The following is a 57,671-nucleotide window of genomic DNA, read 5'->3' as shown; positions in this document are numbered from 1 at the left end:
GTCGTTCAAAACAGCGCATCGCTCGAAGTCACCGTGCTGGACACTCTGCACAACGGCAAGAACATCGCCGTCGTCGATAGCGGCACCGAGCCGCATATGCTGGACCTGCTGATCTATCGCCTCAACGCACGCGTTGAACCCAATGCCGGTCCGCATCGCTACATGATCTGTGGCAAGACCTGCCTCGCGGGCGATGTCTTTGGCGAGTTTGACTTCCCGGAGCCGCTCGAACCCGGCTCGCGCGTGTCCATCCGCGACGCGGCGGGCTACACGATGGTTAAAAAGAACTGGTTCAACGGCCTTTCCATGCCATCCATCGCCGTCAAGGAACTGGATGGAACCGTGCGCCTCGCGCGTTCATTTACCTATCAGGATTACGTCGACAGCTTAGGCGGCTAGGCCGGCCTGACTCATTAACTGGTTGCAAAGGGAGTGCGAAAGATGAAAAGAAATGTCCTCATCATCGGAGCCGGCGGCGTCGCCAATGTCGTGGCCCACAAATGCGCGCAGAACAATGTTTTGCTGGGCGATATCCATATCGCTTCGCGCACCGTGGAAAAATGTCGCGCTATCATCCAGTCCGTGCATGAAAAAGGCAGCATGCAGCAGCCCGGGATACTGAATGCCCACGCCCTGGATGCGCTGGACATCCGGGCCACCTCGCAGTTGATCCGTGACACTGGCGCTCAGATCGTGGTCAACGTCGGGTCGGCATTTCTGAATATGTCGGTGCTTTCCGCCTGCATCGACACGGGCGCGGCTTACATCGACACTGCCATTCATGAAGACCCCGCCAAGGTATGCGAGCAGCCGCCCTGGTACGCCAACTATGAATGGAAACGCCGTCAGGAATGCGCCGACGCCGGCGTCACCGCGGTCTTGGGCATCGGGTTTGATCCCGGCGTCGTCAACGCGTACGCGCGCCTGGCAGCCGATGACTATTTCGACAAGATTTCGTCCATCGATATCATCGATACCAACGCCGGCTCGCACGGCCGCTACTTTGCCACCAACTTCGATCCCGAGATCAATTTCCGTGAATTCATCGCCACGGTCTGGTCTTGGCAAAATCGTCAGTGGAAAGCCAATTCGATGTTCGAGGTGCGCCAAGAGTGGAACCTGCCCGTCGTGGGCCAGCAGACCACCTACCTGACCGGCCACGACGAGCTGCACTCACTATCAAGCGTGCTCGATGTACCCGATATCCGTTTCTGGATGGGATTCTCCGATCACTACATCAACGTCTTCACGGTGCTCAAGCAGCTGGGCCTGCTGTCCGTCGACCCCGTTCAATTGCCTAATGGTCAATCCGTGGTGCCGCTGCAAGTCGTCAAGGCCGTGCTGCCGGATCCCGCATCGCTCGCACCCACCTACCAGGGCTATACGTGCATCGGCAACAAAGTGCACGGCATCAAGGACGGTCGCCAGAAAGACCTGTTGATCTACAACGTCTGCGATCACGCCGCCTGCTACCGCGAAGTCGGCAGCCAGGCCATTTCTTACACTGCTGGCGTACCCGCGGCCGCAGCGGCCATGCTTATCGCTCAGGGTATCTGGGACACGCGTCGCATGATGAATGTGGAGGAACTGCCGCCCCGTCCGTTGTTGAACTTGCTGGATAAAATGGGCTTGCCAACCAGGGTGAAAGACGAACAAGGCGACCGGCCGTGGAATCAGGCGGTCGAGCTCGGTTCCGAGGCGCTTGACGAGTACGCTGACGAACGCGAACTGGTGCAGGTTGCCTGATTGTTAGGCAGATGCAAGCAGACATGCGCGGGTTGTATGGGGTATTCTTCCCATATGACCCACGCGAAAATCGCTACCGCCTGCTTGGCAGCCCACCGACGAGGCCCTCGACATCTAAGTTGAGTGGCAAGTCACATTCAGGCGCCCCGAGTCGGTGCCTCTTCCCGGAAGGCCACGATACACACGTGGCCTTTTGTTTGCCAGATTCCCCATACCGCCGTGTATCGCAAGGTCTTCATTTCTTGTTCAAGGAATGACCATGACTGATTTTTCATTGACCATCCAGTCGTTTCGGCCTTCGGACGAAGCCGATGTCGTCGGTCTGTGGCGTGCTTGCGGCCTGACACGGCCTTGGAACGATCCCGCCAAGGACGTCGCGCGCAAACTGACCGTACAGCCGGACCTGTTCTTGGTCGGCGAAGCAGAAGGCGCGATTGTCGCAACGCTCATGGGCGGCTACGACGGCCATCGCGGGTGGGTCAACTATTTGGCCGTGGCCCCCGCGTTTCAGCGGCGCGGCTATGCCACGGCAATGATGCGGGAAATAGAGTCCAGGCTGTTGGCAATGGGCTGCCCTAAAATCAACCTGTTAGTCCGCTCAGACAACCTGGCCGTGCAAAGCTTTTACGAAAGCCTGGGCTTTGGTCAAGATGCTGTCATCAGCATGGGAAAGCGTTTGATTCCAGACTAATGAGCCATCCCAGGCACGAAAACGCTACGTCGGGTCTACAACTTTGTATGCTTCCACGCTTTGTTCAGCAGCACATACATCAAGGCGACCAGCGCCAATAAAGCGAAGCCATTGGAAAAATACACAAAAACAATGGCATCGCCGATCCGTTCGTTGGCGATCAACCAGCTCGCGATCGACAGGCCACAGGACAGGCCAAAAAGCCAAATCAGGAATACCTTGAATACTTTCATATCGTCACAATAAATGGATTTCGGCTAGTTTATAGCCGAAAAACGACGCACGTGGTTGCTTTATGGTCGAGCATCCCGATCAAGTGCTTATATGGTGATTTACCAGTGGCAGCGGCAATACCGGTCCCTGCGGACCGATATTGCCAACTAACTCACTTGGTGTGACGTACGTGAGTACTAAGAACGTGTTCGCGCCCGTCTGGGAATAGGGCGGCCACTGAAACCTCGCCTGATCACTCAGACTTGGTATTCATAGTGGAAAGGACGCCAATGTTTGGTCGACTCGATTTCCGCGGAGAGCTGTAGCACCACATCGTCCTGGCCAAAGTGACCAATGATCTGCGTTGCCACGGGAAGCCCTTCGCCCGTCCAATAGGTAGGCAGGGCAGCCGCAGGCTGTCCGGAGGCGTTGATGATCGCCATGAAGCAAGAGTAATTCCCCACCCGCTTCCTGAGATCCCAGAAGTCCCGGTCCATGGATAGTTCACCCAGTTTGGCCGGCAGCTTGCACAGCGCCGGAGTCATCAGGATATCGATGGACTGCATCCAACCAGACATCAGGCGACCGACCGCATGGAAAGTGTTGACCGCCTCGATATAGTCGCGGGCAGACAGGGTTTTTCCATATTCGTAGCCAGTGTAGATCGCACGTTCCAGATCCGACGTCGATAAGGTCTGGCCGCTAGCCTGCAGTTTTGCCTCGACGCTATTTACGATATTGCCCGCCAGAACGTTGGTATGTGCCTTGATGTAGCTCTGATAGTCGAATTCTGGAATATTCAGATCGACGATTTCATGGCCCAGGTCCTTGCAGATTTGCACCGTCTTTTCGAGGGCTGCGGACACCTCTGGATCGGTCGTGACGCCGCCGAATGTCTCGCGCCACACACCGATGCGTAGCTTGCGAAACGCTTTGGGCTGCACAGCGTCCATGAACGACCGCTCGAATACCGGCGCGGCATAGGGCGATCCCGGCGCATAGCCACCAATGGCGTCCATCGCAGCAGCCGTGTCTCTGACCGTGCGGCTCAGGACGCCGTCGACCGCCAGGCCGCCCCATCCTTCGCCGCGCAGTGGGCCCATGGGCACCACACCCCGCGACGCCTTGAATCCATAGATGCCGCAGCATGCAGCGGGAATACGGATAGAACCACCGCCGTCACTGCCATGGGCCACTGGCACGACGCCAGTCGCGACCGCGACTGCGGCACCACCGCTGGAACCCCCGGGCGAACGTGTCACATCCCAGGGATTCTTGGTGACTTTCCCATACACCGTGGCTTCGGTGGTCGGCGCCATGCACAACTCGGGCACCGTGGTGCGCGCGTAGGCGATAAAGCCCGCCTTTTCGAAGCGCTCTGCCAGGAACGAGTCCACCGCGTACTTGCTGTCTTTGAACAGGGCAGAGCCCACATGCGACGGAAAACGCCGTGATGCGAGGCCCGAGTCCTTCAATAGGAACGGGATGCCCCGAAATGCGCCGCGCTCTTCCCAGTTCTGCGCCAGTGCAAGGCTTTCGTCGAACTGCTCATGACACAGAAAATCGAATTCCTGATCGAGCTTCGTGGCGAGCTCGATGGAGGTCTGCATCAGCTCGTAAGGCGTGGTTTGCCGTTGCGCCAATAAATTCGACAGGTCCAGCCCGTCAAGCTTTTTGAATTCTGCTGTTTTCATTGGCTTCGTTAGTTCTGGGGCAAACCGGACATTTCGAACATCTTCTTGAACTCGCCCGAAGCGGTGTCTCGGAACTTGTCGCTTTCTTCAGGGGTCGCGGCAATGAGTTCAAACTGAAGCGTCTTCATCTTCTCCACGAACGCCTCTTCTTGCGCGACCTTGTTGATCGATTCGTAAATCTTGTCGATGGTCGCTTTCGGGGTCTTGCCGTTGACGGTCAAGATCAGGACAGAGGGCACCGTCAGATCGGTCGGGTTGTCCTCACGTTGGGGTACGGCGTCGGGAAACTCGCTGACTTTCAGGTCTTGCAGAATGGCGAGAGGTTTCACTTTTCCGCCCACGGCGAACGGATAGGTGTTGCCCAGCACATCGACGTGAGCATCAATATGGCCGCCCATCAAGTCACTGGCTGCTTGAACGCCACCTTTATAAGGCACGATCTCGAAGTCGAGATTGTTCGCCTGCTTCCAACGCTCCAACGACAAATGGGCCGAACCACCGATCACGTTGACCGCAATGGAAATCTTGCCGGGGTTCTTCTTGATGGCTTCGACAAAGTCGGCAAAGGTCTTGTACTCGGAGTTAGGGTTAACCGAGAGGGAATGCGGCGTGCGATACAGATACGACACACTGGCCAGATCGGCATCCGCGTCGTAGGGCGGCTTTTTGAAGGAGTATTTGTTGATAAAGAGGCTGGTCTCGGCGGACATCAGAATCTTGTTGCCGTTTTCACCCCCCTTGATCGTGGCGAACACCGAGGGCAGAGTCGCGCCGCCGGGGACGTTTTCCACTATCACGTTGGTGTCGGGATGCAGGCGGCCGAGGCCTTCGGCGAGCATACGGCCGATCACGTCAGTGGAGCCGCCGGCCGGGAACGGTACAACGATACTCACGGTCTTCTCCGGCCAATCCGCGGCTTGAGCGGCTGGCGCGAGCACGGACGAGATCATGACCAGTCCGGCGGCGATGAGCGCATTGCAATGTTTCTTGATGATGGTGGAAGGTGCTGACCGCATAGGTTCCTCTTGAGTTGATCCGGAGGTGGCTTGAGAACCACTTTGTTTATATCCGATAAGGGGGCGCTATTATGCACAAAATTTTGCAGTGCATAAAAACCCGCTGTACAGTCCGTTCAGGACTGTCAGCTAGTGAGGTCTTGCAGGTCTTTACATGGTCCGCCGCCATAGTTTGCGGCAAGCGGCTCAGGCCATCGTCACGCAGGCCATTTAATCGCCGAGAGGGCGATTGTCCAACTCAGATGTCGAGATTCCCAAGATTCCGGAACGGACGTCACGGGTGGACTCTTGGCATGAAGGAATAAAGTAGGGGAGCCCTCCCGGTCCTACTCGCGGGTAAGACCCAAGGGCAGGGTCAGCGGCCCTGCCGGTCGGGCGGAAGAATGCCGGTGGCTGGCCACCGCAACATTAACCCGAGTGAGCGCGCTTGCCCGGGTTTTTCTTGTGGTGGGTGTGCGAACCACGCTCGCGGCTCACGCGCTGGCCGCGGCCTTGCGTCGTAAAGGTCACTCCCTTCGGAGCGACGGGAGCGGGGGTACGCTTGCGGTCGGCTTCAGTAACGATTTTGTTGCCCATGGAAATTTCTCCAGTTTGAATAAAGCGGCCTATTGTTTCATATTCGCGGGATTTATTCTCGCCAACCGGAAGGCCGAAGGCAAGGCGGCCTCCGCCACCGTGAGTCTGCGCGGATTGATGGCTGACACGGCAGCGGTCTTCTTGATTAGTGGATATGATCGAGGCTGCCTGTTCACTCTAGTTTCTAACTCATTTTGCTGGCATTTCCTCGCCCCACGTGTCTTTACGAAGACGAACATTTGCTGGTGCTCGACAAGCCCGAAGGACTTCTCTCCGTACCCGGCAAAGGGCCTGACAAACAAGACTGCCTGACGCATCGAGCACTGCTGTATTGGCCGGATGCGCTGGTAGTGCACCGTTTGGACATGGCCACCTCCGGTCTCTTGATATTTGCACGCTCGAAAGAAGTGCAGCGCCGTCTTGGCGATGCCTTTGCCGCGCGTGAAATCTTTAAACGCTACATAGCTACTGTCTATGGCGAAGTCGAGCAAGCACCGGATGGCGCATGGCACCTTATTGATGCACCGTTAATCTGCGATTGGGAGCGTCGCCCTCTACAAAAAGTGGATTACACCGTAGGCAAGCCGAGTCAAACGCGCTTCCAACGCCATCCCGACCAGGCCGGTACGCTACCGGGCTGTACCAAGATATGGCTTGAGCCCATCACCGGACGTTCGCATCAATTGCGTGTACACATGGCCCATGTCGGGCTGCCTCTCGTGGGTGATCCCTTGTATGCCCCCGCACATGTCCTAGCGTTGGACAAGCGACTCCATCTACACGCTGCTGAACTGCGCTTCCGACACCCCTGTACGGACGAGACCCTGCATATTCGTAGCAATGCAGCAGGGTTTTGCTGTCAGGATGCGGTCATTGATCAGGCGAGCCCGGGCAGATTGCCTTAGCGCCGCAAAATGCAAAACAAGGCACGATATCGTCAGACGTCGTGCCTTGTTTTAACCGGGAATCTTGGTGGAGCGGAGGAGGATCGAACTCCCGACCTTCGCATTGCGAACGCGACGCTCTCCCAGCTGAGCTACCGCCCCGATAGACCGAAAATATATCACATTTCGCTGCGGCATTTGAAGCGTCATTCCAGATTCAGTGTCGCAATGACCGGCGCATGATCCGAGGGCTGCTCATTGCCGCGCGGCCCCTTATCAATCACGCATGCCGTGCATTGCTTGGTCAGTGGTTCAGACAGCAGAATGTGGTCAATCCGCAGCCCCGCATTGCGGCGGAAAGCGAACTGTCGGTAATCCCACCAGGAAAAAGACTTCTCCGGCTGCTCGAATTTGCGGAAGGAATCCGTCAGCCCCAGATCGATCAACGCGCGAAATGCTGCTCGCTCGGGCTCGGACACCAGCACCTGTCCTTCCCATTTCTCAGGGTTATGGACATCCTCATCGGCAGGGGCGATGTTGTAATCGCCCAGCAATGCCAGCCGCGGATAGCTCTTGAGTTCCTCGGCGACCCAATCGCGTAAATGGCGGAACCATTCCAGTTTGTAGGGATACTTCTCGGAATTCAGCGACTGACCATTCGGGCAATAGGCGCAGATCACGCGTACATCGCCACCCGGGGCGGGCAGGGTGATGGCCAGCAGGCGCTGTTGCGGGTCGTCCATGGTCGGGATGTTGCGCACCATCGCCGAACCCGTCTCGCGCGAGATGATCGCGACGCCGTTATAGGTCTTCTGGCCTGCCCAGACGGCCTGATAACCCAGCTCGGTAAAAGCATCCAATGGAAATTTGTCATCCGTCAGCTTTAACTCTTGCAGACAGAGCGCATCGACCGGATTGGCCGACAACCAATCGAGAACTTGGGGCAGGCGAACCTTCAGAGAGTTGACGTTCCAGGTGGCTAACTTCATTCGTGCATTCTTCTTTTATCCGCGAATTGGCGTGATGTCTGACGCAGTGGGTCCGACGGGCGACTCGATGGCCAGACGCCGCTCCGTCATGGATACGGTGGACCAAGTGAAGAGGGGATGATACCCCGCAAGACAGAATCATTCTCGGTCTCAGGCCAGGAACCCCGCCTAAGCCAAAAAACGAAGTTAGCCAGCGTCCTTTGCGTCGTCGCAGAGTCGGGGAATTCCCTAGGCCTGCAAGGCGTCGCCCGGCCCCAAAACCAATCAGGTTAACGCTTTGCGGCAGGCTTCCAATAAAGGCAACGATGTCTGAGAAATATTGATATGGATTGAACGCTCTTCGCCTACCTAGAATACCTGGCGACTCGCTCCACGTCGGGTGGTAGGGCAATTCGGGTGGCCGTCAGGAGGTTCTTCTGCCGCGCCTCGACTAGAAAAAAGGAAAACAATGCTTTCGTACGCATTGCGACGGCTTCTGATGACTTTTCCGGTCATGCTGGTCGTTGCGCTATTTGTGTTCGGCTTGCTGGACTTGGCACCAGGTGACCCTGCTGCCTTGCTGGCGGGAGAAGATGCGACGCCAGAAGACATTCTGCGCATCCGAGCCACATTGGGCTTAGATCAACCGTTCATGCAACGCTTTGGCGTCTGGAGCTGGAACGTGCTGCACGGAGATTTGGGCGTCTCCTTGTTCACCGGTCAGCCGGTGCAACACATGATCAGCCAGCGGCTTGCGCCGACGTTCTCGCTGATGGTGATGACCTTGATCGTTTCCGTTGTCATCGCTATTCCGATCGGCGCCTTGGCGGCATGGAAGCACAACCGCCTGCAGGATCGCACCATCATGGTCCTGGCAGTGTTCAGTTTCTCCGTGCCTTCGTTTGCCGTGGGTTACTTGCTGGCCTGGTATTTCGGACTGCAGCTGCGATGGTTCCCTGTGCAGGGCTATGTTCCGCTATCGCAAGGATTCTGGGCCTCCATACACACTTTGGTCTTACCGGCGTTAGCGTTAGGTAGTGTTTATGTCGCTTTGATCACTCGAATCACGCGCGCCACGCTGTTGGAAACCTTGAGCCAAGACTATGTTCGCACCGCTCGTGCGAAAGGGGTGAACAATCGCGGGCTGCTCTTTCGCCATGCATTGAAGAATGCCGCCGTCCCCATCGTCACGGTTATCGGCAGTGGGGTGGCGTTATTGATCAGCGGCACGGTGGTGATCGAAACCGTGTTTTCTATCCCAGGGCTGGGGCGACTGGTGGTCGACGCTATTCTGCGGCGCGACTACCCGATCATCCAGGGCGTCATTTTGCTCTTCAGTTTTATGTACGTATTGGTCAACCTGCTGGTCGACCTGCTGTATCGCGCCTTCGATCCGAGGATCAAGTACTAATGAATACGTTAATCGGTTTCTTGAAGCGGCATCCGACCACAGCCGTTGGTGGTCTGCTGCTATTAGGGCTCTTTTTCATCGCGATTTTTGCGCCTTATCTGGCGACGGTAGATCCCACGGCGCTATCACCCATTCATCGCACCAGGGCGCCCAGTGCACAGTTCTGGTTCGGCACCGATTTGCTGGGGCGTGATGTGTACTCTCGCGTGATCTATGGCGCGCGCATATCGTTGTTCGTCGGATTCACGGTCGCGGCGCTATCAACTTTGATTGGTGTCGTCATTGGCTTGGCAGCGGGATTCGTACGGTGGGTCGATGCCGTGGTGATGCGGATCATGGACGGACTCATGTCCATCCCTACCATTCTGTTGGCGATTGCCTTGATCGCGCTCACCCGCGCGTCGTTGCAGAACGTGATCATCGCGATCACGATCGCGGAAGTCCCGCGTGTCGTACGGTTAGTGCGGGGATTGGTGCTGTCGTTGCGTGAGCAGCCTTACGTAGAGGCTGCGGTAGCCGCCGGAGCGAGCCGGCTGCGTATCGTGTCGCGCCATATCTTTCCGAACACCTTGGCGGCGTTGATGGTGCAGGCGACCTATATCTGCGGCGTGGCTATTTTGGCTGAAGCCAGTCTGTCGTTTATTGGCGCGGGCGTCCCGCCTTCGCTTCCTTCGTGGGGCAACATCATGGCTGAGGGCCGTGCGCTGTGGCAGATCAAGCCGCACTTGATCGCTTTCCCAGCGATATTCCTTTCAATCACGATCCTCGCTATCAACATGCTGGGCGACGGACTGCGTGACGCGGTCGATCCGCGCATGGCCAAAAGGATTTGACGATGGATGCACGTACCTCAAAAAACCGACGCGTCCTCGAAGTCGAGGGCTTGTCGGTCGCCTTCGGCTCTGGCGAAAACACCTTCCGCGCCGTTAAGTCGCTCGACTTGCACGTGGATCGTGGCGAAACCTTGGCTATCGTGGGCGAATCCGGCTCCGGAAAGTCGGTCACGTCCTTGGCAGTGATGCGCTTGGTGGAGTTTGGTGGCGGGCGCATCGAAAGCGGTCGCATAACGCTTCATCGTGCTTCGGGCGAGGCCGTGGATATCGTGGCTGCGTCGGAAGACAGTATGCGGGCCATGCGGGGCAATGATCTTGGCATGATTTTCCAGGAGCCCATGACCTCGTTGAATCCCGTGTTCACGGTAGGGGCGCAGATCATAGAAGCCATACGACTGCATCAGCCAGGCGATGTGGCGACGGCTCGTGCGCAAGCCATCCGGATTTTGGATCAGGTTCGAATCCCAGGTGCCAGCGCCATGTTGGGCCGCTATCCCCATGAGTTGTCTGGGGGCATGCGCCAACGCGTCATGATCGCCATGGCATTGTCATGCAAGCCCACCTTGTTGATCGCGGATGAACCCACTACCGCGCTGGACGTCACGATTCAGGCGCAGATCCTGCAGCTTATTCGTGAGTTGCAGCACGAAATGGACATGGGGGTCATTTTTATTACCCACGATATGGGCGTTGTCGCGGAAGTCGCCGACAGGGTGATGGTGATGCGCAAGGGGGATGTGGTCGAGAACAATGATGTCCATGGCTTGTTCAAGGCCCCAAAGCATCCTTATACGAAAGCGCTGATGGCTGCGGTGCCGCGCCTGGGCGCGATGCGAGGAACCACCTTGCCCGCGCGGTTTCCGCTGTTGTCGGATACCGAACAGAAAGAGCCGCCGCCTGCAGTGGCGGCCAAACCAGACGTCGTGCTAAGTGTGCGCGACCTCACGACTAGGTTCGACGTGCGGGGCGGGATGTTCGCACGCGTCAAGAAACGCGTTCATGCTGTGGAACAGGTGAGCTTCGATCTGCACGCGGGTGAGACGCTGGCATTGGTGGGTGAGTCAGGTTGCGGCAAAACATCCACCGGTCGGTCGTTATTGCGTTTGGCCAAAACCACGCGAGGCACGATTGTCTTTGAGGGCAGAGCAGTCAATCCCGACGATGCCGCTGGGCTGCGGCTGCTACGCCGACATATGCAGTTCGTATTCCAGGATCCTTTTGCGTCCTTGAATCCGCGCATGCGTGTGGGCGATTGCGTGAAAGAGCCGATGATCATCCAGGGCCTATACCATGGGGCCGAGGCAGACCGTCGCGCGGCCGAGCTGTTCGAGCGGGTGGGGCTGGATGCGTCGATGCTACGCCGCTGGCCGCACGAATTCTCGGGTGGCCAACGGCAGCGCATTTGTATCGCTCGCGCATTGTCGGTGAACCCTAAGGTATTGATTGCTGACGAATCCGTGTCCGCATTGGATGTCTCTATCCAGGCGCAGATTGTGAATCTGCTCATTGATCTGCAGCGCGACCTCGGGATCAGCCTGCTGTTTATCTCCCATGACATGGCTGTGGTGGAACGCATCAGCCATCGCGTTGCCGTCATGTATTTGGGCCAGATCGTCGAGATCGGCCCCCGTCAGGCCATATTCGAGAATCCTCAGCATGCGTATACCCGCAAGCTGATGCAGGCGGTGCCTATCGCCGATCCTGGCGCACGTCGCGGCGGCAGCCTGGAATTAACCGAGTTGCCGAGCCCTGTGCGTGCCGTGGGCGACGAGCCCGAGGTGCAGCCCCTTGTACAGGTCGGCGAAGGTCATTTTGTTGCGAGGCACCGTATTGGCGGTGCGTACTGAGCGTTTGTCCTTTTGTTCTGGAGATCGAAATGGATCGTAGAAGTTTCCTCTTGGCCTCTTCGGCCTCGGCGTTTGCGTGGGCAATGCCTGGTATGTCATTCGCACAATCGGGCAAGCCCATTTTCCGGTGGGTGCCGCAAGCGGACCTGACCTTGCTGGACCCGGTGTTCACGACGGCAGCAGTCACACAACAGCATGGCCAATTGGTCTTCGACACCTTGTATGGCCTGGACAACGACTACCAGCCCAGCCCGCAAATGGTGGCCAGTCACGTCAGCGAGAACGACGGTTTGCTATGGCGGCTTACGCTGCGTGACGGCTTGGTGTTTCACGATGGATCACCGGTTCGTGCGCAGGATGCCGTAGCCAGTATCCTGCGTTGGGCCAAGAAAGATCTGATGGGAAGGTCCTTGATGCAGTCGACGGAATCGTTGAAGGCGTTGGACGACAAGACGATCGAATTCAAGCTGAGCAAACCCTTTCCCCTCATTCTGAATGCGCTCGGACGTCAATCGGGCAATATGGCTTGCATCATGCCGGAGCGTTTGGCGCAAACGTCCGAAACGGCAGCCATCAAGGAGGTGGTGGGGAGCGGCCCCTTCAAGTTCGTGCCCGAAAAATGGATGTCTGGCTCGCGCGTGGTCTACGAAAAATTCGCTGGCTATGTACCACGCGAGGATGATCGCAAGCCGGAGTTCACAGCTGGGCCCAAGGTGGCACACGTGAACGAAGTCCATTGGCACATCATTCCTGATCGTGCCACGGCGATTGCCGCGCTACAGGCAGGCGAAGTCGATGGTGTCGAGATGGTCGACAACGATTTTCTGCCCATTCTGACGGCGGACCCCAACATCCATCTGGTCAAGCGCAGTCTGCCCACGATTGGCGTCATGCGTCTGAACCACTTGCACGCGCCCTTTGACAATCCTGCGATTCGCCGAGCCGTACTCAGTGCGGTGAACCAAACCGAGTACATGACGGCCATGAACGGCGCTGATTTTCCAGAATACTGGAGCGATAAGTGCGGCGTTTTTGTGCCGGGCTCGCCCATGGACAGCGATGCCGGCATGGAAAAGCTTACCGGCAAGCGGGATATCGCTGGCGCGCGCGAAGCAATCAAGGCGGCCGGTTATAAGGGTGAAAAAGTCGTGCTGCTGGATCCGGTGGATTTCCCCACATGGCATGCCGCGGCGCTGGTGACTGCCGATCTGTTCAAACGGCTGGGGTTTAACGTCGACGTGCAGACGATGGATTGGGGCACGGCTGTACAGCGCCGCAATAACCAGGATCCCCCTGACGCGGGTGGTTGGAGCGTCGCCTTTACGGGCAACACTGGCCCGAATAACTTGGATCCTGCAGGTCATCTGGCGCTGCGCGGCAATGGTAAACAAGCTTGGTTCGGGTGGCCAACCAGCGAACGCATCGAAAAACTGCGGCTGGATTGGTTTAATGCGCCGGACTTGGAAACGCAAAAGCAGATATGCCGCGAGATTCAGTTGCAGGTGTTTGAGGACGTGCCCTATATCCCGCTAGGCGCGAGCTATCCCGTAAGCGCTTTGCGCAAGGAATGGAAAGACTTCCAGCCTCAGATGTCCTTGTTCTACACCGTGCGCAACAGCTAGGGACAAGGAGGTCCATATGCGTAGCAACACACCGAAAGTGGCTGTACTAGGCTTTCATCTGGAGGCCAACGCTTTTTCTCCGCTTTCGGTAGAAGAAGACTTTCGCGCCCAATGTTGGGAAGAGGGTGACGTGATTACCGAACTGGCGCGCGGCGTGAGCCGTTTGCCGAGTGAAGTGACGGGATTCTATGCCCGCATGGATCAGCTCGGGCCATGGCGGCCTGCACCTTTAATCGTGGTCGGCGCGCCTCCAGGAGGACCTGCCTCTGTTGAGGTATGGTCCACTTTCCTGGCCGAGGTTGAGCGGCGCCTGCGGGCCGCCATGCCAGTGGACGCCGTGTATGTGGCCAATCATGGCGCCTCGTCGGCGGATGGCGTAGACGATACCGAAGGCGTTTTGGCACAACGTCTACGCGGGATAGTAGGGCCAGACGTGCCCATCGTTGCGACGCATGACCTTCACTGCAATGTGTCCGAGGAAACGGTAGATGCGCTGGACGCGATGATCGCTTACCGAACCAATCCGCATGTCGATCAGCGCGAGCGTGCTGCTGACGCAGCCGACCTGATTCACGAGATGTTGGACGGAACGCGCATGGAAACGGCCTACATACGGCTTCCGTTGACGCCTCCCTCGGTCACGTTGTCGACAGCCAGCGGTCCCTACGCCGATATGGTCACGATGGGTACGAGTTTGATCGACAAGCGCGGTGAGGGGCCCATCGCCAACGTTTCTGTTTGCGCTGGCTTTGTGTTTTCCGACCTGCCTAAATGCGGCGTCACTGTCACCGTTACGTCACGCGGGGACTTGCATGCCGCGCGTCGCGCGGCGCTTCGTGTGGCACGTGCAGGTTGGTCAGACCGGTGGCGCTACGTGGCCAACACCATCGATGTCGAGCGCGCCGTGGCCCTGGCGCGCGAGGCGTCAGAGCCGCTGTTGTTCGCCGATGTCGCTGACAATCCCGGAGGCGGGGGCCGAGGCAATACCTCCTGGCTGTTGAAGGCCTTCGACGAGGCACGTATCCCCAATGTGGTCCTTGGGGTTTTCGTCGATCCGCTCCTGGTCGCCGAAGCGGGCGCGTTGGGCGTCGGCGCGGAGTTTGACGCGGTGTTCAACCGTGAGGAAAGTGCTTATTCGGGGCGCTATACGTCGCGCGCCCGAGTGTTGAAACTGACGGACGGCGAGGGCATGGGCAGGCGCGGCATCCTGCGAGGGCGGCGGTTTTCATTGGGGCCCACTTGTCTTTTGCAGTTGGTCGAATCAGGGATGCTTGTGGTGGTAGGCTCCCTGCGGCGTCAGCTTGCCGAGCCAGCGATCCTGGAGATGCATGGTATAGACATTGCGCAAGCGGGGCATGTGATCGTCAAAAGCCGTGGACACTATCGAGCCGGATTTGATGAGTTCTTTCCGAACGAACGCATCCATGACGTCGATAGTCCCGGATTAACGACGCCCAATTTGAAACAGGTCGCCTTCAAGCGTCTGCCGCGTCCAGTATGGCCATTGGATGATGACGCCGTCTGGCATGAGCCTGCGTGGGCAGCAGATGTGATGGCCTAGCGATTCGTATCGCTTTGGATAGCGGCCATCTGCCATGCAGGATGGTTATAGGCCGCCTCCATGTGTTCGCGCAGCAAATTCAAGAAGCGAACCACGCTCACGGGCAGATGGCGGTCAGCCATGGTTTGAATATGGCAATTGCGTTGGTGCAGGCTGGGGTTAGATAACGGAACGGCGACAAGCTCGCCCCGTTCCGTGAGTCCCCGGACCGTCAGGTCACTGGAAAAGCCAATCGCCCCGCCGTCCATACAGCTGGTGTGAATGCCTTCTTGGTTGTTGCAGGTGAGCGCCACATTAAGCTTGATATTCTCATGCATGCAGCAGAGTTCGACCATGAAGCGTATGGTGCTTCCCGGCCCCATCAGCGCCACGGGGTAGTCCTTTATGTCGCTCAGTGACAGGACTTTGTGCTGCGCCAGGGGGTGAGAAGGGGACATGATGGCGAAGACGGGCATTTTTCGGGCGTATTGGACCGTGACCCCTTGCGGGGGCGAAAGGTTATAGCTGACACCGATATCGTCTTCGCCCTCGCGCACACGGCGATTGACCTCCAATGATTGCAGGCAGGTCAGCTCAAAACGCAGGGAGGGTTCGATGGAGAGTGACCGGGCAATGACCCGAGGTAGTAGTTCGCGGCCGAATGCCTGGTTGGCGGAAATTCGGATGAGCTTCTGCCCGACTTTGTTAAGTTCACGGATTTCTGCCCGGGCACGTTCCGACTCCAGGGTTGCACGGCGCGCGTAGGCTTTGAGCAGTTGCCCTGCCTCTGTCAACACCATGCCGCGAGCATGGCGCTCGAACAACAGCGTCTGGTGTTCTTCTTCCAATTTACGGATCATGCGGCTGACAGCGGAGGGCGCGACATGCAAGGTCTGCGCCGCCCGTGTCAGTGAACCAGTATCTACGACTTCCAAGAAATACTGTAAAGCGGTGTTTAGCATGAGCTCGGGGCCAACAGCAGGGGGCGATCAATGGGTCAGGGCCTAATACTACTTCGACTGCATCAACCGCCGGTCGCGAGCTTCATCGCATTGGCGCAGCATCGCTCCATCGGGAGGCTCTCAGCTCTGCATTCGCGTCCGCGAACTGAGCCGTGAGTGGGTCGGAATACAGCTGTCCGAATTGCTCCAAGGGTACCGTACGGGTGATGCTCTTATTGCCGATCCAAACCGTCACACCCCCGTATGCCAAATCGTCGCGAGCACTCTGAGTTTGATGGGCATGTACGTCCTGCGGCTGTTCGGACGTCGAGGGCTCATTTTGGTGAGGGCTGTTAGCTGAGGTATTCAAGGTGGTCATGCTGTCTCCGGATAGCAAGGGCGCTGCACAACGCGATTGCACCCAATGCCGCACTGAGTGGTAGAAAAACGGTTGTGGTTCCCTTTTGTTGCAATTTCCCAGGGTCAGTACCAAGCTTTTTACCGGTCTTCCTATGCGTTCATCTATGGCATATGGTGGCATCGGGTCAAGGTGGCGGGGTTAAGACGAGTCCGAAATGTGGAATTCATAGTTGTGTTAATTAGTAACATCCATATACTTTGCTACGGTTGTAGAACATAGTGCGTGTAGAGGCACGTTGTCTCTACTATTACTAGGATCTACATTGAAGACAGAAATCGGTATCGTGAAGTGGTTCAACAACGACAAAGGCTTTGGCTTTATCATGCCGGAGCAGGGCGGTAAGGATCTCTTCGCGCACTACAGCGAAATTCAGGGCAGCGGCCACAAGTCTCTCGAAGAAAACCAACGAGTGTCGTTTGTGGCTGGTCAGGGCGCCAAGGGCCCCTGCGCCACGCAAATCACCGTGCTGTAAAGAGTCTGCGCGCCCGTAACCGGGCGTCTGCAGCACCGCACGCGAGGTCGGTTCCTCTGAAACAGAGGGCCGGCCTTTTTGTTTTGACCCTCGATACGCTCATGCCAGCTTTGTGCCGCCTCAGCGGACTGGGCACATAGACCGAACGCTGGCGTCGGTGTTACCGGATGCGCAGCAAACGCAGGCCGTTGGCCACGACCAGCAGGCTCGCGCCCACATCCGCGAAGACGGCCATCCACAGCGTGGCGTGGCCGGTAATAGCCAAAGCCAGGAAGACGGCTTTGATACCTAGCGCCAGGCCGATGTTCTGCATCAGGACGCGGTGAGTCGCGCGCGACAGCCCCACGAACTGTGCGATTTTTCGCAGGTCGTCATCCATCAGCGCCACATCCGCCGTTTCAATGGCAGTGCCCGTGCCGGCGGCACCCATGGCGAAGCCGATATCGGCGCGCGCGAGCGCTGGCGCATCGTTGATGCCATCGCCCACCATGCCGACTTGATCACGATCGCTCAGTTTCTCTTCGACGGCACGTTGTTTGTCCTCGGGCAGGAGCTCCCCGTGGGCCTCGTCGATCCCCGCCTGTTCGGCGATGGCGCGTGCCGCGCGGTTGTTGTCGCCCGTCAGCATCAGCGTGCGTACGCCGAGGCGGTGCAGGTCGGTGATGGCTTCGCGGGTGCTGGCTTTCAGCGTATCGGCCACGGCAGCGACAGCGAGTATCCGTGCGCCATCGGTCAGCGCGATCGCGGTCTTGCCCTCGGCTTCATAGCCTTCGATCTGCGCCTTTAAAGCGGGCGTGTCTACGCCCAGCTCGCGCATCAAGCGCAGATTGCCTAGATGCAGCTGCTGTTCATCTACACGACCCCGTACGCCCCGGCCGGGCAGGGCGGCAAAGTCCTGAACCTCCGGCAGGCCGACATTTGCCCGTCCCGCAGTGTACGCTTGGGCGACGGCTTTGGAGACCGGGTGATCGGAGCGTGCGGCCAAAGCGGCTGCCAGGAGCGCGGCGGGAGCGTTCAACGCGTCATCCAAGGAGGAACCGCCGTCGGCAGCCAGCCCATCGGTAAAGTCGGTGCACACCGGTTTGCCGTGCGTCAATGTCCCCGTTTTATCGAGTGCCAGCCAGGTCAGCTTGCGCCCTTGTTCCAGGTAAATCCCGCCTTTAATCAGAATGCCGCGACGCGCAGCGGCCGTCAGTCCGCTGACTACGGTGACTGGTGTGGAGATCACCAAAGCGCAGGGGCACGCGATGATTAACAGTGCCAGCGCGCGGTAGATCGCATCCATCCATGACTGGCCCCATAGCAGGGGCGGCACGACGGCCACCAGCACCGCCACCAGCACAACCACTGGCGTATAAACCCGCGAGAACCGGTCGATGAATCGTTGCGTGGGTGCCCGCGCGCCTTGCGCCTGTTCGACCGCATGGATAATCCGGGCCAGCGTGCTGTCCCCCGAGGCGGCAGTGACGCGGTAGTCGAAGGCGCCGGTAGTGTTGACCGTCCCTGCGTACACGACGTCGCCAACCGTCTTGTCCACGGGCAGACTTTCCCCGGTGATCGCCGATTGATCGATCGCGGACATGCCCTCGGCGATAACGCCATCGGCGGCGATGCGTTCCCCGGGGCGCACGCGGACCCAGTCCTCGATACGCAGCTCGGAAACCGGTACGGTCTTCCAGGATCCGTCAGGCTGACGCGTGGTCGCGGTCTGGGGCGTCAACGCTAGCAGGTCGCGAACCGCATTACGGGCGCGATCCAGCGCGCGCGCTTCGATCAGCTCGGCGATATTGAATAGCACCATGACCATGGCCGCCTCGGGCCACTGGCCAATCAGCACCGCGCCGGTCACGGCAATGCTCATCAGCGCGTTAATGTTCAGATTGCCATTGCGCAGGGCGATCCAGCCTTTACGGTAGGTGCCCAGACCGCAAGTCAAAATGGCGGCCACGGCGAGTACAGCCGAGATGGCGACGGGCAAACTGGCAAAATGCGCGGCTTCCGAGAACGCGGCCAATACGCCGCCCACGGCTAGCAGAATGCCGGTACGCGACGAAGGTGCTTCCTGCGGAGCAGGGCCGTCGGCGTCCTTGTCGGATAGCACCTCGGGCGTCATGTCCAGCGATTTGATCGCCGCAACGACGGGGTCCAACGCGCCATCGTCGTGCACAACGGTCAGGATGCGCTGCATGAGGTTGAAGTGCACCTCATGAACCCCCGACAGTTTGTCCAGCTTCCTGCGGATCAAGGTCTCCTCGGTAGGGCAATCCATTTGCCCGATGCGCAGACGAGTCAGTTGCTGGCCGGGGCCGGCGCGCAGCGTGGCGTTTTCAGCCGAGGGGAAGGGTGTGCAGCATTCCTGTTCCGCATGTTCGTGGGCGTGACCATGGTGATGCCCGGCGCAGGCATGCCCGTCGGCGTGTTCATGGTGATGCCCCTCGCGGACATGCGCGTCCAATGCCTCGTGGTCATGATGCGAGTGATCGTGGCCATTCTGCTCGCCATGGGCGTGGTCGGTATGCGCGTGGCCATCGGTTTGATTACGCAGCAGAGTCATAGGACGGAATCCCGCGATGTGGTGACAATGCGCGCATTTCACACCCTAGAGTTACTATAGGGTCAACCCCCCTTGCCAGATTTCGCGGCATGCCGCGCAGCGATTCGAGGAGAACGCCATGAAAATCGGTGAATTAGCCAAAACCGCCGGCACGACCGTCGAAACCGTGCGCTATTACGAAAAAGAAGGCCTGCTGCCCGAGCCTGAGCGTACCCTCAGCAACTACCGCAGTTACGGCGCGGCGCATCTGGAGCGCCTGCGCTTGATTCGCAATTGCCGCGCACTGGATATGACGCATGAAGAAATCCGCACCATTCTGCAGTTGGCGGACGACCATCAAGCCGGCTGCGGACCCATCAATGAACTCTTCGAGGCGCATATTGCCCACGTAGAGGTTCGAATCAAAGAGCTGACTCAATTAAAGACGCAGCTCACGGAGCTACGTCGCCGCTGTTTGTCGGCACGGGCTGATACCGATGACTGTGGCATTCTGCATGGGCTGTCAGAGATGGAGGTCAATGACCGGCCGACGCGGCATACCCATTTGGGCTGAGGTGGAACTGCGAGGTTTAGTGGGGCGCTCAAGTATGATGAGAATGTTTCTCGAATGACTTTTATGAGATTGGTTTGCCCATGACTGCTTTTTCCCCTTTGCATGCGTTGGCCTCGCGCCGCTCGATGAAGTTCCTGCGTGCGCCCGCGCCAAAGCAGGAAGAGCTGGACGAGATCCTGCAAGCCGCGATGAGCGCGCCGGACCATGGAAAGCTGCGTCCCTGGCGCTTTGTGTTGATCCGTGGCGAGGCTATCGGCCGCTTGGCCGATTTGGCGCTCGACGCGGTCAAGCGTAGCGGCGACCCGCGCATGACTCCCGAAAAAGAAAAATCGGTGCGTCAGTGGATGAGCGAGGTGCCGCTGTTCATTGGTCTGGCTCATCAGATCCATCACGACAACCCCAAGGTGCCGGAGCAGGAACAGCTGCTGGCCACGGGCGCGGCCGTCATGAACATCTTGAACGGTGTCCACGCACTCGGCTACGGCGCGTTCTGGAGCACCGGCATGGGGACGTACCTCGAAGAGGTGCAAGAAGCCTTGGGCTTTGATCCGCTGGAGTATCGTTTCTTGGGATATTTGGCGGTGGGTACGCCGGGATGCGCGATTCCGCCGGTGGAACGTCCCGATTTCCGGCAATTCGTCACGGAATGGACGGGCGAGTAATCGTTCAGGGGTATCGTGCGAGACCTGCAGTCAGGGTGTAAAGCCTGACTGCAGGCCAGCATCAAGCGGCGCCGGGCACCGGCGCCGGATGCGACTTAGCTCTGCGCCGTTTCTTCGAGTACACGACGCGCCTCTTCCGCAACACGTTCCGGGGCGGTGCCGCCGATGTGATTACGCGCGGCCACCGAGCCTTCCAGGGTCAGCACCTGATGCACGTCATCGCCGATGCTGTCGTGGTAGGCCTTGAGCTCAGCCGTCGACAAATCCGCCAGATCGCAACCGCGCTGTTCGCAATCGCGCACGGCGTGCGCCACGACCTCGTGCGCATCACGGAACGGCACGCCGCGTTTGACCAGGTAGTCGGCCAGGTCCGTCGCCGTGGCAAAGCCTTGCAGCGCAGCCGCACGCATGTTGTCCGCCTTGACCTTGATGCCGGCCGCCATGTCGGCAAAGATCGTCAGCGTGTCGCGCAGCGTGTCCACCGTGTCGAACAGGCCTTCTTTGTCTTCCTGATTGTCCTTGTTGTAGGCCAAGGGCTGGCCCTTCATCAGGGTCAGCAGCGCCATCAGGTGACCATTGACGCGGCCGGTCTTGCCACGGGCAAGCTCGGGCACGTCCGGGTTTTTCTTCTGCGGCATGATCGAACTGCCGGTGCAGAAACGGTCGGCCAGATCGATAAAGCCCACGCGCGGGCTCATCCAGAGGACGAGTTCCTCGGACAGACGCGATACGTGCGTCATGATGAGCGCTCCCGCGGCGCAGAATTCAATGGCGAAGTCGCGGTCGGAAACGGCATCGAGCGAGTTACGGCATACGCCGTCAAAGCCCAGCGTACGGGCCACACGTTCGCGATCGATGGGATACGAGGTGCCAGCCAGCGCAGCCGCGCCCAGCGGCAGACGGTTAACGCGACGGCGGCAGTCGGCCAGCCGCTCGGCATCGCGGCCGAACATTTCAGCGTACGCCAACAGGTGGTGACCGAAGGTCACGGGCTGCGCCACCTGCAAATGCGTAAAGCCGGGCATGATCGTCCCGGCGTTTTCCAGGGCCACGGTGGCCAGCGAATGGCGCAGCTGGCGCAGCAAGTCGATCAGGTGATCGATCTCGGCGCGCAGCCACAGGCGGATATCGGTGGCCACCTGATCGTTACGCGAACGGCCCGTGTGCAGGCGCTTGCCAGCATCGCCCACCAGCTCGACCAGACGCTTTTCGATATTGAGGTGCACGTCTTCCAGATCGAGCAGCCATTGGAATTGACCAGCTTCGATTTCGGACAGGATCTGCGCCATGCCGCGCTGAATATCGGATAGATCCGAGGCAGCAATGATGCCTTGCGCGGCTAGCATGTCGGCGTGCGCCAACGAGCCCTGGATGTCGTATCGCGCCAGGCGCTTATCAAAATCGACGGACGCGGTATAGCGTTTGACGAGATCGGAAACCGGCTCGGAGAACCGGGCGGACCAGGCTTGCGCCTTATTGGCGAACTGGTTTTGGTCGGAGGTGGAGTTTTTTGCCATGATGGTCGGGATTATAGAGCCCCGCCAACCGGTGGCGATACCCCTGGCCAGCGCGCACATAGTAGATAATTGGCCGGCAGGGCGACGAGTGGGGATCTTGCCCCGGCAATACGACGGAGTCAGAGCTTGTTTATGGACTGGAATCGCTTGGTGGAGCAGTTCGGGGACTACGTCCCCCATGCGCCGTGGGCACAAACGTTGGTCGGCATCGGGATACTGCTACTGGTCGCGCTGATTGCCCAGTGGGTGGGCGCGCGCATTGTGCTGTTCTGCGCGCACCGGCTGTTGATCCTGACTGGTCGGAAAAATTGGGATCACGCGCTCAGGCGCCGGCGTGCGTATCAGAACCTTTGGTATGCCGTGCCGTTTGCCGTCGTGTCGATGGGCGTGGGGCTGGTGCCGCACATGGATCGCGTGGTCAGCGTTGTCGGGCGCATCGCCCATGGCGCGGCGTGGATCTGCGTGTTCACTGCGGTTGCCGGCATGCTGAACGCGTTGCAGGACGCGTACGCTGCCACGCCGCGCGCGCAAACGCGCTCGATCAAGGGTTACATCCAGATCGGCAAATTGATGTTGGTCGTGATCTGCACGGTGTTGGTGCTTTCCATCCTGCTGGATCGGTCGCCTCTGTGGATGATCTCCGGTCTGGGTGCGGTGTCTGCGATTTTGTTATTGGTGTTCAAGGACACTTTGCTGTCCTTCGTGGCCAGTACGCAGCTCACCTCAAACGATATGCTGCGCATTGGCGACTGGATCGAGATGCCTCAGGCGAACGCCGACGGGTTTGTACGCGATATCGCGCTGCACACCGTGAAGGTACAGAACTGGGACAACACAGTCACCACGGTCCCGACATACAAGCTGTTTTCCGAGAGCTATCGCAATTACCGTCAGATGTTCGAATCGGGGGGGCGGCGGATCAAGCGAACGCTGCGGGTCGATGCCTCCACGGTCCGTTTTCTGACTGACGACGAGGCCAAACGGTTGATGCGGTTCCGGCTGCTTCATGATTATCTGACGGCAAAGACGACTGTTTTACAGGAGGCCAATAGTCAGTTGGGCGACGATATCGCTCAGGTGCCCGCCAATCGTCGTCGGCTGACGAACATCGGGACGTTTCGTGCTTACGCGTTAGCGTATTTGAAGCAAAATCCGGAAATCCGTCAGGACATGTCCATGATGGTGCGGATGATGGAGCCGCAGTCAGATGGGATCCCTATCGAGGTGTACTGCTTCGCGGCATTGACGGCTTGGGTGGAATACGAACGCATTCAAGGTGATGTGTTTGACCATCTGTTGGCCATCCTGCCAGAACTAGGGTTGCGTCTTTATCAGCAACCATCGGGTGCCGATGTGGGCGCGGTCGGGCAGGGGCTGGCCGGCGCGCTGCAGCGCGAGTTGGCGCGCGAGCGGGCCGCCTATGGCGATTCTGTGCAAACCGAGGTCGGCTGGGACCCGTCCGGCGATACAGGCGTGCGATAATTTTTGTTTCGTCGTCAACCGCCTGGGAAGTCCCATTTTGGAATCGTCGTCTAGCCGTGCCGTCCGCGTCGGGATCGCGCAAATCAATGCTCACGTGGGCGATCTCGCCGGCAACGCCGCCCGCGTCCTCCAAGCCGCCCGCTCGGCGCACGAGCAAGGCGCCGATATTCTGGTCACGCCTGAACTCGCATTGACGGGTTATCCGCCCGAGGACCTGCTATTGCGCCCGTCGTTTGTGCAACGGCAGCAGGCCGTGCTGGATCAGCTGCGCGCTGACTGTGCCGGGTTGACTGGCTTGCACCTCATTGTGGGGCATGTGCTGGCCGATGAAGGACATCTCTATAACGCGGCCAGCGTGATTTGCGACGGCCGTGTGGTGGGCGTGTATCGGAAACGAGAACTTCCGAATTACTCGGTGTTCGATGAGCGTCGCTATTTCGCCTCGGCCGACCAAGCGCTGGTATTTGAGGTCAAAGGCGTGAAGTTCGGGGTCAATATCTGCGAAGACATCTGGTTCGATCACGCCCCGCGTGCGGCCGCGCAGGCCGGTGCGCAGGTGCTGCTGGTACCCAATGCTTCGCCTTTTAATGTTGGCAAACAGGACGAACGTCTGGCCGTGGCACGTCGCTGCGTGCAAAACACCGGCTGTGCCGTCGTGTATGCGAACCTCGTGGGCGGCCAGGATGAGTTGATTTTCGACGGAGCTTCGTTTGCGTTGAACGCGCAAGGCGAATGCGCCGCGCGACTGGCGGACTATGTCGAGGGTGTGAGCCTGATCGATGTCGACGGCAAGGGATCCGTGCATCCAGAGACCGCGCGAGCCGACGCGAGCCCCGTTTGTCTCGAAGAACAGGTATGGAACGCGCTGGTGTTGGGCGTGCGCGATTATCTGGGGAAAAACGGATTTCCAGGCGCACTTATCGGGCTGTCTGGCGGGATCGATTCGGCGGTGGTGTTGGCGGTCGCCGTCGACGCCTTGGGCGCCGAGAACGTGCGCACCGTAATGATGCCCTCGCGTTACACCGCCGGCATTTCCCAGACGGATGCCACCGACATGGCGCAGCGTCTGGGCGTGCGTCATGACGAAATCGCCATCGCGCCGGCTTTCGAGGCCTTCGAGGGCATGCTCGCGCCGCAATTCGAGGGCTTGCCGGTCGATGCGACCGAAGAAAACATCCAGGCGCGCGTGCGCGGCACGCTCTTGATGGCGCTGTCGAACAAAACCGGCTATCTGGTGCTGACCACGGGTAATAAATCCGAACTGGCGACCGGCTACTGCACGCTGTACGGTGACATGGCAGGCGGCTTCGCGGTGATCAAAGACGTGCCGAAGACGCTCGTCTACCGTCTGGCTGAATGGCGTAACCGCGAAACCGAGGTGATTCCGCGCCGTATCATCACGCGCCCGCCCTCGGCCGAACTGCGTCCCGATCAGACCGATCAGGACAGCTTGCCACCGTATGACGTACTCGATGGCATTATGGAGCGCCATCTCGAACACAACGAATCGGCCGCGCAGCTCGTCGCGGCGGGCTATGCGCAGCCGGCCGTCGAGCAAATTCTGCGGCTCATCCGAATCAATGAATATAAACGCCGGCAGGCGCCTCCGGGACCGCGCATCACCACGCGCGCGTTCGGTCGGGATTGGCGCTATCCTGTCACCAACGGGTACCGGGAAACGGTTTAGTCTTTTATCAGGGTCAGAATAACGTGAAACAAGTCACCGCCATCATTAAACCGTTCAAGCTGGACGAAGTCCGCGAGGCGCTCGCCGAGGTCGGCGTCAGCGGCTTGACCGTGACGGAGGTCAAAGGCTTCGGTCGTCAAAAAGGGCACACGGAGCTTTATCGTGGCGCCGAGTATGTCGTGGATTTCCTGCCGAAGATTCGTGTCGAGGTGGTCTTGCCCGAGGATATGGTAGACCCGGCCATCGAGGCGATCATCAAGGCGGCGCGTACTGGCAAGATTGGCGATGGAAAGATTTTCGTCACGCCGGTTGAACAGGCGATCCGCATTCGTACGGGCGAAAACGGCGATCAGGCGCTTTAAGCGCGGTGCAGTCGGACCGGAATCATCCGACAGTTTGTGCATGACCACGCGCTTGAAACAGCTCCAGGCACTGGGCGCAGATCTCGCGCGTGATCGTTTGACGGGCGTGGTCCCGGCGTTCGACCATGCCGATACTGCGGCTGGGCTGGCCGACTTCATCGGGTAAACGGATTATCCGCAGGTCGGGACTGCTTAGCCAGTTGGAGCCATTTAATAATGGCAATAGTGTGACGCCGACCTCCTGCCGCACTAGTTCCACCAGCGTTTCGATCGCGTTCAGCTCCAGAAACTCCTCTGGGTGCATGCCTAATCTTCTCAATACCCGGTCGATCTGCCGGCCGGTTCTCTGCGTACGATCGAATCGTAAAAAGGGGTTGGCCGATAGTACGGCCGCCGCCGATTGCGCTTTCACAGCAGCCGGGGCGACGACGACCAGCGGCTCCTGATATAGCGGTGTCCATTGCATGCTCGCCACCTTGCGCGTGCCTTCTACGACAAACGCCGCGTCCAGGTCGCCGGCTTCCACCTTGCTAGCCAGTTCGCTTGCCTTGCCCGACAACACGCGCACATCCAGTGACGGATGCTGTCGCTTGAGTTGAGAAACGACCTTCGATAGCGTTCCCATGCAGGACACGATGGCGCCGATGGATACCGCACCGGCCAACTCCCCGGGCGAAGTACGCGGCCGTTTTAGCCGGTCGTAGAACTCGACCAGCTGCTTGATCTCGGGCAGCAGTTCACGGCCTGCCGCATTCAAAATAGCCAGCCGCCCCGTACGATCGAATAGTTCCCGCCCCAGATCCGTTTCCAGTGCGCGCATCTGAAAACTAATGGCCGCTTGCGTCAGCGCCATATGTTCGGCCGCCTCGGAAAATGAGCCGTGATGAGCGACCGCCAGAAAGCTGCGAAGGAACCGGATGCTACTCATAAAAATATTTTTTACGAGAAATCAATTATTCAAATTGATTTAATTAAAGCACAATAGTAAGTTGATCGGCTGTACAGAATTTTCTTTTCTGTTTCTCTTGAGCGTAGAGCTTTCATGAAAAATTTCGATTGGCACAACCCTTATCCCTCGCACCGCATTCCGCAGTTTGCTCGCAATGTCGTGTCGACCTCGCATCCGCTGGCGGCTCAGGCTGGCCTGCGCATGCTGCTCAAGGGAGGCAATGCCATTGACGCCGCGATTGCCGCCGCCGCCACGATTACCCTGGTTGAGCCCGTATCCTGCGGGCTGGGCAGTGACTGCTTTGCCATCCTTTGGGATGGCAAGGAGCTGCACGGTTTGAACTCCTCGGGCGTCGCGCCTGCGGCGTGGAACGTGGAGTATTTCAAGGCCAAATACGGCACCGACGCTAATGGCCTGGCAAATCAGCCCAAGCGCGGCTGGGACGCCGTGACCGTGCCTGGCGTGGTCGCTGGCTGGGCAGCCCTGCATGAGAAATTCGGCAAGCTGCCGTTTGCGGACCTGTTCGAGCCCGCCATCGAAATCGCCGAGCGTGGCTACGCCGTGCCGCCCGTCGTGGCGCACAAGTGGGCCGCCGCGATTGACGACCTGCGCGATCAGCCGGGCTACGCCCAAACGTTCATGCCGAATGGCCGCGCGCCCAAGCCGGGCGAGCACTTCCGTATTCCCGAGGCCGCCTACACGCTGCGTCGCATCGCCGCTACCGGTGGCCGCGACTACTACGAAGGCGAGATCGCCGAGAAGATCGTCGCCTTCGCCAAGGAATGCGGCGGCGCGATGACCCTGGACGATCTGCGCAACTACAAACCGGATTGGGTCAAGCCGATCTCCAAATCCTACGGCGGCTATGAGCTGCACGAGATCCCGCCGAACGGGCAGGGCATTGCCGCGCTGATGGCGCTGGGCATCTGCTCGCACTTCGATCTGGCCAACATGAAGGTCGATTCGATCGAGTCGCAGCACGTGCAGATCGAAGCCATGAAGCTGGCCTTCTCGGACCTCTACCGTTACGTGTCCGATCCGCGCACCATGGACGTCACGCCCGAGCAGATGTTGTCGGACGCCTATCTGCAAAGCCGCGCCAAGCTCATCCGTCTGGATCGCGCGACGCAGTTCGAGGCTGGCCGCCCGCATGCTGGCGGCACGATCTATCTGACCGCGGCCGACGAAAACGGCATGATGATCTCGTTCATCCAATCGAACTACATGGGCTTTGGCTCTGGCGTGGTCGTGCCGGGTACCGGTATCAGCCTGCAAAACCGTGGCGTGGGCTTCTCGATGGATCCCAAGTCGCCCAACGTCGTCCAAGGCGGCAAGCGTCCGTTCCATACGATCATCCCGGGCTTCCTGACCCGTGGCGGCAAGCCGGTGATGAGCTTTGGCGTGATGGGTGGCGATATGCAGCCGCAAGGGCACCTGCAAACCGTTATCCGGATGCTCGACTACCATCAGCAGCCGCAGGCGGCTTGCGATGCGCCGCGTTGGAAGGTCAACCGCGATTTCACGCTGGATATCGAGTCGACGATGAACCGCGCGACGGTCGACGGCCTGCAGGCCCTGGGCCACAAGCTGAAGTCGGTTGACGATCCCTATATGGATTTCGGCGCGGGTCAGTTTATCTGGCGCATGCACGAAAGCGACAACGAGCTGGGCTACGTCGCCGCCAGCGATCCACGTCGCGATGGTCAAGCAGTGGGTTTCTAAGCCACAATAGGTTCACGACCCGGCCCGGTCTCTCACCGACACGGGTCGGGCGTCTATTACATCGACAAGGGAAAAAACATGAAGCGTCAGGCATTTAAGCTGGGTGTTGGCGCGGCGGTCTTCGCCGCAGCCGCGGGCAGTGCGTTCGCGCAAGAGATTCGCATCGGGTTGCAAGAGGATCCCGATGTCCTCGATCCGCATCGTGCTCGTACTTATGTTGGCCGCATTGTCTTTACGTCGTTGTGCGACAAGCTGATCGACGTTAATGACAAGCTGGAATTCGTGCCGCAGTTGGCCGAGTCCTGGTCATGGAATGACGACAATACCGAACTGACGTTCAAGCTGCGCAAGGATGCCGTCTTTCACGACGGCACGCCGTTCGATGCCGCTGCCGCCAAGGCTAATATCGAGCGTGCCATGAAGCTGCCCGACAGCATGCGCAAGAGCGAGCTCACCTCGGTGCAGGAAGTCTCCGCGCCGGATGCCGAGACCCTGGTATTGAAATTGAAGTCGCCCGACGCGACACTGCTTGCGTCCTTGTCAGATCGGTCGGGGATGATGCTGTCGCCCAAGACGTTTACCGACGATACAGCCGCGGTCGGTCGCAAGCCCATCTGCTCGGGTCCTTATCAGTTTGTCCAGCGCGTGCAGAACGATCGCATCGTGCTGGAGAAGTTCGACAAGCACTACAACGCCGGCGATTATGCCTTCAAACGCGTGACGTTCTTGCCGATTCCTGATTCGACCGTACGCTTGTCGAATCTGCGTGCTGGCGGCCTCGATATTCTGGAGCGCATGAATCCTTCGGACGCGCAACAGGTCAAAAGCGATCCTTCGCTGCAGTTCGCTAACGTTTCCGGTCTGGGATACCAGCAGTTCTACTTCAATGTAGGCAATGGCAAGCGCGCCGAGACGAACCCGTTCAAGGATGCCCGCGTACGTCGCGCCTTTGAGCTTTCGTTGGATCGTAATGTGATCAACGAGGTGGTCGGCGGTGGGATTTTCGAACCGGCGAATCAGCCGTTCCCGCCCGCGAGCCCCTTTCACAGTGATAAATTTCCGATCCCCGCACGCAATGTGGCTAAGGCAAAGGCCTTGCTGAAAGAGGCCGGCAAGGAAACGGTCAAGGCTGAACTGGCATTTGGCAACAACACCACGACATCCGCCATCGCGGAGATGGTGCAAGCCATGGCCGCCGAGGCGGGCTTTCAGCTGAGTCTGCGTCCGACGGAATATGCGGCGCTGTTGAGTGAGGCGCAAGGCGGCAACTTTGAGCTGCTCATGCGTGGCTGGTCGGGACGGGTCGATCCGGATGGCAATATTCATCAGTTCGTGACTTGCAAGGGCGGCCAGAACGACGGCCGTTATTGCAACCCCGAGGTGGACAAGCTGCTTAACGACGCGCGCAAGGTCCCCGACGTCGAAAAGCGCCGTGCACTCTACGATCAAGCGCAGAAAATCATGCAGGACGAAACGCAGGCCGTGTATCTGTACTATCAGCCCTGGCCCTTCGTCTTGTCCCAGAAGGTGAAGGGGTTTCATCCGTCGCCTGACGGCATGATTCGCCTCAAAGGCGTGAGTTTCGCGCAGTAAGCGCGCCTCGCCGTTCGCCAACCAATCAACGGGCCGTGACATAAGCACGGCCCGTGCCACCTTTGCTTGCCGGGTGTGGCGTCGGCGTTTTACGGGTCGTTCTATGTTCAAAATTATTCTGCGCCGCGTGCTCGTGGCCATACCGACACTGATCCTCGTGTCGATGATTGTTTTCCTTTTGCAGAAGCTCTTGCCCGGCGATGCCGTGCTGACCATGGCCGGCGAGGAACGTGATCCCGCCGTCATTGAGTTCTTGCGGGAGAAATACAAACTCAATGCTTCCTGGCCTGTACAGTATTGGGCCTGGGTGACCAACGTCTTGCAGGGCGATCTTGGAAGCTCGTTGCGTACCGATGTGCCCGTCACTCAGCTGATCGCGCAAAAGCTTCCGGTCACGCTGCAGTTGGCCCTCATGGCGATGTTCTTTGCCATTATCGTCGGCGTGCCCATGGGCATCATCGCCGCTGTGCGCAAGGGCACGTTGACCGAGATGGGCGCCAACGTTGCCGCACTCTCGGGGATGTCAATTCCAAATTTCTGGCTGGGCATCCTGCTCATTATGTTGGTGTCGGTGCAATGGCGCTTGCTGCCGGCATCCGGGTATGTGTCGCCATTCGAGGATTTCTGGTTGTCGATGAAGACGATGCTGATGCCAGCCTTGGTGCTCTCGACCGCGATTGCCGCCTATCTGATGCGACATACGCGTTCGGCGATGCTGGAGGCGCTCAACGCCGACTACGTGCGTACCGCGCGTGCGAAGGGCGTATCGGCGCGCCGCGTTGTGTTACGCCACGCACTACGCAATGCCTTGATGCCTATCGTGACCCTGGTCACGTTGTTGTTCGGCGAGCTGATGGCCGGGGCCGTGCTGACCGAGCAAGTTTTCACCATTCCGGGATTCGGCAAGCTGATTGTCGACGCGGTGTTCACCCGCGACTATGCGGTGGTGCAGGGCGTGGTCCTGTGCGTCGCGGTCGGGTTCATTGTGATGAATCTCCTGGCCGACATTCTGTACATCCTGGTTAATCCACGTCTGAGGCACGCATGACTGCTACGACTGCTTCGGCTGTTAATGCCGCACCGCCCCGCAGCCGCAATCGCGCCTGGGGTAAATTCAAACGTAATCGCGTCGCGCTGTTTGGCGCAGCCATTGTGCTGGCAATGGTCATCGTGGCGGTCTTTGCCCCGATGCTGGCGACCTACGATCCTTTTCAAACCAGCTTCATGGCCATACGCAAGGCCCCGTCGGCGGCGCATTGGCTAGGAACCGACGAGTTGGGTCGAGATATCTACAGCCGCATGCTGTATGGCGCGCGTGCCTCGCTCATGGCCGGTGTCGTGTCCGTTGCCATTGCGGTGGTCATTGGCGTGCCCTTGGGGTTGATATCCGGGTACTTCGGTGGGTGGATCGACAGCGTGATCTCCCGGTTCACCGAGGCGCTGCTGGCGATTCCGTTTTTGATTCTGGCCATCGCACTGGCCGCTTTTCTGGAGCCTAGTCTGACCAATGCCATGATTGCCATTGGCGTGTCTGCCGCGCCGAAGTTCGTGCGCCTGGCGCGCGGGCAAGTATTGGCCGTGAAAAGCGAGGATTATGTCCAGAGCTCGCGCGCATTAGGTGCATCGGATGCACGCATCATTCTGCGCCATATCCTGCCCAACATCATGCCGCCGCTCATCGTGCAGGCGACCATCACGATTGCCACCGCGATCATCGCCGAGGCCAGCTTGTCGTTCTTGGGTTTGGGTTTGCAGCCGCCAAATCCCTCGTGGGGCTCCATGCTCAATACGGGCAAGAACTTTATGGTGCAGGCTCCGTGGATGTCGATTTTCCCCGGGACGGCAATTTTCCTGGTGGTGCTGGGCTTTAACCTGCTGGGCGACGGTTTGCGCGATGCGCTCGATCCGCGGCAAGACAAATGAGCGCGATGACAAACATGGATGCAAAACGAGTCGTAGAGGTCAGCGGGCTGACCGTGCAATTCAAAACGCCGGACCGTGTGGTTCAAGCCGTGCGCGATGTGTCGTTTCACGTCGATCGCGGCGAGACGCTGGCCATTGTCGGCGAATCGGGCTCCGGTAAATCGGTGACGTCACTAGCTATCATGCGGCTGGTCGAATTTGGTGGCGGCCGCATCGTCAACGGCGATATGCGTTTGCGTCGCCGGGACGGCAGCGTGCTGGATCTGCGCCAGGCAGACGAACGCGTCCTGGAACGCGTGCGCGGCGCCGATGTCGCAATGATCTTCCAAGAGCCGATGACCTCGCTCAATCCCAGTTTCACCGCTGGCGCGCAAATCGCCGAAGCGTTGCAGCTGCATCAGGGCCTGGATGGCAATGCCTCCCGCGCCGAGGCGCTGCGCATGCTGGAACGTGTGCGTATTCCCGATGCGCGGTCGATTCTGGATCGCTATCCGCATCAGCTCTCGGGCGGTATGCGCCAGCGCGTGATGATCGCGATGGCGCTTTCGTGCAAGCCCCAGCTGCTGATCGCCGACGAACCCACCACCGCGCTGGATGTGACGATTCAGGCGCAGATCTTGCAGCTTATCCGTCAGCTGCAGGAAGAAATGGACATGGGGGTGATCTTCATCACGCACGATATGGGCGTGGTTGCAGAGGTCGCCGACCGGGTTCTTGTCATGTATCGCGGCGACAAGGTAGAAGAGGGTGGGGCGGATGAGATTTTTGCCTCGCCGAAGCACCCCTACACGCGCGCGCTGCTCTCGGCCGTACCCCGTCTAGGCGCCATGAAGGGCACCGATGAACCGGCCCCATTTCCGTTGTTGAAGGTCAGTGAAGCTGAAACCGAGAAAGCAACGGCCCATCTTGACGATCCCATCGTGCTACCCAGTACGGTGCGTCGTGATCAGGGGCCGGTGTTGCGCGTCAAGGATCTGATCACGCGCTTCGACATCACGGGTGGCATCCTGGGGCGTGTGCAGAAACGCGTGCATGCTGTTGAACGCGTGAGCTTCGACCTATATCCGGGCGAAACCTTGTCGCTGGTGGGGGAGTCTGGCTGCGGCAAAACCACGACCGGCCGTTCCTTATTGCAGCTGGTCAAGAGCCAAGGCGGTAGCATCGAATTCGATGGGCAGAACATCGGCAGCCTGCGTGGTGCCGCCATGCAGACGCTGCGCCGCCATATTCAGTTCATCTTCCAGGATCCGTTCGCGTCCCTGGACCCGCGTATGACCGTGGGTCATTCCATCATGGAACCGCTCTTGATTCACAACGTGGCGCGGGGCGCGCAAGCTCAGGAGCGCGTGCGTTGGCTGATGGATAAATGTGGCCTGCTGCCGGAAATGGTAGACCGTTATCCGCACGAGTTCTCCGGAGGGCAGCGTCAGCGCATCTCCATTGCGCGCGCCCTCGCACTGAATCCCAAAGTGATTGTGGCCGACGAATCTGTCTCGGCACTCGATGTGTCGATTCAGGCGCAGATCGTCAACTTGCTTCTCGATTTGCAACGTGAGCTGGGCATTGCATTGCTGTTCATCTCGCACGACATGGCCGTGGTGGAACGCATCAGCCATCGCGTGGCGGTGATGTACCTGGGCCAGATCGTTGAAATAGGCCCAAGACGTGCCATTTTCGAGAATCCGCAACACCCGTATACCCGCAAGTTGATGGACGCTGTACCCATCGCCGATCCCCAGCGCAGACATCGCGCCAGGTCGCTGCTCGTCGATGAAATCCCCAGTCCTGTGCGCAAGGTGGGCGACGATCCGGTCGTCGCACCGCTAGTGCAGGTGGGCGAGGGTCATTTCGTCGCGCGTCATCCGGTGGGGGTGTACGCGGGGTAGCCGTCAGCGGGTTCTAACTCGGCCTGAGGTACGTTGCACAACGCCACGAGGTCACTGGTCCATAGTGGGAAGTCACAAAAAAGGAGCCGCTTGTCGGCTCCTTTTTTCATGGAAATTCTAGATTGAAGTGAAATCTAAAATTTCCTTTAGTCCGATATTTGCGACTAATGAGTTCTATAACTTCAATCTGAAATTTATTAATTCATCATGCCCGCGTTCTAGACCTTCATAGGAATGCGACAGCATGACCACGACGACTGTTACGGCGAAATCTGCCGGCCAGGCCTCTCCGCGCCGTTCATTCACATTTCCCGCCCGGTTCCCATACAAGACTTTTCGCGCGGCAATACTGGCGTTGGCTATTCCGTGTTCAGCGTCCGCCTATGCGCAAAATAAGACGCTGGCGCTGCGCCCTGCGGCGCTCCAGGAACAGACGACTACTGATGGCTGGTTCTCTTATTCCTCTCTTGCCCACACCGTCAATCAAGCGGCCAAGATGTCGTCGTCTGCTTGGTCCACTGTCGCCACGGACGCCATTCCATATGGCCTGGGTGTCGTGACAGGGGGCGCCGTGGCGTGGGGCAAAGACAAACTTGGTAGCCTGATCAGCACAGCCGTGCAAGCCGATCCGGTGACCGCCGGCGTCTCCGCGCTTTTCGCAATCGCCGCCACTGCCGCCGCGCGCCAGTTTGAGCAAGGTGCCTACATCACCGATCAGATCGCCGCGCTGCCCGAAACGGTCACCGAGACCGTAAGTCAGTACATGCCCACGGCTTTTAATACGGGCGTCACGCACGGATATAACGCCGGGACCGTCGGTCTTTTTCTGAACGACTTAAATAATTTGCGTCTCGCTCACCATGCTCAAGCTAACGTGATAGCGGCACAGCAGGCTGCTGCCGCAGCTCAGGCGAAGCTCTTGAAAGACGTCGATAACGCCAATCTGAGGGGCACAATCGCAGCTGCTTTCGGTATGCAATTACCAAAAAATTTAGACCATGCCGAGCTGCAAAAGCACGTCGCCGAGTTGAAGTCTAAGATCGAGGGGCTCGATGCCTCGCAATTGAACAAGGCGTTGGCGCAACTGCAGCGCATGCACCACACCTGTGGTTGGATAGTCAGAGAGACTGTGCGACAGGTGGTCGATGCGAAATCCGCCACCGCGACGGCTGCGAAGGGCTACCGCGCTGTCATGAAATCCGATGAGGTCCAGGAGGCGGTCTCGCGCCTGTGGGACACGGCGTCGGAATATTGGGAGGGCGGGGAGCCGCAGGCCGAGCCGAATGGTGTTGGGGATATTGCATTCGAGAACGCCTCGATTGGGTACGCCGCTACTGCTAACGCGCCGGCCAAGAGCTCGGTTGGGCAACAGGTCACACCTTGGGTGAATCAGAATCCCGCGCCATTAGCCACTATAAAAGCGGAATCTGCTGATGTGGCCACCGGTAGCTGGTCCAGCGTTGCCACTGAAGCGCTTCCATATGGTTTAGGTGTCGTGACAGGGGGCGCCGTGGCGTGGGGTAAAGACAAACTCGATAACCTTATCGGTGCGGTCGCGGAAGCGGCTCCTGTGGCCGCTGGCGTCACTGCCCTTGCCGCGATCACTGCCACTGCCGCGGCACGCCGTTTTGAGCAAGGCGTCTACATTACCGATCAAATCGCCGCGCTGCCCGAAAAGCTCACGGAGACAGTAAGCCAGTACATGCCGGCGGCGTTTACCACCGGTTTAACGCACGGGCAGAGCGTCGCGACGGTTACCCTTTTTCTGAACGACTTGAACAATCTGCGTCTTGCACGCGATGCTCAGGGTGACTTGGCAGCCGCCCAGCAGGCCGCAGCGGCTGCTCAGGCGAAGCTATTAACCGATGTCGATAACCCGAAGTTAAGGCCCACTATCGGAGCAGCGGTCGGTATGCCCGTACCGAAAAATCTACATCCAGGCGAGGTGCAAGATTTAGTTGGGGAAATGAAATCTAGGATTGAGGGGCTTGGTCCGTCGGAATTGAACAGTGCATTGAGGAATCTCCAGCGCTTGAACCACCCCACGGGTCGGATGGTCAGGGAGGCTGTGCATCAGTTGGCCGATGCGAAATCGGCCGCCACAGTGGCTGCGAAGACGTACCGCACTGTTATGAAATCCGATGATGTCCAGGGGGCGGTCTCAAATTTATGGGATTCGGCGCTTGAATATTGGGATGGCGGGGGCTCGCAGGGGGGCTCGAACGGAATGTTGGATATGGCTTCCGATAGAGCCTCTATCGCACAGCAGGCCGTTTCGCCGAGGACCCGACCTGAGTTGGTGAGCACCACGGATAATCAATTGGTTGTTTGGAATTCGACAGGTTCGCAGCCCGCCGACCCGGTGGTTTCCAAGCGTTTGGCTCTACCCGATGCGCCAAGTCAGCCAAGCGCTGACCCCGGCATGAATGACCGGGCTCTTGTCGTATGGCAACCATCGGTCCAGTCCGTCGTTGCTGATGAATCATCAGGCAACCAGCTCGTGCCGTGGACGCCCGTCGAGCAGCCGTCCGACCCGGTCGTCCCCGTGAGCGGGCAGTTGGCTCTACCTGCTCCTGCTCAACAGGCGGCGCCTACCGGCACCTCCGCCGGCGAGCCTGGCGCTAATAGCCGAGCGCTCGTCGTCGCGAACGCCGCCGACGGGGCTGATCCACAACAGGAACTTGCGCGGGCCCCGGTGTTGTCGTTGGACGCGGAATCGAAGCCCGCTCTCCCGGCGGTATCGGCGCCTGCGCCGGAACCCGGGATGGATCCATCGTCTTATGAAATCCCAGAGTCCGCTGGTAAGTCGGAAATCTTCGTCATGGACGTGGCAGAAGAAGAAGAGGAGCAGGAGGACGACGCTACGGAAAACGATGCTGCGGAGGACGATGCTAAGGAGGACGATACTGCGGAGGATGACATTGAAGCGGACGTCGACACGGAGCAATCCGATGAGGCCGAGCCCCCTTTAGAACAGGTCGCACCGCCAGTCGTAACCATGCCCCCGGCACCGAGCGCACAGGATATGGCTATACGCCCCGAGGCTGGTGCCTACAACGGCAATGCCCGCGCAGCGAATACGATGTTCCAGATGAGCTTGAGCGATCGCCTGGGTAGCTACAATCCCAACGCCGCTGGTTCCCAGCGCGGCAATGCCTGGGTTCGCTATAGCGGTTCGCGCAGTCAGTCGCAAGACAGCACCGGCCAGCTGAAAACCACGGGCGATCAGAACACGGTCATGATGGGCGTTGACATGCTACGGCTATCCAACCACGCAGGCGACCAGTTCACCGCCGGTGTGATGGGTGGCTATGGCCACTATGCCGGTGAAACACGATCGAATCGTCTGAACGGCTCGGCCTCGGGCAAGGTGGACGGTCATGGCTTTGGCCTGTATGGCACCTTTCAGCAGAACACGGGCGCTGGCCAAGGCATCTACGCAGACAGCTGGCTGATGTGGAACCGCTTCGACAACCGTGCGAAAGGCGCGAACGCGCCCGCGCAAAAGTACGACGCGCAAGGCGTCACGGGGTCGGTGGAGGTGGGCTACAACGTCAAATTGGCAGAGCGCGCCAATGTGAAGTACGTGATCCAGCCGCGCACGCAAGCCATTTATCAGAACGTGCGTTCAAAGAACCTGCATCAAGCTGATGGCACCAACGTCAAATTCGAAAACGGCTCACGCGTGCAAACGACGGTCGCCGTGCGCGCTGCGGCGCAAATCCGCACGGGTCTGACGACCATGGTTACGCCGCATATCGAAGCCAGCTGGTTGCACACGAGCAAGGGCTACGGCGTGAAAACGGACGAGGCCAAAGTGAACACGAATAGCGGCCGCAAGATCGGGCAGCTGAAGCTAGGCGTGCAAGGCGACGTTAACCGCAACGTGTCGTTAAACGCGGGCTTGTTTCATAGCCGAGGCAACGACCGCTATCGCGAGACGGGCGGCAACGTATCACTGACGTATCGCTATTGAGGAATCTGCGGAAGCTCGGTTTCTCTGATTCGCCCGTCAGTTTGATCGGTCAGGCGAGTTCCACGCCAAAGCGCCGCACTGCGTTGCATGATGACTGGGTGAGCTTACGGCCGACCTCGGGATCTCGGCCGCTGCGATACCAGAGCAGCATGTTACCGTCATGCCGGGCGATGTTGGCCAGGACCGTGGTCTCAATATCCAGCGTGCGAGAGAGCTCGCCTTTCTTCACGCCTTCGCTGAAGATTTCAGTCAATACCTCTGTCATGACACCGTAGTACGCGCGAACCGATTGCCTGGCCGGCGTGTCGGTTTCGCGGAACTGCAGACTGGTGAGGATCAGTATGACGAGGTCGTCGGGATTCTTGGCCGCCCAGATCGCCTGCTGCTGTACGAACGCCACCAGCTTGTCTACCGCAGTGCCGGTGTGCGCACGAAGATAATCTTGCGTGCGCAAAATGGAGCGTTCGCGGATGCGATCCAACAAGTACACCAGCAAGGCTTCTTTTGTTTTGAAGTAGTAGTAGACCGCGCCCTTGGTGAATCCGGCCTCGTCGGCCACCTGCTCCAGGCTGGTTTCCGTATAGCCATAGCGCGCGAACAACATCAGGGCCGCTCGTTCGATTTTCTCTACGCTTGCTTCTTTGTCTTGCTTTTTCTTTGCCATTGCTCAACCAGTTGAAAAAATACCTGGGCGACGCGCCCTTATCCCACCTCTGTAGCCGTGGGGAATACCGCGAGATCGCGCAGCGCAACGCCGGCACGTTTACGATCCCATAGTTCGGTGCGGCAAGCCTGTTCCTTGACGAGGGCACGCTGTAGTTTTCCCGTGACAGTGCGCGGCATGGCCGGGAGCTGACACAGATAGCGCGGCATCATGAAATGGGGCAGCTCACGCATCAAAAAGCGCAGGAGCTCGATGTGGTTCAGCGCGGCGCCAGCCCGAGGGACAACGCAGAGCAATATATCATCATCGCCTTCATAGCCCGACTCCACGCCAACGGCGGCCGCTTCTTTGATATCCGGGTGCAGCAGCGCCGCGGCCTCGATATCACCTGCCGAGATGTTTTCGGCACGCCGGCGGATACGCTCTTTGGCGCGGTCCACAAAGTACACATAGCCGTCCTCATCAACATAGCCACAATCGCCGGTGTGGAACCAAAGATTGCGCCATGCCGCGACCGTTTTATCCGGCATACCGAGATAGCCCTGCATGACGATCCAAGGCTGGCGCGGACGTATCGCGAATTCGCCTATCTGGCCGGCGGGCAAAGCGTGGTCACGCGGGTCGAGCACGGCGAACTCAAAATGTTCCGTATCGACTTTGCCGCATGAACCCACGCGCAGGGGTTCACGATAATCTGTCCAGCAGGGGATGCCGATCTCCGTCAGGCCCCAGACCTCCATTCCGCGTACTCCAAAGCGGGCCTCGAATTGAGCCGCTATGCGCTTTGGAAAGGGTGCGGTTCGGATGAGCCGCAGCTGGTGCTGCCGATCGCCCGGGCCCGGCGGCTGCGCATAGACCATTTCAAGCATGGGCCCATGGGCGGCCGTCACCGTGGCGCCATAATCGCGAATACGAGTGAGCCATTGCGAGGGATCGAAACCGCTATCGAGCACCACCTTGCCGCCAGCCACCATGGTGGCAAGTACCGACATGAATTTGCCGGCCATGTGGTACATCGGGTAGAAAGAAAAGAAGACATCATCCTGCGTGAGGTCCATCTTCCGCGCGGCGCTTGTCGCCAGCAGCGCAATCTGCGCATGGGGAATCATCACACCCTTAGCCGGGCCGCTGGTCCCGGAGGTGTAGATGATCGAGCCAATGTCGGAGGGAGCGGCTGCGATAGAGTCGTCGCATGATCCGGATGTCACATCGGCACATCGCAGTACCTCCAGCTTACCTGTGTCCAGCGATCGGCTCGCCACACTGTCGTCGAGCAGCACGATGGTGCGCAAATGCGTGAGCTGTTCGCTTGACTGCAGAATCACCTCCAGATACGGGGCCGTGGTAAGCAGTATCCTGGCCTCGCTCAGATTCGCCGCGTGCTCGAGGCTTTTGCCCTTATATCCCGTGTTGATCCCGACATCGACCGCGTTGAGCCGATTGGTCGCTAACCAGGCGTGGACCGCGTGTAATGAATTGGGCAGCATGCTTAGCACGCGATCGCCGGGTCGTACGCCCAATCCAAACAGGCGGCCGGCCAGGTCCGCCACACGCTGGCCCATCTCGGCATAGGTTTCGCACACGTCGCCGGCGAGTTCCAGAAAGGGCCGCGATGCGAATTGGGCTACGGCCTGGGCCAGGATCGCGGGCACGGTCCATTGGTCCACGGCTGGGTCGGAAAAGGGCGCGCAGCCGGCTTGATTGTCTCTATCCACCATCATTTATTCGTATGAAAGCTTTGGGGAAGCGATAGTGTACGGGCCTGTCGCCGCCCCGGGAATGCGCGCGTGCCCTCAATCCCCGCTTTTTTCTATGATCTCCGTGCGGTGAGCATTTAGCGCCGGGGGACCACGTCTGACCGTTGCGGGGGTGCGAGATAGTTTGACGGGGCTACCAATAAAGCGCATGTCCTCCTGGCCGGACACGGGGACGGTGGCGATCAATTCATTCGCGGCGACTTGGGGATGTGCCAGCACCTGATTGAAATCCAGAATAGGTGCGGCGAGGACACCGGCGCCTTGAAGTTGTTCTACGCTCTGCGCGACTGTAAGCGGGAGAAAATGCGGGCGCAGGACTTCTGCAATGGCCTCTTTGTTAGCCGCCTGGCCGTGTTTGTCGGTCCATCCAGGCGTGGTCGATAAATCCTCGATACCCAGTCCCTTGCAGATAAGGTGCAGCGGGTTATCCCGAAAAAATCCGATGACGGTCAACCAGCCATCGCTGGCTTGCGCGGTGAAATTCAAGGCGCGCTCGAACCAGCGTGTCTCGTAGTCGTAATTCAAAGCGGTAGCGGCCTCCAGGCTTTGCATGGCGATCAGCGCATTGAAAAGCGAGACGTTCACCTGCTGGCCTAGGCCCGAGCGCTGGCGTTCAAGGATGGCGAGCAGAATGCCTTGGGCCAACAACAAGCCCGAGGTGTAGTCCGCGATAGGAACGTTGATGAACGTGGGTGCGTTAGCCGCCGCGGTGGTCTTCCACGCGATGCCGCTGATGGATTGAATCAGAAAGTCTTGTCCCGCCATGCCCGATAGCGGGCCGCTCTCGCCGAATCCGCTGGCCCCGGCATAGATGATGCGCGGATTGATCTTCTGCACTTCCGCATAGCTAAAGCCCATCCGCTGGAGTACGCCGGGCCGGTAGTTGTGCATCAGCACGTCTGCCTCTTGCAACAGGCGCCGGAAGTGTTCCTGGTCGTCCGGGCTTTTCAGGTCCAGACAGATCGATCGCTTATTGCGATTCACGGCGCCGAAGTAGCTGCCCATCTTGCCGTGAGCGTTGGCGACCGTATCGCTGTGGCGTAGCGAATCGCCACGCCCCGGGCGTTCGATCTTCAGCACATCGGCGCCAAAGTCGCCAAGGATCTGACCGGCCAGCGGCCCCTGAAAGACCTCGCATAACTCGAGAACTTTCACGCCTTCTAATACCGAGGACATGGTCTTCTCCTTAGCGCTTGTAGACATCTTTAGCGATCATCAGGCGCTGAATCTGGTTGGTGCCTTCCCAGATCTGCGTCACCTTGGCATCGCGCAGCATGCGCTCGACGGGGTAGTCCTTCAGGAACCCATAGCCGCCGTGTAGTTGCACCGCATCTGTCGCCACGGACATCGCCGCATCCGTGCAAAGCACCTTGGCCATAGAGGCATATTTCTTGGCGTCGGGCAGTTGGTTGACGACCAGTGTGGCGGCATGCATCAGCATCGTTCGGCCAGCCTCGACCTTCATCGCCATGTCAGCGACCATGCCCTTGATCATCTGGAAATCCGCAATCGGGCGGCCGAACTGCTCGCGCTGTTGGGTATAAGCGATCGCTTCGTCCAGCGCGCCTTGTGCGATGCCCAAGCCATGCGCCGCGTATTTCAGCCGCGATGCCAGCAGGCCTGCGCGAATGTAATCGGCGCCTTTTGCTGGATCGCCGATGACACGGTCCAAAGGGATTTCGCAGTTCTCGAGGATGACATCGGAAGTAGGACTGCCGCGCAGGCCCATCTTGCGTTCTGGCGCGCCGAATGACACGCCAGGGTCGTCTTTGCTGACCAGGAAGATGCCAAATTTATCGGCCTCTGTTCGCGCGAAGATCAAGTACCAGTCCGCCCATCCGCCGTTCGTGATGAAGCGCTTGGTACCGTTAAGCAACCATCCGGTCTCGGTGCGCTTCGCGCTCGTCACCACGCCCATCAGATCAGAGCCGCCTTTAGGTTCCGTCAATCCCCAGGCTGAACGGTGTTCACCGCGAACCACTGGCGGGATGATCATCTCTTTTTGCGCGTCGGTGCCGAACCGTTGCACGAGCATCATGATCCAGCAGGTCGAAATGGTAGTGGCGGTCGATGCGCACACCCGGGCGAGCTCTTCTACCGTGATGATCTGGGTAAAGACGTCGCCTTCTTGTCCGCCAAACGCCTCGCTAAAGGGCAGGCCGGGCAAGCCCAGATCAAGGCTGGCCTGATATGCCTCAAGGGGAGGGCGGGCTTCGTCGTCCACCTTGGCGGCGAAGGGGGCGACTTTCTCCTTTGCGAAACGACGTACCTGTTCGCGAAAGCTCGCGTATGTATCGTCATACTGGGAAATCAGCATGTGGGTCTCCTGTCCACGCGATTCGCGCGATTATTCCGTTGCTGTCATCTTGGGCGGCCAGGTGCGCGACGGTATGCGGTTGCGCTCCGATTCCGGGCTGGCCAATGCGATCTCCGCGGCAGTCAATCCGACGGCGGCAAGGATCTCATCCGACCGATCGGTGGTATCGGTGGCGGGCGGGGTAAAGGGTTCCGCGCCAAAACGCGGGATGACGGGGACGCTTAACGCATTGGATGTCGCATGACGCGCGGCAATATGAGGTTGATTCCAGACTTCCTCCGGACTGAACACCGGCATGATGCAGGCGTCTTTGCCGATGAACATCTCGGCCCATTCGTCACGCGTCTTCTCCCGGAACCGGGCCGTGAATCGCTCGCGTATTTCTGGCCACAGACGCATGTCCATGTGGTCGGGAGGTTCGGTGTCGAACAACACCTTCCATAAGTTGACAAAGAACTGGTGTTCGAGCGCGCCAACGGACACATACTTGCCGTCCGCGCATTCATAACATCGATAGTAGGGCGCGCCGCCCGCCAACAGACCCTGGCCGCGCTCGGGCAATATCGGGGTCTGCCATACCGGCCAATGCATGGCCATCAATGATAAACATCCGTCAATCATGGCGGCATCGACGTATTGGCCCTTTCCCGTACGGGTCCGATCGAACAGCGCAGCCACGATGCCCAGGGCCGCTATAAAGCTGCCGGCGGCGAAATCGGCCAGCAGATTCAATGGCACAGAGGGTGGCCCATCTGCCGGACCGATAGCGCCGAGCACACCGGTCAAAGCCAGATACGAGATATCGTGGCCCGCCTCCTGAGCCAGCGGGCCCTTTTGCCCGTAACCAGTGACGGAGCAGTAGACCAGACGGGGATTCTCTTTACTAAGGGCTTCGTAGCCTGCGCCTAGCCTGTCGCATACACCCGGGCGGAAACTCTCGACGAACACGTCCGCGGTCTGGCACAAGCGCTGCAGCGCGCGCTGTCCGGCTTCGGACTTCAGATCCAATTTGATGAAGTGTTTGCCGCGCGAGAAGGTGGCGATGGGGTTGCCCGCACGGCCACCGCCGACGACGATGACTTCGGCGCCTAAATCGGCCAGCAACATCGTGCAATAAGGGCCGGGCGCGAGCCGCGACATATCGATGATACGCACGCCCTCAAGGGGCTTGCGGGGCGCGGCGTTGGCCGAGCCAGTGGAGGCGTGATTAGCCATGATCAAACCTCCATATCTGTCAAGTGCTCGCGCAGGGCATGCGCGGCCAACAGAAAAAAGCCCTGGCCAAAGAGCGTCCACCCGAAGGGCACACCGGGACCGCCGGGCACCATAGCAACGCCTGGCACCTTGCCATTGGGTTCGACGCTGCCCGCGACCACAATAAAGGCCTTGAGTGCGCGTGCCCGCAACGCGTCAGCCGAGTGGCCCTCGACGCGGATACCGAGCTCGACGGCGCGCTGCGCGGCATAGGCATACATCAGCGTGGCCGAGGCCTCGAGGTTAGACAAGGGGTCATCGAGTACGTGAAAGAAGTAGCCCGAGGCATCCTGCATCGACGACATCGCGCCGAGCACACGCGCGTAGGTCTCGCGTACAAAGCCGGCTTCGGGATGCTCGGGCGCCAGCGTCAGCAGCTCCGCGCAGCACGCCAACAGCCAGCCGTTGCCGCGCGCCCAGAATGTGGATTGGGGAAAATGATTGGGCTTCTCGCACCAGGCGTGACGGGCCAGATGGAATTCGGGATCCACTAGTCGCCGTACATGGACTCGGAACTGCTTGAACGCCTCGTCCACCGGGCCGGAGTCGTTGGTAAGTTTGCCGTAGTGCGCCATGAATGGGCACATCAAATACGTGAAATCGATCCACAGCTCGGGCCCTTCACCACGCGACCAGATGCCTCCCTCACTGGTACGGGGCGCATCAAGCAGCGCCTGATATTGACGCGCCGCGCTCGCGAGATAGCGCTCATCGCGACTGCGTTCGAATAACTGCAGCATCGGCGCGCCCACCGCCGCAGTTTCGCTCGCCAGGGGGGTGAAGGAACGAATATGTCCGCCGCTGGATGTGTGCCAGTCGCCATAGCTCAGGTTGCCGTCGGACTTCTGCGTCGCCACGGCGCGGTCTATCCAACGCTTGGCCAGCGGTCGGAATGCTTCCTGATCCCATATCAGTAAACCCGACAGTGCCGGCGCTTTCTGCCAACAATCACGCTCGTTGGGGTTGTCCCGAATAAAGCCGCTCACGCGCTGAACCAACTCCTCCAAACCCATATTGACTTCTCCTTTTCGGATACATACTATGTGGCCGGTATGTTATGGACCGTGTGGGTGGCTGTCAAGCGAACAGGCAGGCTTGTCTGACCTCAGCGGACGCAAGGCATCCCGACTCAAAAATCTCAAAGGAGCTTCGCATGAATGGTTCGGAAGCAATGGTTCGCACCCTGCTCAATCATGGCGTTTCAGTCTGTTTTGCCAATCCCGGCACTTCGGAAATGCACTTTGTCTCGGCGCTCGATCGGCTGCCGCAAATGCGCTGTGTGTTGGGCTTGTTCGAAGGCGTTGTCACCGGCGCGGCCGATGGTTACTACCGGATGACGCGTCGGCCCGCGGCGACGCTGTTGCACCTGGGATCCGGGCTGGGTAACGGCATCGCGAACTTGCACAATGCCAAACGCGCGCGTTCGGGCATCGTCAATATCATCGGCGAGCATGCTCAGGACCATATCGCCAATGACGCGCCGTTGACGTCGGATATTCAGGTGCTGGCGCGCCCGGTATCGCATTGGGTACGTACTTGCGCTTCGGCTGTCACGGCTCCAGCCGACACGGCAGAGGCCGTGCGCGTGGCCAGCGGCTCGCCGGGCCGTGTAGCGTCGTTGATCTTGCCTGCCAACGCGTCGTGGGAAGACAGTCCCGCGGGCGCTGTTGAAAGGACCTACGGTACGCGTCCGTCGCCATGCACCGCGAGCAGCGTGGTGGACGATGTCGCCAAGGCCCTGCGCGCCGCACAGGTGCGGCCGGATCAGATGGCCTTGCTATTGGGCGGGCGCGCCATGTTGGGTGAAGGCCCGCGTTTGGCCGCGCAGATCGCCGCGCGTGTCGGTTGCAAGCTCTATGCGGAAACCAAGAATGCCCGTTCATTACGCGGCGCGGGCCGCGTCAATATTCCCCAGATTCCTTATCCCTTGAATGGCGCTTTGGAGGCGCTGGATGACATTCGCTTGTTGGTCTTGGTCGATGCCGTAGCGCCCGTCGCCTTCTTCGGCTACCCGGGCAAGCCACGTTTTCTGACACACCCCGAGTGCCGGATCGAAACCCTGGTGTCCGCAGAGGAGGATGTCGAGAGTGCATTGCAAGCCTTGAGCGATGCCGTCGGCGGCAAGCCTGGCGAGTTGGTGTATGTGAGCGACGGTACGCAGCGGCTTGCCTGGGACGCGCAGGCTCGACCCAATTCACAGGATATGGGAAGAGTACTCGCCGCGCTGTTACCCGAGAACGCGATTGTGGTCGACGAAGCCATCACCACTGGCAGGCAACTGCAGTCAGGCGCGGCGGCCGGTCGGCCGCATGATTGGCTCGAGATCACCGGGGGCGCGATTGGATATGGGTTGCCCTGCGCCACGGGTGCAGCGGTCGCGTCGCCCGGGCGAAAAGTTGTGGCCATCATCGGGGATGGCAGCGCGATGTACACGTTGCAGTCGCTGTGGACGATGGCACGGGAAGGCTTGGACGTCACCGTTGTGATCTGCGCGAACCGCAAATATCAGATCTTGCAAGGTGAACTCGCCGCCATGGGGGGGCCACCGCCTGCGGCCAACGCCACGCGCATGTTGTCACTCGAGCAGCCGCATCTGGACTGGGTCAAGCTGGCCGAGGGGCAGGGCGTAAGTGGTAAGCGCGTGGACAACATGGACGCGTTTGCAAAAGCCCTGGCCGCCGGGCTGGCGAGTGGGGGGCCGAATTTGATCGAAGTTTTGCTCTGAGTGTAGCGGCCTCGGCCGCGCATGCTCATTCCAAAGACACCGCATAGGAAACCAACAGGAGACAATCATCGTGCTGAATAAAAATTCCTTGCTTCACGTCAAACGCATGCTGGGCGCTATGGTCGGGGTCGCCGCGGCGTGGGCCCCCGTGTCGGCGAGTCAGGCCGCGTACCCGGACAAGCCCATCACCGTCGTCGTCCCCTTTGCGCCGGGCGGCTCTACCGATCAGATCGGCCGCATTGTGGCCGAGCATCTGCAAAAGCGCTTCAAGACACCTGTCGTGGTCGAGAACAAACCGGGCGCAAATGGCACGGTCGGTAACGCTTATGTCGCGCGCACCAAGGCTGACGGCTACACGCTGCTGATCGGCGGCACCGATATCGCGGCCAGTCCTTACCTTTATAAGAATCTGCCCTTCGATCCGAAGGACTTCATTCCCATCGGATTGGTCGCCGAGTTTCCGTTCGTGATGTTGACCAATAAGAGCAAGGGCTTCACCACTGTGCAGCAATTCGTGGACTACGCGAAGAAGAATCCGGACAAGGTCAGCTTCTCTTCCGCTGGCCTGGGCAATTCGACCCATCTGGCGGGCGAAACCTTCAAGAAGGCCGCCGGTCTTGACGGCATGGTACATGCGCCGTACAACGGCAGCGCGCCGGCGTTGGCGGCTGTACTGGGCAACCAGGTAGACACGGTGTTTGATACCGCAATCACTGCCGTGCCTTTGGCCACTGGCGGGCAAGCGACAGCGCTTGCCGTGATCGCGCAACAGCGTCTCGCGCAACTGCCCGATGTCCCGACCATGACCGAACTTAACTACAACGAATATTCCAAACTGGTGCCATGGTCTTGGAAGGGCGTATTCGCGCCGGCTGGTACGCCGCCCGAGGTCGTTGCTACGCTGCGCTCATCATTGGCCGATCTGGCGTCAGACCCTGCCTTCAAGCAACGTATCGAAAACGCCGCCTCTCTGCCCGTACCGCCGAAAACCCCAGAGCAATTGGAGCAGTTCCTCGCTGATCAACGCGCGGGCTGGAAACGCGTGATCGAGGAGGCGCAAGTTCAACCGCAGTAACCCCAAGGGAATGATGTAGTAAGCAATGCCTGGCTGTTCATACTAATAAAGTGAAGGAGACTCACCCATGAAACGCAGAACTTTGCTGAGCGTAGCGCTAGCCGCCTGCGCGCTTTTCCCGCTCGGCGCCATGAGCGCCGAGCCAACCTGGCCGTCCAAGCCTGTCAAACTCATCGTCGCGTATCCACCCGGAGGGGCCACCGATACCCAGGCTCGCATCGTCGCCAAGCGCCTGTCGGAGAAGTGGGGACAACCGGTCATTGTTGAAAACAAACCCGGCGGCAACACCGTCATCGCGACCGACCCGGTGGCCAAGGCGAATCCGGATGGTTATACATTGCTGCTGACGGCGATGCCTGTGCTTCTGAATCCCATTCTGATGGAGAAGCTGCCGTACGACGCGGACAAGGATCTGGTGCCGGTAACCACGCTGACATCGATTTCAAATATCCTCGTCGCGGCGCCTGATTTTGGGGTCAAGAACGTGCCCGAACTCATCGCCAAAGTGAAGGCGAATCCGGGCTCCGTGTCCTTCGCCTCTGCTGGAGTCGCCACCTCCACGCATTTGTCCGCCGAACAGTTTGCGAGCATGACGGGCACCAAGATGACGCACGTTCCGTACAAAGGCAGCAGCCCCGCGCATCAGGATCTGATTTCCGGACGTGTGCAAATCATGTTTGATAACGGCGCGCTACAGCTGGTGAAGGCAGGCCGCGTCGTGCCGCTGGGCGTCACGTCGGCCAAGCGCCTGCCATGGTTGCCCGACGTGCCCACGATCGCGGAGCAGGGGGTGCCGGGCTACGAGGCATCCGCCTGGTACGGCATCTTCGCGCCCGGAGGCACCGACCCCAAAATCGTTGATAAGCTCGCGAAGGATATCACTGAGGTGGTCCGCGCTCCCGACCTGCAGCCGCAGTGGGAGGCCATGGGCGCGATGGCCGGGGGCGGAACGCCGCAGGAGTTTCGCGATTATTTGAAGAAAGAAAAGGCGCGATGGGAAAAGGTTATCCGGGAACAGAGCATTAAGTACTGAAGCGCTCTCAGCGTTAGACCGGAAGCACATACGGACCCCTCTTAGGGAAAACGCCCGGTATGGATGCGTTGACCCGCTTCCTTCCCGGGAGCTAGACTTGTCGTCCTACGATCGTAGTTTATCGAAATTCGATAAAGATCACCGCTTTTCAATTAAGTGCCGTCGTTTCCTTTACTTGGTTTTAGGAGGGTTGTGCCGTGAAGCGTAGTATCTCGGGGGTCCCCGGTCATCGTGGTTCGGAAGCGGAAGGAGGCTTAGTCTCCGCCTCTCGTCGAAGCTTTCTTGTGTATCAGGGTTTGGCGGGCGCGAGTCTGCTGTTGCCCTCGGGATTGACGTGGGCGCAGTCCGATCAGCCGCGCAAGGGCGGCATCATTCGCGTCGCGACTCATACCCAGAGCACGAACGACACGTGCGATCCGTCCAAAGCCATCATGGTGAACGACTACCTGAGGATGAAGGCTTTCTATAACGGCTTGACCTGGGTAAACGACAAGGGGGAGGTCGTGCCCGACCTGGCCGACTCCTTCGAGATGCAAAACGCCGGCAAGCGTTGGGTATTCAAACTCAAGAAAGGCGTGCAGTTCCACGACGGCTCCAGCCTCAAACCCGAGGATGTTGTCTACTCCTTTATGCGCCACAAGACCGGACCCTCCGTTGCGAGTCAGCTGGCAGCGAACATAGAGCGTGTCTCGGCTGATGGCGACGCGGCCGTGGTCTTTGACCTCGTGCAGCCGGATGTGGATTTCCCGTTGGTGGTGGGCACTTTCCATTTCGCCATCTTGAAAGACGGGCACAATGACTTCGCCAACCCGATTGGAACGGGTCCCTTCAAGGTCAAGGAATTCAAGCCCGGACTTCGTACCTCGGGTGAGCGCAATCCGCATTACTTCCGCGAAGGGCTACCCTACCTGGACGGGTTCGAGATCATACAGATCCTGGATACCGACGCGCGCGTCAATGCACTGCTGGCTGGTGACATCCATCTGGCTTCGGAACTGCGTGGAGCGGCGATTGACCAGGTTAAGAACGCCAACGCTGCCGGCCTGCTGGTCAGCCCCAGTCGCCGCCTGTCGGCGATTCAGTATCTGTGCGATCAGGCACCTACCGACAACCTCGAGCTGCGCACCGCGTTGAACTGTCTGATCGATCGCAAGCGCTACATCGACGTTGTACTCAAGGGGTATGCGACGATCGGCAACGATCATCCTTTCATGCCGGGCCTACCGTACTACAACGATCAGTTGCCCCAACGCGAACTTGATCGCGAGCGCGCCAAGCATCATTTCCAAAAGTCGGGTTTTGGCAGCCAACGCCTAGAGCTCAATGTATCAGATGCCGTGCCGTTCAGCGTTGATGTGGCGCAGCTGATGCAGCGCGAAGCAGCGCGCATCGGCATGAATCTCGACGTGCGGCGCAACCCTACCGATGGCTACTGGAGCAATGTTTCCGGCAAGCGACCGGCTGCGGCCAATACCGTGGTGCCGCGTCCCACCTATGGCATGAACCTCAATTTGAGCTGGCGCTCCAATTCGCCGCTGAACAAGTCCAGTCTGAAAAGCGCCCGGCTCGACGAGCTCATCGATTTGGCCGCCGCCGAAGCCGATATGGCCAAGCGCGCAGAACTCTATGGTGAGGTGCAGCGCATTATCTATGACGCATCAGCGATGACCATGCCGGCGTTTCCCAGCTATGTCGATGGTGTCTCCAGCAAGGTGAAGGGTTTGAAACCCATGCCTGTCGGGCCGCTGGGTGGCTACGACATTGGCAACGTTGCCTGGTTAGCTGATTGAGGAAATCCATCATGTTGCGGTTCGTCGCGAAACGGTTGGCGGCGGCCTTGTGCGTGCTCCTGGCAATCTCAGCGCTGGTGTTTTTTGCCGGCGCATTGTTGCCGGGGGACGTCGCGCAAGCGCAGCTGGGTCAGTACGCCACTCCCGAGGCCTTGGAGAAACTTAGAGCGCAGCTGGGCCTGAACCAGCCCCTGGGTGAACGTTATCTACAGTGGTTGATAGGAATGCTGCAGGGCGATTGGGGCCAGTCCATGGCGAATCAGGCACCTGTCTCGATGCTATTGGAGGAACGCCTGCACAACACGCTGGTACTAGCGGGCGCCACGGCCGTGATCGCGGTACCGCTGGCGATCACCCTCGGCATCTTGATGGTGCGCTATGTGGGGTCGGCCTTCGACAAAGTCTGTTCCACGGTTCTGCTGGCCTTTTCCGCGACACCCGAATTCCTGATTGCGACCGTCGCGGTGCTGGTGTTGTCGGTCAATCTGGGGTGGCTGCCGGCCGTCTCGTACGTGGACCCGAATATGCCGGCGGGGACCGTAGCGCGTGCCCTCGTGCTGCCAGTGTTGGTACTAGTGCTACATGTCGCGGCGCAGATCGCTCGAATGACGCGCGCCACTATCAACAACGTCATGGCGCAGCCTTATATCGAAATGGCGGCGCTCAAGGGGGCCTCGCGCATGCGGTGCATCGTGCGCCATGCGTTGCCTAATGCAATCGGTCCCATCGCCAACGTGGTCGCGCTGAACGTCGCCTACATGATTAGTGGGGTTGTGGTGGTCGAGACCATTTTTGCGTATCCAGGCATGGCTCGCTTAATGATCGATGCGGTGACCGCGCGGGATATGCCGGTAGTTGCGGCCTGCGCGATGATTTTTTCCTTGGCCTACATTGGTCTCATGTTCTTGACGGACGTGCTGGCCATCGCATCGAATCCGCGTCTGCGTAACCGTCGGGAGGGACGTGCAGTATGACCACACAGGTGAGCATTTCACAACCGGTCACGGCACCGCCAGCGCGGCGTCGCAAACATAGCGGTGTTCTCCAATGGCTGTGTATCGCGATACTCGCCGGGTGGGCGGTTGTCGCTATCATCGGACCTTGGATTACGCCCCATCATCCCGATGACTTTATTGCCGATGATGCCTACGCCAGCGCGGCACGCAGTATTTTTGGCACGGACTATCTCGGCCGCGATATTTTTTCACGCCTGATCGAGGGCGCGCGTGTCACGTTGGGTATGAGCTTAGCGGCTACGTTACTGGCCCACGCGATCGGAATCAGCCTCGGCCTGCTCGCCGCGACACGGGGCGGCGTCATCGATATGTTGCTAGGTCGGCTGGCCGAACTGGTGCTGTCTTTGCCTAAGATCATTGTCGGTCTGGTGATCATCGCGGCCATGGGGCCATCCTTTACCGTATTGGTGACATTGACCGGCGTGGTTTATTCGGCGGCAGTGTTTCGAATCGCCCGCTCGCTTGCCGCGGATGTCGCTGTGATGGATTACGTGCGAGTCGCCCGGGCGCGCGGTGAGAGCACGGCATGGATTGTGTTTCGGGAAATTTTGCCGAATATCCTGCGTCCTCTCGCGGCGGACTTTGCGTTGCGATTGAGCTTCGCGATGCTGTTTATCAGCAGCTTGAGCTTCCTGGGTCTTGGTGTGCAACCGCCGGACGCGGATTGGGGCGCGCTCGTGCGCGAGAACATCTCGGCCCTGTCGCAAGGTAAGCTCACGCCGATCTATCCGGCCGCCGCCATCGCCAGCGTCACAATTGCGCTGAATCTGCTCGTCGATCAATGGAGTTCGGAGGCGGCGCGATGACCCGTTCGCTTATTCTCGACGTTCGGCACCTCAACATTGAATCAGACAAAGACGGCTCTTTGGTCGTCAATGATGTTTCGCTACAGATCCGCGCCGGTGAGGTGCTAGCGCTAATCGGTGAGTCTGGTTCGGGCAAGTCCACCATCTCGCTTGCATGCTGCGGAATGGTACGGCCTGGACTGCGCGTACGTTCGGGCAGCGTGAAGCTCGAGGGTCAGGACATGCTTGCGATGTCGCCAGCGCAACTGCGTCGATTGCGTGGCCGGAAAGTCGCCTATGTCGCGCAAAGCGCCGCCGCGGCATTCAATCCGGTCCTGCGTCTCGACAGCCAGATCACGGAGTCATCGCGTATCCACAACAGCCGCAGCGAACAGGACGCGAATCAATTAGCCAAGACTTTGTATGGTCGTATGCAACTGCCGCAGCCGGAAAGTATCGGCAGCCGCTATCCCCACGAAGTATCGGGCGGGCAGTTGCAGCGCTTCATGATCGCGATGGGCATGATGGAAGATCCGGCACTGATCGTGTTCGATGAGCCGACCAGCGCTCTGGACGTTACGACCCAGATCGAAGTGCTCTCCGCCATGCGCGCCGCGGTACGCGGGCGCAATGTCGCGGCGCTATTTGTCAGCCACGATCTGCCGGTGGTGGCACAGATGGCCGACCGGATCCTGGTGCTACAGCGCGGTCGGATGATCGAGAGCAATGCTACCGAGAGCATTCTGCATCGGCCCGAAAAGTCTTATACCCAAAGCCTTGTGGATGCATACCGGCGGCGCGACGCAGCACCCGTGCGCGCGCCCGTCGCCAACAGCCAACGACCACCCATTCTGCAACTCGATGATGTACAGGCAGGATATGGCGCGCGCGACCGTCACGGCATGCCGGAAAAGCTGACCTTGCATCCGACAAGCCTGACGCTGCATGCGGGCGAGATCATCGGCATTGTCGGCGAATCGGGATCCGGTAAGAGCACATTGGCCCAGGTGGTCGCCGGCTTGCTGCCTGCGGCATCTGGCCAAATCCGCTTGCATGGGCAACCGCTTTCGGCTGAGTCTGACCGACGCACCATAGAAGAACGGCGCAAGATCCAAATCCTGTTTCAGATGGCCGATACGGCACTTAATCCCCGTCAAACGATCGAGGACATTCTGCATCGCGTCCTGGTCTTTTTCTGGAAGATGTCGCCCGCACAGCGCCGGGCCCGGACGGCCGAGCTACTCGAGATGGTACAGCTGCCCGTCGAGCTGGCTACTAAGTACCCCGGCCAACTATCAGGAGGTCAGAAACAACGCATCAACCTTGCGCGTGCCCTGGCGGCACAGCCCGAGGTACTGATCTGCGATGAGATCACCTCCGCGCTGGACACGGTCGTCGGTGCGGCGATCGTGAAACTCATCGAACGTCTGCGAGATGAGCTGGGCCTGGCGATGCTGTTTATCAGCCACGACCTGCCGACGGTCGGGATGATTTCGGACCAGATCCGCGTGATGCAGTTCGGACGTACGGTTGAAGAGGGTCCCGCGCATCGGGTCATGCGTGAGCCCGAACATGCATATACCCGTACTTTGCTCGCGTCCGTACCCGAATTGCGCAGCGAATGGTTGGACGAACGGCTGTCGCTCAAACCGATGGGCGACAACACAGCCCGCGTTGAACTGTCGAACTTTTCTTGAAATCTGGAGACGCCATGGCTGTACGGCCGCTGCAAGAGTTGAATGACCAGCAATACGATGTGCTCGTGATCGGAGGTGGTGTAAATGGTGCAAGCTCCGCCCATCATCTCGCCGCCGCCGGCTATTCCGTGTTGCTCGTGGAGAAGGGGGATTTCGGGTCTGGCACCAGCAGCCGTTCGAGCCGCATCCTCGGCAATGGCATGCATTATCTTGCCGGTGGACATTCCCCATGGGATTTTCTCTTTAAGCCTAAACGCTTTCTCACTGGTTGCCGCATGGCCCGATTCGCGCTTGCCAGCCGTGGGCAAATGGTGCAGGCCACACCGGAGCGCTTGAATCGCGTGAAGTTCGCGTTTCCGATCTACAAAAACAATCTCTATCGCCCGTGGCAGTTCGACGCCGGCATCAAGGTGTTGGAAAAGCTGGGCACGCATGGTGTGGGCTTGGGCTATAAACGCATCTCTGCGCAAGACGCGCGCAACCAGCCGTTATTGAAATGGCTGCGGCATCCCGACCAGATCGCCAGTGTGGCCACCTTCGATCAGTATCAGTTCAACTGGCCCGAACGTGTCGTCGTAGACACGGTGATGCATGCGCAGGAAATGGGTGCGGAGGCCAGAAACTACACCCGCGTCGAAGCATTGGCGCGAGATAGCGCAACGGGGAAATGGCATGCGACGCTGCGCGATGTCGAACATGACGAGACGGCGCGCGTATCGAGCCAGCTAGTGCTGAACGCGGCCGGTATCTGGATTGACCAGGTCAATCGCCTGGCGGGCGACGATGTGGGCCAAAAGATCACCGGCACCAAAGGCATTCATATCGCGGTGCGTCTGCCCCCGGAATGTCGCGATGCCTGCGTGACGTGGCAGAACAGTCAGAATGAACATATGTATGTACTACCTTGGAAAGGGCTGCACTATATTGGTCCGACAGAGACCCTCTACGAGGGTAACCTTGATGATATCTATCCGACCGAGGAAGAAATTGCCTGGGTAATCAAGGAAACGCTCGATATGTTGCCGGGTATGCCCCTGAGTCGTGCCGACGTGCAATACGCCTGGGCCGGTGTCAGGCCTTGGACCTATAGCCCGCAAGCACCGAAAGGTCTGCGCGTGCGGGTCCTGCATGACTTGGCCTCGGAGGGCCATCCCGGTATGCTCGCATTGACGGGCGGCCCATTGATGAGCCATCGTTCCGCGGGGCAAGAGGTGCTGGCGGGCGTGCGCGAACGTTTATCACCCAGCGGCTCGCCTAAGACTATTTCTTATCACGCGCGTCTGCATCCAGATGCCGATGAATTAGGATGTCTGCCGGGCATGCCCGAGGTCAGCTACGCCGCGCTGCGATATGCGGCAAAGCACGAGTATCCGCGACATCTGGTCGATCTGCTTTTCAGGCGCGTGCCTGCTGGATGGTCTGACGCGATGCGGCCGGAGATCGCACTGCCCGCTGCGCAATCCGTGGCCGACATTTTGGGCTATAGCGCGCAGCAATGTCAGGAAGAGGCAGACGCCTACGCACGCTATCTCAAGCGTTACCACCTCGTGGGTTAAAGGTTCATGATATTGATGTGATGGCTGCGCGGCGTGGGGCCCGCCCGCGCCTCACGCCGTCTGCGCCGCAGCCATCCGTATTAAATGATCCAACAGCAGCTTGGACGCACCGGACAGCGTCTCCTTGCTACGCACACACAGCTTCAACTGCCGTTGCGCCCAAGCATCGGTGAGCGGAATAATCGCCAGATCTTCCACCACGTGCATCGACAATGCCTTGGTAGGCAGAATTCCCAACCCCAACCCCGCTCGCACCATGGCAACCAGGGCATCATACGAGGTGACTTGAAAGCGCAAGCGCAAGCTGCGGTTCATCCCTGCAGCTTCGCGCGTGAACAAATAGTTGGCAGCGCTGCCACGATGCATGCCTACGTGGTCATAGTCCAACGTCTCGGCAAAGTCCACTTGATCGCGGCCTGCCAATGCATGTCCCCGTGGCACCACCACCGACATCACGTCGCGATGGTAGGGGAATAGGTCCAGTCCTTGCTCGTCATCTGATTGGGTGTAGACGCCGATGTCGGCCGCATTGTCGAGCACCGCGCGCGTGACGCCCGCACTGACGGATTCTTCCAGATCGATTTGCACATTGGGGTGCTGATCCATGAAGCGACGCAGTTCGGTGGGAAGGAACTGCGCAATGGACGACAGGTTGGCGGCAACGCGCACCCGGCCACGCAGGCCCACGGAATACTCCCGGATTTCGGCCGCCAAATCCTGGGTCTGGTGCAACAGGGCCCGGGCCCGCCGCGCTAACGCACGCGCGGCGCTGGTGGGCTCGACGCCGCGCGCGTGGCGTTGAAACAGCGTCACGTCCAGCATACGTTCCAAATCCGCTAATCGTTTCGACAACGCCGAAGGCGCAATGTGTTCGCGCGCGGAGGCGCTGGCAATGCTGCCTTCTTCCAGGACGGCGAGAAACACTTGCAGCGAGTACAAATCCAGGCGGGTCGTCATGCTCTCAGTGCGCTTTCAAAACCATTCCGATTAAGGCGGATAGCTTACTTCATAGACGGCGTGGGAAAGGGCGTTGCTTTGCCCTAGACCGTCTGCGCGAACTGCGACGCCACTCCGGAAGCCATAACGATGTCCTCTACAATGCTGCGTTATGCCGCACTCGCAATGAGGTGGCCCGCAGCAAAGAGTAGTATGGCCAGCAACAAGAAATCGACCTCTAGTAAGAAACGTTCCAGCTCCGCAAGCAAGGCCGCGTCGTCCGGCGGTGTCGCCAAGTTTTTGGGGACTTTTTTCGTCTTTTTGGCGACCGGTTTCGGTATTGGCACGTACGGGCTTAATCCGCAGTGGCGAATGCCCGACATGGCGAGCCTGCCGGTCTGGGCGCAGGATGTCGCGCAACGCCTGCAGGGTCTTTTGCCCGCGTTTTCTTCTGTCGACAACCACGCGCCGTCCGTACATGCCACCGGCGAGACGGTCCAAACCCAATTCTTCGCCTGTCCGCAATTTTTTCCTGGTCAAGCTCCTCTCATTCCCGCCTCGCAACAGCTACGCGAGCTCTGTTTTTCGGGATTTGCGGTTCTGCATAGCGGACAAACCAAGACGCCTGTGTTTGTGGCAGAGCGCTTGAACAGGCAATTGCTCGCGCAAGGGCAGGGCTTGCAGCGTACCGACAAATTCTATGCAGACGCCCGGCTGCCCGCGACAGAACGCGCCGAGCTCGCCGACTACAAAGGGTCGGGCTATTCGCGGGGGCATATGGCACCGGCGGCGGACATGTACAACGCCGACGCCATGGCGCAAAGTTTCTCGCTAGCCAATATGGTGCCGCAGGACCAAACCCATAATGCAGGGCCCTGGAGCAAGATAGAACAGGACACGCGTAAATTTGTCGAGCGTGCCACCGGTGATGTGTATATCTTTACCGGTCCCGTCTACGACGAGCGACCCAAAACTATTGGTAGCGGCGTGGCCGTGCCCAGCTATTTGTTCAAGCTTGTGTATGACGAGTCGACGGGCAGGGCGTGGGTACACTGGCAGGCCAACCGCGCCGATACGAAAGTTGGAGCGCCGATCAGCTATGAGGAGTTCGTTAAACGTACGGGCTTACATCTTTTGCCCGCTGTGCGCTGATATCGCGCAAGGAATCACAGACCCAAACGCATAGCGAGGATAAAAAAACGGCGCCCAAGCTGGGCGCCGTCAGTCTGCTGACAAACCCTCCCGTAAAACGGAGGGTTTGTTCATAATAGAGGGATGTTAAAAGCCCCGACTGCTTACCAGCACGAGCTGGAGATGGTGACGCT

At 59.3% G+C, this 57,671-nt stretch carries 46 protein-coding genes and 1 tRNA gene (1 of these 47 running past the window's edge); 30 read left to right on the top strand and 17 right to left on the bottom strand.

The window, feature by feature from the left end; genetic code table 11:
- The 3 genes from GOQ25_RS15685 to GOQ25_RS15675 all read left to right on the top strand — a co-directional run.
- Positions 1-399 carry the end of a carboxynorspermidine decarboxylase gene (locus GOQ25_RS15685; RefSeq protein ID WP_160351415.1) on the top strand. Its footprint begins 702 nt before the window's first position, so 399 of the gene's 1,101 nt are visible here — the last part of the coding sequence; its start codon lies off the left edge, out of view; its stop codon occupies positions 397-399.
- Between the two features lie 42 nt (positions 400-441).
- Positions 442-1,746, top strand: a complete 1,305-nt coding sequence (locus tag GOQ25_RS15680; protein WP_160351414.1) for a saccharopine dehydrogenase family protein — start codon at positions 442-444, stop codon at positions 1,744-1,746.
- A 259-nt stretch (positions 1,747-2,005) separates the two neighbouring features.
- Positions 2,006-2,437, top strand: a complete 432-nt coding sequence (locus GOQ25_RS15675; protein ID WP_160351413.1) for a GNAT family acetyltransferase — start codon at positions 2,006-2,008, stop codon at positions 2,435-2,437.
- Between the two features lie 35 nt (positions 2,438-2,472).
- Here the strand turns inward: GOQ25_RS15675 and GOQ25_RS15670 are convergent, their stop codons facing one another.
- The 4 genes from GOQ25_RS15670 to GOQ25_RS19420 all read right to left on the bottom strand — a co-directional run bounded on the left by GOQ25_RS15670 (position 2,473) and on the right by GOQ25_RS19420 (position 5,936).
- On the bottom strand, positions 2,473-2,670 hold the full coding sequence (locus GOQ25_RS15670) for a hypothetical protein (protein WP_160351412.1): 198 nt from the start codon (positions 2,668-2,670) through the stop codon (positions 2,473-2,475).
- A gap of 237 nt (positions 2,671-2,907) precedes the next feature.
- Positions 2,908-4,344, bottom strand: a complete 1,437-nt coding sequence (locus tag GOQ25_RS15665; protein WP_160351411.1) for an amidase — start codon at positions 4,342-4,344, stop codon at positions 2,908-2,910.
- A gap of 8 nt (positions 4,345-4,352) precedes the next feature.
- A complete protein-coding gene (locus GOQ25_RS15660; protein ID WP_160351410.1) occupies positions 4,353-5,360 on the bottom strand; it encodes a tripartite tricarboxylate transporter substrate binding protein in 1,008 nt (335 codons plus the stop codon).
- Between the two features lie 408 nt (positions 5,361-5,768).
- Positions 5,769-5,936, bottom strand: coding sequence for a hypothetical protein (locus GOQ25_RS19420; protein WP_202109502.1), 168 nt, complete (start codon positions 5,934-5,936; stop codon positions 5,769-5,771).
- Between the two features lie 239 nt (positions 5,937-6,175).
- Between GOQ25_RS19420 and GOQ25_RS15655 the strand changes: the two genes are divergently transcribed.
- Positions 6,176-6,841 (top strand): RluA family pseudouridine synthase, encoded by a 666-nt coding sequence (locus GOQ25_RS15655; RefSeq protein WP_236844613.1) that lies wholly within the window; start codon positions 6,176-6,178, stop codon positions 6,839-6,841.
- Between the two features lie 65 nt (positions 6,842-6,906).
- On the opposite strand, the gene GOQ25_RS15650 is transcribed toward GOQ25_RS15655, so the two are convergent.
- A tRNA-Ala gene (locus tag GOQ25_RS15650) sits at positions 6,907-6,982 on the bottom strand.
- 44 nt (positions 6,983-7,026) lie between these two features.
- Positions 7,027-7,809, bottom strand: a complete 783-nt coding sequence (gene xth, locus GOQ25_RS15645; protein ID WP_160351409.1) for an exodeoxyribonuclease III — start codon at positions 7,807-7,809, stop codon at positions 7,027-7,029.
- A gap of 448 nt (positions 7,810-8,257) precedes the next feature.
- Between xth and GOQ25_RS15640 the strand changes: the two genes are divergently transcribed.
- Genes GOQ25_RS15640 through GOQ25_RS15620 form a run of 5 tightly spaced genes read left to right on the top strand, consistent with a single transcriptional unit; the run spans position 8,258 to position 15,062 of the window.
- Complete coding sequence (locus tag GOQ25_RS15640) at positions 8,258-9,199, top strand: ABC transporter permease (RefSeq protein ID WP_160351408.1); 942 nt, start codon at positions 8,258-8,260, stop codon at positions 9,197-9,199.
- The gene (locus tag GOQ25_RS15635; protein ID WP_160351407.1) at positions 9,199-10,032 is read left to right on the top strand and encodes an ABC transporter permease; all 834 of its coding nucleotides are present in this window, start codon (positions 9,199-9,201) and stop codon (positions 10,030-10,032) included. The genes GOQ25_RS15640 and GOQ25_RS15635 overlap by 1 nt, the downstream gene beginning before the upstream one ends.
- A gap of 2 nt (positions 10,033-10,034) precedes the next feature.
- A complete protein-coding gene (locus GOQ25_RS15630) occupies positions 10,035-11,879 on the top strand; it encodes a dipeptide ABC transporter ATP-binding protein (protein WP_160351406.1) in 1,845 nt (614 codons plus the stop codon).
- A gap of 29 nt (positions 11,880-11,908) precedes the next feature.
- Positions 11,909-13,501: an ABC transporter substrate-binding protein gene (locus tag GOQ25_RS15625; RefSeq protein WP_160351405.1), complete on the top strand. Its 1,593-nt coding sequence runs from the start codon at positions 11,909-11,911 to the stop codon at positions 13,499-13,501.
- A 16-nt stretch (positions 13,502-13,517) separates the two neighbouring features.
- Positions 13,518-15,062: a M81 family metallopeptidase gene (locus tag GOQ25_RS15620; RefSeq protein ID WP_160351404.1), complete on the top strand. Its 1,545-nt coding sequence runs from the start codon at positions 13,518-13,520 to the stop codon at positions 15,060-15,062.
- Here GOQ25_RS15620 and GOQ25_RS15615 read toward each other — a convergent pair.
- Positions 15,059-16,003: a LysR family transcriptional regulator gene (locus GOQ25_RS15615; RefSeq protein ID WP_160351403.1), complete on the bottom strand. Its 945-nt coding sequence runs from the start codon at positions 16,001-16,003 to the stop codon at positions 15,059-15,061. The genes GOQ25_RS15620 and GOQ25_RS15615 overlap by 4 nt on opposite strands.
- A 662-nt stretch (positions 16,004-16,665) precedes the next feature.
- Here GOQ25_RS15615 and GOQ25_RS15610 point away from each other — a divergent pair.
- Positions 16,666-16,875, top strand: coding sequence for a cold-shock protein (locus GOQ25_RS15610; RefSeq protein WP_160351402.1), 210 nt, complete (start codon positions 16,666-16,668; stop codon positions 16,873-16,875).
- A gap of 160 nt (positions 16,876-17,035) precedes the next feature.
- On the opposite strand, the gene GOQ25_RS15605 is transcribed toward GOQ25_RS15610, so the two are convergent.
- Positions 17,036-19,429: a heavy metal translocating P-type ATPase gene (locus GOQ25_RS15605; protein WP_202109501.1), complete on the bottom strand. Its 2,394-nt coding sequence runs from the start codon at positions 19,427-19,429 to the stop codon at positions 17,036-17,038.
- A 118-nt stretch (positions 19,430-19,547) separates the two neighbouring features.
- On the opposite strand from GOQ25_RS15605, the gene cadR reads away from it, so the two are divergent.
- Together cadR and GOQ25_RS15595 are read left to right on the top strand one after the other, a co-directional pair.
- The gene (cadR, locus tag GOQ25_RS15600) at positions 19,548-19,982 is read left to right on the top strand and encodes a Cd(II)/Pb(II)-responsive transcriptional regulator (RefSeq protein WP_160351401.1); all 435 of its coding nucleotides are present in this window, start codon (positions 19,548-19,550) and stop codon (positions 19,980-19,982) included.
- 80 nt (positions 19,983-20,062) lie between these two features.
- On the top strand, positions 20,063-20,644 hold the full coding sequence (locus GOQ25_RS15595; RefSeq protein ID WP_160351400.1) for a nitroreductase: 582 nt from the start codon (positions 20,063-20,065) through the stop codon (positions 20,642-20,644).
- 95 nt (positions 20,645-20,739) lie between these two features.
- Here GOQ25_RS15595 and argH read toward each other — a convergent pair whose 3' ends face one another.
- Positions 20,740-22,161, bottom strand: a complete 1,422-nt coding sequence (gene argH / locus GOQ25_RS15590) for an argininosuccinate lyase (RefSeq protein ID WP_160351399.1) — start codon at positions 22,159-22,161, stop codon at positions 20,740-20,742.
- Between the two features lie 132 nt (positions 22,162-22,293).
- Between argH and GOQ25_RS15585 the strand changes: the two genes are divergently transcribed.
- The 3 genes from GOQ25_RS15585 to GOQ25_RS15575 are packed head-to-tail and all read left to right on the top strand — an operon-like array spanning position 22,294 to position 25,692.
- Entirely contained in the window at positions 22,294-23,643 is a 1,350-nt protein-coding gene (locus GOQ25_RS15585) for a mechanosensitive ion channel family protein (protein ID WP_160351398.1), read from the top strand.
- 37 nt (positions 23,644-23,680) lie between these two features.
- Positions 23,681-25,330: an NAD+ synthase gene (locus GOQ25_RS15580; RefSeq protein WP_236844611.1), complete on the top strand. Its 1,650-nt coding sequence runs from the start codon at positions 23,681-23,683 to the stop codon at positions 25,328-25,330.
- 23 nt (positions 25,331-25,353) lie between these two features.
- Positions 25,354-25,692 carry a P-II family nitrogen regulator gene (locus tag GOQ25_RS15575; protein ID WP_160351396.1) on the top strand — a complete coding sequence of 113 codons (339 nt, stop codon included), beginning with the start codon at positions 25,354-25,356 and terminating at the stop codon, positions 25,690-25,692.
- 22 nt (positions 25,693-25,714) lie between these two features.
- Here the strand turns inward: GOQ25_RS15575 and GOQ25_RS15570 are convergent, their stop codons facing one another.
- Complete coding sequence (locus tag GOQ25_RS15570) at positions 25,715-26,620, bottom strand: LysR family transcriptional regulator (RefSeq protein WP_160351395.1); 906 nt, start codon at positions 26,618-26,620, stop codon at positions 25,715-25,717.
- A gap of 114 nt (positions 26,621-26,734) precedes the next feature.
- Between GOQ25_RS15570 and ggt the strand changes: the two genes are divergently transcribed.
- The 6 genes from ggt (at position 26,735) to GOQ25_RS15540 (ending at position 37,741) form a co-directional block, all read left to right on the top strand.
- Positions 26,735-28,363, top strand: a complete 1,629-nt coding sequence (gene ggt / locus GOQ25_RS15565; RefSeq protein ID WP_160351394.1) for a gamma-glutamyltransferase — start codon at positions 26,735-26,737, stop codon at positions 28,361-28,363.
- A gap of 78 nt (positions 28,364-28,441) precedes the next feature.
- A complete protein-coding gene (locus GOQ25_RS15560) occupies positions 28,442-29,956 on the top strand; it encodes an ABC transporter substrate-binding protein (protein WP_160351393.1) in 1,515 nt (504 codons plus the stop codon).
- A gap of 103 nt (positions 29,957-30,059) precedes the next feature.
- Positions 30,060-31,004, top strand: coding sequence for an ABC transporter permease (locus GOQ25_RS15555; protein ID WP_160351392.1), 945 nt, complete (start codon positions 30,060-30,062; stop codon positions 31,002-31,004).
- Entirely contained in the window at positions 31,001-31,879 is an 879-nt protein-coding gene (gene nikC / locus GOQ25_RS15550; protein WP_160351391.1) for a nickel transporter permease, read from the top strand. Before GOQ25_RS15555 ends, nikC begins: the two co-directional genes overlap by 4 nt.
- 5 nt (positions 31,880-31,884) lie before the next feature.
- Positions 31,885-33,765: a dipeptide ABC transporter ATP-binding protein gene (locus GOQ25_RS15545; RefSeq protein ID WP_160351430.1), complete on the top strand. Its 1,881-nt coding sequence runs from the start codon at positions 31,885-31,887 to the stop codon at positions 33,763-33,765.
- A 244-nt stretch (positions 33,766-34,009) separates the two neighbouring features.
- Positions 34,010-37,741 carry an autotransporter outer membrane beta-barrel domain-containing protein gene (locus GOQ25_RS15540; RefSeq protein WP_160351390.1) on the top strand — a complete coding sequence of 1,244 codons (3,732 nt, stop codon included), beginning with the start codon at positions 34,010-34,012 and terminating at the stop codon, positions 37,739-37,741.
- A 49-nt stretch (positions 37,742-37,790) separates the two neighbouring features.
- Here the strand turns inward: GOQ25_RS15540 and GOQ25_RS15535 are convergent, their stop codons facing one another.
- The 6 genes from GOQ25_RS15535 to GOQ25_RS15510 form a co-directional block, all read right to left on the bottom strand.
- Positions 37,791-38,405, bottom strand: coding sequence for a TetR/AcrR family transcriptional regulator (locus GOQ25_RS15535; RefSeq protein WP_160351389.1), 615 nt, complete (start codon positions 38,403-38,405; stop codon positions 37,791-37,793).
- Between the two features lie 38 nt (positions 38,406-38,443).
- Positions 38,444-40,126 (bottom strand): AMP-binding protein, encoded by a 1,683-nt coding sequence (locus GOQ25_RS15530; protein WP_160351388.1) that lies wholly within the window; start codon positions 40,124-40,126, stop codon positions 38,444-38,446.
- Positions 40,127-40,198: 72 nt separating this feature from the next.
- Positions 40,199-41,338: a CaiB/BaiF CoA-transferase family protein gene (locus GOQ25_RS15525; protein ID WP_160351387.1), complete on the bottom strand. Its 1,140-nt coding sequence runs from the start codon at positions 41,336-41,338 to the stop codon at positions 40,199-40,201.
- A gap of 10 nt (positions 41,339-41,348) precedes the next feature.
- Positions 41,349-42,479: an acyl-CoA dehydrogenase family protein gene (locus tag GOQ25_RS15520; RefSeq protein ID WP_160351386.1), complete on the bottom strand. Its 1,131-nt coding sequence runs from the start codon at positions 42,477-42,479 to the stop codon at positions 41,349-41,351.
- A 30-nt stretch (positions 42,480-42,509) separates the two neighbouring features.
- Positions 42,510-43,694: a CaiB/BaiF CoA-transferase family protein gene (locus GOQ25_RS15515; protein ID WP_160351385.1), complete on the bottom strand. Its 1,185-nt coding sequence runs from the start codon at positions 43,692-43,694 to the stop codon at positions 42,510-42,512.
- A gap of 2 nt (positions 43,695-43,696) precedes the next feature.
- Complete coding sequence (locus GOQ25_RS15510) at positions 43,697-44,746, bottom strand: glycoside hydrolase family 88 protein (RefSeq protein WP_160351384.1); 1,050 nt, start codon at positions 44,744-44,746, stop codon at positions 43,697-43,699.
- A gap of 140 nt (positions 44,747-44,886) precedes the next feature.
- On the opposite strand from GOQ25_RS15510, the gene GOQ25_RS15505 reads away from it, so the two are divergent.
- The 8 genes from GOQ25_RS15505 to GOQ25_RS15470 all read left to right on the top strand — a co-directional run bounded on the left by GOQ25_RS15505 (position 44,887) and on the right by GOQ25_RS15470 (position 55,410).
- Positions 44,887-46,458: an acetolactate synthase large subunit gene (locus tag GOQ25_RS15505; protein WP_160351383.1), complete on the top strand. Its 1,572-nt coding sequence runs from the start codon at positions 44,887-44,889 to the stop codon at positions 46,456-46,458.
- Positions 46,459-46,528: 70 nt separating this feature from the next.
- The gene (locus GOQ25_RS15500) at positions 46,529-47,533 is read left to right on the top strand and encodes a Bug family tripartite tricarboxylate transporter substrate binding protein (protein WP_370519967.1); all 1,005 of its coding nucleotides are present in this window, start codon (positions 46,529-46,531) and stop codon (positions 47,531-47,533) included.
- Between the two features lie 67 nt (positions 47,534-47,600).
- Positions 47,601-48,566: a tripartite tricarboxylate transporter substrate binding protein gene (locus tag GOQ25_RS15495; RefSeq protein ID WP_160351382.1), complete on the top strand. Its 966-nt coding sequence runs from the start codon at positions 47,601-47,603 to the stop codon at positions 48,564-48,566.
- Between the two features lie 197 nt (positions 48,567-48,763).
- Complete coding sequence (locus GOQ25_RS15490; RefSeq protein WP_160351381.1) at positions 48,764-50,356, top strand: ABC transporter substrate-binding protein; 1,593 nt, start codon at positions 48,764-48,766, stop codon at positions 50,354-50,356.
- A gap of 11 nt (positions 50,357-50,367) precedes the next feature.
- Positions 50,368-51,330 carry an ABC transporter permease gene (locus GOQ25_RS15485; RefSeq protein ID WP_160351380.1) on the top strand — a complete coding sequence of 321 codons (963 nt, stop codon included), beginning with the start codon at positions 50,368-50,370 and terminating at the stop codon, positions 51,328-51,330.
- The gene (locus GOQ25_RS15480) at positions 51,327-52,178 is read left to right on the top strand and encodes an ABC transporter permease (protein WP_160351379.1); all 852 of its coding nucleotides are present in this window, start codon (positions 51,327-51,329) and stop codon (positions 52,176-52,178) included. The genes GOQ25_RS15485 and GOQ25_RS15480 overlap by 4 nt, the downstream gene beginning before the upstream one ends.
- A complete protein-coding gene (locus GOQ25_RS15475; RefSeq protein WP_160351378.1) occupies positions 52,175-53,854 on the top strand; it encodes an ABC transporter ATP-binding protein in 1,680 nt (559 codons plus the stop codon). Before GOQ25_RS15480 ends, GOQ25_RS15475 begins: the two co-directional genes overlap by 4 nt.
- A 14-nt stretch (positions 53,855-53,868) precedes the next feature.
- A complete protein-coding gene (locus tag GOQ25_RS15470; RefSeq protein ID WP_160351377.1) occupies positions 53,869-55,410 on the top strand; it encodes an FAD-dependent oxidoreductase in 1,542 nt (513 codons plus the stop codon).
- Positions 55,411-55,461: 51 nt separating this feature from the next.
- On the opposite strand, the gene GOQ25_RS15465 is transcribed toward GOQ25_RS15470, so the two are convergent.
- Complete coding sequence (locus GOQ25_RS15465; RefSeq protein WP_160351376.1) at positions 55,462-56,367, bottom strand: LysR family transcriptional regulator; 906 nt, start codon at positions 56,365-56,367, stop codon at positions 55,462-55,464.
- A 141-nt stretch (positions 56,368-56,508) separates the two neighbouring features.
- On the opposite strand from GOQ25_RS15465, the gene GOQ25_RS15460 reads away from it, so the two are divergent.
- Positions 56,509-57,498, top strand: a complete 990-nt coding sequence (locus GOQ25_RS15460; protein ID WP_236844610.1) for a DNA/RNA non-specific endonuclease — start codon at positions 56,509-56,511, stop codon at positions 57,496-57,498.
- The last annotated feature ends 173 nt before the right edge of the window (positions 57,499-57,671 follow it).

This window comes from Bordetella sp. 15P40C-2 (assembly GCF_009763235.1).
Taxonomy (GTDB): Bacteria; Pseudomonadota; Gammaproteobacteria; order Burkholderiales; family Burkholderiaceae_B; genus Bordetella_A.
The sequence above is the reverse complement of the archived record's forward strand: the minus strand, read 5'-3'. Positions and strand labels throughout refer to the sequence as shown.

Coding starts and splice junctions, on each gene's coding strand:
- GOQ25_RS15680 (WP_160351414.1), top strand. CDS start 442: ATGAAAAGAAATGTCCTCATCATCGGAGCCGGCGGCGTCGCCAATGTC.
- GOQ25_RS15675 (WP_160351413.1), top strand. CDS start 2,006: ATGACTGATTTTTCATTGACCATCCAGTCGTTTCGGCCTTCGGACGAA.
- GOQ25_RS15670 (WP_160351412.1), bottom strand. CDS start 2,670: ATGAAAGTATTCAAGGTATTCCTGATTTGGCTTTTTGGCCTGTCCTGT.
- GOQ25_RS15665 (WP_160351411.1), bottom strand. CDS start 4,344: ATGAAAACAGCAGAATTCAAAAAGCTTGACGGGCTGGACCTGTCGAAT.
- GOQ25_RS15660 (WP_160351410.1), bottom strand. CDS start 5,360: ATGCGGTCAGCACCTTCCACCATCATCAAGAAACATTGCAATGCGCTC.
- GOQ25_RS19420 (WP_202109502.1), bottom strand. CDS start 5,936: ATGGGCAACAAAATCGTTACTGAAGCCGACCGCAAGCGTACCCCCGCT.
- xth (WP_160351409.1), bottom strand. CDS start 7,809: ATGAAGTTAGCCACCTGGAACGTCAACTCTCTGAAGGTTCGCCTGCCC.
- GOQ25_RS15640 (WP_160351408.1), top strand. CDS start 8,258: ATGCTTTCGTACGCATTGCGACGGCTTCTGATGACTTTTCCGGTCATG.
- GOQ25_RS15635 (WP_160351407.1), top strand. CDS start 9,199: ATGAATACGTTAATCGGTTTCTTGAAGCGGCATCCGACCACAGCCGTT.
- GOQ25_RS15630 (WP_160351406.1), top strand. CDS start 10,035: ATGGATGCACGTACCTCAAAAAACCGACGCGTCCTCGAAGTCGAGGGC.
- GOQ25_RS15625 (WP_160351405.1), top strand. CDS start 11,909: ATGGATCGTAGAAGTTTCCTCTTGGCCTCTTCGGCCTCGGCGTTTGCG.
- GOQ25_RS15620 (WP_160351404.1), top strand. CDS start 13,518: ATGCGTAGCAACACACCGAAAGTGGCTGTACTAGGCTTTCATCTGGAG.
- GOQ25_RS15615 (WP_160351403.1), bottom strand. CDS start 16,003: ATGCTAAACACCGCTTTACAGTATTTCTTGGAAGTCGTAGATACTGGT.
- GOQ25_RS15605 (WP_202109501.1), bottom strand. CDS start 19,429: ATGACTCTGCTGCGTAATCAAACCGATGGCCACGCGCATACCGACCAC.
- cadR (WP_160351401.1), top strand. CDS start 19,548: ATGAAAATCGGTGAATTAGCCAAAACCGCCGGCACGACCGTCGAAACC.
- GOQ25_RS15595 (WP_160351400.1), top strand. CDS start 20,063: ATGACTGCTTTTTCCCCTTTGCATGCGTTGGCCTCGCGCCGCTCGATG.
- argH (WP_160351399.1), bottom strand. CDS start 22,161: ATGGCAAAAAACTCCACCTCCGACCAAAACCAGTTCGCCAATAAGGCG.
- GOQ25_RS15585 (WP_160351398.1), top strand. CDS start 22,294: ATGGACTGGAATCGCTTGGTGGAGCAGTTCGGGGACTACGTCCCCCAT.
- GOQ25_RS15570 (WP_160351395.1), bottom strand. CDS start 26,620: ATGAGTAGCATCCGGTTCCTTCGCAGCTTTCTGGCGGTCGCTCATCAC.
- ggt (WP_160351394.1), top strand. CDS start 26,735: ATGAAAAATTTCGATTGGCACAACCCTTATCCCTCGCACCGCATTCCG.
- GOQ25_RS15560 (WP_160351393.1), top strand. CDS start 28,442: ATGAAGCGTCAGGCATTTAAGCTGGGTGTTGGCGCGGCGGTCTTCGCC.
- GOQ25_RS15555 (WP_160351392.1), top strand. CDS start 30,060: ATGTTCAAAATTATTCTGCGCCGCGTGCTCGTGGCCATACCGACACTG.
- nikC (WP_160351391.1), top strand. CDS start 31,001: ATGACTGCTACGACTGCTTCGGCTGTTAATGCCGCACCGCCCCGCAGC.
- GOQ25_RS15545 (WP_160351430.1), top strand. CDS start 31,885: ATGACAAACATGGATGCAAAACGAGTCGTAGAGGTCAGCGGGCTGACC.
- GOQ25_RS15540 (WP_160351390.1), top strand. CDS start 34,010: ATGACCACGACGACTGTTACGGCGAAATCTGCCGGCCAGGCCTCTCCG.
- GOQ25_RS15535 (WP_160351389.1), bottom strand. CDS start 38,405: ATGGCAAAGAAAAAGCAAGACAAAGAAGCAAGCGTAGAGAAAATCGAA.
- GOQ25_RS15530 (WP_160351388.1), bottom strand. CDS start 40,126: ATGATGGTGGATAGAGACAATCAAGCCGGCTGCGCGCCCTTTTCCGAC.
- GOQ25_RS15525 (WP_160351387.1), bottom strand. CDS start 41,338: ATGTCCTCGGTATTAGAAGGCGTGAAAGTTCTCGAGTTATGCGAGGTC.
- GOQ25_RS15520 (WP_160351386.1), bottom strand. CDS start 42,479: ATGCTGATTTCCCAGTATGACGATACATACGCGAGCTTTCGCGAACAG.
- GOQ25_RS15515 (WP_160351385.1), bottom strand. CDS start 43,694: ATGGCTAATCACGCCTCCACTGGCTCGGCCAACGCCGCGCCCCGCAAG.
- GOQ25_RS15510 (WP_160351384.1), bottom strand. CDS start 44,746: ATGGGTTTGGAGGAGTTGGTTCAGCGCGTGAGCGGCTTTATTCGGGAC.
- GOQ25_RS15505 (WP_160351383.1), top strand. CDS start 44,887: ATGAATGGTTCGGAAGCAATGGTTCGCACCCTGCTCAATCATGGCGTT.
- GOQ25_RS15495 (WP_160351382.1), top strand. CDS start 47,601: ATGAAACGCAGAACTTTGCTGAGCGTAGCGCTAGCCGCCTGCGCGCTT.
- GOQ25_RS15485 (WP_160351380.1), top strand. CDS start 50,368: ATGTTGCGGTTCGTCGCGAAACGGTTGGCGGCGGCCTTGTGCGTGCTC.
- GOQ25_RS15480 (WP_160351379.1), top strand. CDS start 51,327: ATGACCACACAGGTGAGCATTTCACAACCGGTCACGGCACCGCCAGCG.
- GOQ25_RS15475 (WP_160351378.1), top strand. CDS start 52,175: ATGACCCGTTCGCTTATTCTCGACGTTCGGCACCTCAACATTGAATCA.
- GOQ25_RS15470 (WP_160351377.1), top strand. CDS start 53,869: ATGGCTGTACGGCCGCTGCAAGAGTTGAATGACCAGCAATACGATGTG.
- GOQ25_RS15465 (WP_160351376.1), bottom strand. CDS start 56,367: ATGACGACCCGCCTGGATTTGTACTCGCTGCAAGTGTTTCTCGCCGTC.
- GOQ25_RS15460 (WP_236844610.1), top strand. CDS start 56,509: ATGCTGCGTTATGCCGCACTCGCAATGAGGTGGCCCGCAGCAAAGAGT.